Source organism: Latilactobacillus sakei subsp. sakei DSM 20017 = JCM 1157 (assembly GCF_002370355.1).
GTDB lineage: Bacteria > Bacillota > Bacilli > Lactobacillales > Lactobacillaceae > Latilactobacillus > Latilactobacillus sakei.
Genome location: NZ_AP017929.1, coordinates 692057 through 749727, shown reverse-complemented (window position 1 = coordinate 749727; position 57671 = coordinate 692057). Strand labels below are relative to the sequence as shown.

The following is a 57671-nucleotide window of genomic DNA, read 5'->3' as shown; positions in this document are numbered from 1 at the left end:
ACGATTTTAATGCAACAATCAATGCCGCTCCAAGCTGCTCAGTTACTCTGGATTAACATGGTTTCGGCAATTACGATTCAATTTGCCTTCATCTTCGAACCTGCTGAAGATGGCATTATGGCGCGGGCCCCACGCAAAACAGGTCAAACCTTAATGAACAAACACGACATCTTCCAGATGGCCTATGTGTCGGTCTTAATGGCGTTGATTGCCTTGTGGGCCTATGACTGGTTACTCGGCCGAGGTGTTGATCAAGTGACTGCAAGTACGATGATGGTCAATATCATCGTCATCAGCAAAATCTTCTACCTCTTCAACATCCGAACAACAAAATTAGCCTTTTCAAAAGCTTTCTTCTCAAATCCAAAAGCCTTCGGGATTATCGCTGGCATGATTGTTCTCCAATTGATTTTGACTTACGTACCGTTTATGCAAAAACTATTCTATACAGAACCACTAACACTATTAGAATGGGCGGTATCAATTGGCGCTGGTTTCTTAATCCTGATTATTACGGAATGCGATAAGATTATCAGACTTAAACTAAAACGATAAGCGCCAAAAAGGGACTGTGCAAATTTACTTTTGTACAGTCCCTTTTTATACATGTTCTATAATCGACTAATCACTTCGTCGACATTCTTGATTTCAACTGACATTGTTCCATCCGGATGATTGATAAATTCAAATAGGTCCGGATTTTGATAGACGTCAATTGGAACGATTAATTCAATTCCATTTGATAATTTTAATTTTTGTTTACCGTATTTCTTCTCGGCAATTTCACGCACGGCAGGTGAAATGGGCGCATCCGCTGGCGCCTTTTCAACCATCGCTGCTTTAAATTCCGTTTGTGCTGAGACATTATCCTTGAAGACCTTGGCCGCAACATCCTGCGTATTGATTTCACCCTTTGCCTCAATCGTTTCGTAAATTGCCTCTTTCACATTGGCGACAATATCATGCTTAGCGACTTCAAATTTCGCACCAATTTTTTCGGCGGCTTTCTTCACAACCCGCACATTTTCTTCCAAGGATGGTTGCGGTTCACTCTCAATGACTTCAGTTGACAGGTATGGCCGTTTATCTCCAGAGAAGGTATATTGTTTTTCAATTAGTTCAAACCCTAAGGTCTGCAGATTGATGGCAAACCCTTCGTCTGCTTTTTGCGTCTTATTAGATAAAATTGATTGGTGAATAATTAACTGATTGGTTAGCGGTCCCTCTTCAGCATTCACATAGTGGGTATAAGCTTCATGATAATTAACCTTCAAAAAAGCGACATAAGCCTGCGTATCCTGTTCATAAAGGGCGATAAAAACATCGGCACTGGGCGCGTCATCACTCTTTTGGTAAGCTTGATACCACTTATCCACAAGTTGTTGACTGACACCTGTAAAATCTGAGGCGATATTCAATAGTTGGTTAGCAACCTCAGAACCCTGACGAATCACGCCTGTTTTACTCTGCGCTGACGATAATTTTTTAATTTTATTGGTTAAATAATCCCGCGTATTGCCGTTGGTTAAATCCAGCGGTTGTTGGGAATAAATTGGTGCGCCTAATTCGCGATCAACCACTTGTAATATAGCCTGTTTTAAATAAATATCCACAATATATCCCCTTCATTTCACACGATTTGCTTTCATTAGCGTATCAGCATCGTTCCCATTTGGCAACATCAAAAAAAGACTAGGATAACGACCCTAGTCTCATTTTGATATTGATACCTGTCTAATTACGAGTGCCCACTCATAATTACAATAATTAATCGTCTCCGATACTCTTGCTTCATACTGGTTCATCTAATTGAACAGTCACTAAGGCATTACTCCCCCCGAAATAACGCTTAGTGGCTATCAATCCCCTGATCTAGATGCACCCTAGCTATTGTGCAATAACCTTCAATAGTTTATAACCGATATTATTATACCCTAAAACGACTATCATGACTATGCCCGCTAATGCCCATTTTCAAACAAAAAAGAACGTTCGCGATAAAATGATATTTATCACAACGTTCTCTTAATCATACTTATTTTTGAAAGGCTGCTAAACTTAACGCCCCAATTGCTTGGCGTTCAGCTGCCGGATTTTGGACTTGATTTGTTAAGACAACAATCGCAAATGGATCATTATCTTTAAAGACGATCCCCACATCATTTTCAACATCGGCTAACTCGCCGGTCTTGTTAGCAACGACCGTATTAGCTGGCAATTGACTTGGGATTTTAGTCCGCGTTTGTTGGCCCTTCATAATCGTCAACATCTTACTGTAAGGTGCCTGATCCCGATTTTGATAGAGTTGGTTCAAGAATTGTAAGACGTCTTTCACGGACGTATAGTTATCCAACCCTTGATTACGGGCTGCATCATCTAACATTTTCCGTTCTAACTTAGTCTGTGTATAACCTTGTTGTTGGATATACTGATTGATTTCGGTCATTCCCGCAAAATCAATTAACAAGTTGGTCGCGTTATTATCACTCTGTTGAATCATCAATTGGATCCATTCATCGACTGAATGGTTATCAATATAGTGACCGCCAGAAATCTTACCTTGTTTAATCTGGTCATAGAGATAATCCATGATGAATAACTTAATCACACTAGCTGAAATAAAAGGTTGGTCCTGATTACTACCGACTGAGCGCTTACTGTTGTAATAGTAGATCCCATAACCGACCTTTTGCGCATTAGCAGTTAGATTTTGTGTATCAAAGGTCAACGCTTTTTCAGTTGGTTGCTTCTTAGGTTTTTCAGTCGCTTTGGCTGTTTGTTTAACCGCCTTTTGTGACCGGTTAGCGGCGGCCTTTTTGGCTTTTGACTGGGCCTTTTTGCGAGCAACCAATGATTGTTGTTTAGCGCGACTTTGAGCAGCTTGATCTTGACGATTTTTAGCGACCGCGATACCAATACCAGCCGCAATAATCACAATAATGCCGATCACAACTACTAATATGTTCCGACCCAAGCGTTGATTCTTTTGCCTACTAAACTTTTCTCTACGCGGTTCCATCTGTCATCCTCACTTTCAGTTTCCGATTATGTCGCTGAATCCATTTCTCAATGTTGTATTCTCTGTTTCCTTAAACGCAATCGAACTTGATGTGCTCCCTTGACCTTCTTGTGCAATCAAGACCACTGGTCGGCCATCATGAATGGTAAATAGATAAAAATGATCTTCTTCACCACCACTGTTGGCATCCGAGTAAGCTGCGACAACTTTATAATCTGCCTTGGCCGAAACACCATCTTCAGACCATTTAACAGTTACTGGGCTCCCACCAACTTCGGTTTGAATGGCACCAGATAATAAGTCGCCAGGTAAATCAACACCATACAGCGAGACATTATGATGGTCGCTATATTCTTGGTAGTCCTGATCCATTTCAGTGCCCCAGTCAGCCATAAAGCTCTGCAGACTATCCTTCTTAGACTCGGTCCATAACGGATTTGCAACGGATTCCGAACTACTTGATGATACTTCTGAATCACTGATACTTTCACTGTCACTTGCTTGTGTGCTTTGTTGTTTTGAAGAAGCACTTGTTGCCATTTTAGTATTTGCTGCCGGCTTTTGTAAATAAAAGCCTGCCCCCACAGCAATTGCTAACACAACTAGGCCCCCAATGAGGATTGGTACCCACTTTTTAGATTTTGATTGTTGTTTAACTGCCTGACGACTAACCACCGGTTCATGGGGCGTACTAGCTGAGTTGTTAGGTGTCACCGTATCTTCCTTAGGTTGTTGCGTTGCTGGTTGTTCTGTAGCGTCTTCTAGTGGCTTGCCACAATTAATACAGAATCGTGAATCTGCTTCATTTTTAGTCCCACAATATTGGCAAAACATGTTGTTCCCCCCGAGTAATATAGTTTCATCCTTATAATACCATTTATTTTAACCCCTTAATAGGTCACTAACCTTATACAGATTTAAAATAACGGGCACCTTCAATGGTATGAAAATAAATCACCGTTTCAACCATTTCGTTATTCACACTACTTAAAAATGGCCACTCACCTTGCAGCACACGTAAAGCCGTTTGTGGTCGCGATAATTCTCGTTGGAAGTTCTCCTGAACCGCGACTGGCGTATCTTTGAAAATTTTGGCATCGGATAAATAACGCGCATAAGCGCTAAAAAGGCGCTTGGCTTCTGGTGTTTTAATGGCACCGTAAACTTCCCGTAGCGCTTGGAGTCCGTAAGTCACCAAACTCGCCAAAATAATCGTGCCATTCCTGTTCTCAACTCGTTTGAGGTAATGAATTAGATTGCCCCAGAATTGACTATAAGCCTGCATCTCATCATCTTTGAGATACTCTCGAATATCCGCCACAAACGGATAGGTCCAGTTACGGGCGTTCAAATAATTGGCCGTTCCAATATAGAACGTATACGGAAAGCCAAAATAAATCCGCGTTAAATCCTTGATAAACCATTCATTATTAATTTCGGCATAGTGTAAGCCCGTTTTAACCTGCAGGAGTTGCTCAATTTTCTTATCTTGCGTATTTTGCTTAGTTAATTCAAACAATACCTGCCAAGTCGCGTCATCACATAAATCCGGTCGATAATGCTTAATTTGCTTCAATTGGACCGGTGCCGCATTCAAGGTGTAACCCGCATTAAACGGTTGATCTAATAACTGCAAGGTTTGGACAAAATGACCGCCCAGTGAATGGCCGAGGCCATAAATCCGTGTTGTCGCTTCAATCTTTTTAACATGTCGAACCACGTAACGGGTGAAACGCCGTGCTAGCTGTAGTTGCTCGTCGTTATCGGTGTGACCAATCAACATCGCGTCGATATTATATTTCCAGTCCTGATAACTCTCGCGGACATAATTATCCAAACGCTGACGAAACGATTTGATTCGCGGATCATCCATCGTCCCCTCTGTTCCTTTATACGAAATAAAGGTCATACTTTGTTGTTTGAAGGTGAAATAATACGCAACGGCTGAGAATCCTGTTTTCTCGGCATTCGGTAAAATAGTTCGCGCATCGTATATCAACACATTATCCACAGATTCTTGGGTGTAGCGATAAACAAGTAAGCGAATATGGCGCTGTAACTCAACCGGCGTGAACATAATATCCATATAGTTGAGCATCATCATCGCCATCTTGAAATCCCGGCTTAAAAAAGGCACCGCCACTGGCGCAACATTTGGCCGGTAGTGCGCAATAAACGCAGTTTTTTCGGTTTCGTATAAATAAGCCAGTACTTGGTCACATAAGACGATACTGGTTTCGATCTTTTCACCTTGTAAGTTCAGGATTAACTGACGCAGGCGATTAATTTTGCGCTGCCGATTGTACTCTGGTGCCGCAACCAATGCTGCTTGGCTTTGCTGATTCAATTCGTTCAACTGACCGATTTTCTGGCGTAAATAAATATCGCCACTCGTCAACTTCAGCAATTGCTTCAATAACTTTTTTTTGATTTCGCAGCTGTTGGTACCTAAATTCAAAACGATTATTTTGTCGCAACAGTTCTTGTGATTGCTCGCGATCCAAGGTAAGTGGCACCTTCAAATGCGCTTTGAACAATAGCTTCCCTAAATCATCTAAAACAGTCTCTAGGCGGGTTAAATAAATTATCATTTGTTCAGTTTCCATTATCATTACCTCGATTTCACCATTATTTCCCAGGCAATTGCCCACCAATAAAACATATTATTTACTATTATAGCTGATTTGAAAACAGGACGCCCGCCACAGCCCTTTACAATAAAAAAGAGTTGCGGCAAAAATGATTTTTGCCGCAACTCTTTTTACTTTTTAAAACGAAATTTCAAATTCAAAATGGCGATCCTGCGTCGCATCTATTTGATAGGCCACTTCTACGTCGCTACCCCAACTATCGATACCGCCCACGCCACGAACGGCCCCTAAGAGATTTAAGACTGTTCGGTGTGGTGCGGGTAGTTCTGAATGATGGGTCGCATTTTCCAATTCTTCAGCGGTATATGGCAAACATGAAAAGGCAAATGGTTGATCGACCATCTTAAACTTCAAGCCGGTTTCGACTGGTTCGTGCAAACAATTATCCAGCACCGCTTGCCGATAAATCGTCACCCAATCGGTTGCCATATGCACACCACAATCTTGTGGCACTAGATAAGGCGTCACAGGTAGCCCGGTGACTTCGTATTCGCCAGCAATCCCACCAGCCATTCGATCTGGATAAGTCTCCCCTGACAACCCTTGATAAATAAAGCGCGTCGCTGGGGTCGGCATGACAAAGCGTAAGCCAAAGACTGGCAATGATGGTAATCCAGCTTGCCCATGATAAGTCACCGCTACACGGATTTTACCACTGGCTTGAATCGTATAACTGACTTCTACCGTCGTCTGCGGCGTCGTAATTGTTTGATAGGTATACGTAACCGTCACTTCTTGGGCCGTTTCCCGACCACTATAGCGGTTGTTCTCGGGCGCAATTGGCAGCGGAATCGTTTGCCCGTCAATCGCCACTGTAATCGACTGACAAGCAATGAACTGATCAGCAGCTAGCCACATTCCCGATTTCAATGGGAATTGGTTGCCGCGATCATTATCGGTAGTTGCCCGCCAAAAAGTCGGTTTTGGTGAGCGATATAGCCATTCTTTACCTTGAATCCGCAATGATTCTGGCCCACCCGTTTGGTACGAAAAGAGGTAGTGAAAGTCAGGGCCTTTAAGTCCTAAAGTCACATCTCCGAAGATCACTGCTAAGCGTTTATTTGTGTTCGCCATAATAGTATCTAACCTCCTGCATTGCTGGTTTTTCATCGCGGGTAGCAAAGACTAACCCATCCCCCGAAAATTCATAGTCTGATGGGCGGTCATCAAAATCGCCACCGTAGCGTAATTCACGTTGACCAGTCACTGGATCTGTCACCAAGAGTGCTTGATCAATGAAATCCCAGATAAAGCCGCCTTGGTACATGTCATATTGTGACAATAAGTCGATATACGATTGCATACCACCCAGCGAATTCCCCATATCATGCATATATTCGCAGAGAATAAATGGTTTTTGTGGGGCGTTATCTAAATAAGCCTTAATCTCAGCCGGTGTCGCATACATCCGACTTTCAACATCCGAAATCGTCGCCTTATACTCGGGCGCCCGGAAGACCCCTTCATAATGCACTAAGCGCGTTGGATCTTGTTGCTTGTAATAGGCGTTCATCTTCTCAAGAACACTACCAGCGTAAGATTCATTCCCTAATGACCAAAAGAGAATTGAGACGTGATTTTTAAACGTTTCAAAATTGGTTCGTGCTCGATCGAGCGTCGCCGCTTCCCATTCATCATATGAACCTGGGACGTTCCAAGAAGGTTCGACCGCCCCCATTTTTTGCCAAGAACCATGCGATTCCAAATTGGTTTCAGCCATCATATAGATGCCAGCTTGATCGCAACCATTATAAAAGGATAACCGATCTGGATAATGCGATGTTCGGACGGCATTGATATGGTTGCGCTGCATGCAGGCAATATCCCACGCTTCATCTTCGGCCGTAATTGTCCGACCAGTTTCAGGATGCCATTCATGCCGATTAACGCCGTTAATGACTAACCGTTTTCCGTTGAGCAACATCACTTTATCTTTAATCTCAATTTTACGGAAGCCAAATGGTTGCTGACTAATTTCAATCGTTTCCCCAGCTTGATCCACAACTTCTAGCTCTAATGTGTATAAGTTAGGGGTTTGGTTGGACCACGCTTGAACCAATTCGGGCATCTTATAAAGGTCGTTCACCTGAGCGCCACTCGTTAAATCGGCCGTTAAGATGATTTGATGTTGGTCCCTAATGCGTAGATGGACTCGGTTTTCATCTCCTGAAAATTGAAGGCGAAGTTTCACCTGTCCCGTTTGTTGTACCACGTCATATTCGGGAATTACCCATAAATCTTCCAAATGCGTGCGGGGTTTAGCTAATAACTTAACATCCCGGAAAATCCCGAAGAAGCGGAAGAAATCTTGATCTTCGATGAAAGCCGCACTACTGCGCTTATGCACTTCAACCGCCAAGCAATTATCAGTTTCTTTAAGATAAGGGGTTAAGTCAAATTCAGACGGTGTAAAACTATCTTCAGCATAGCCGATAAATTGGCCATTGAGCCAAACATACATCGCTTGTTCGACCCCTTCAAAGCGAATGATGACCCGTTGATTTCTCAAAGCTGGCGTTAAATCAAAATGGTGCAGGTATGAACCAACGGGATTATAATCGGCTTCACTAAACATGCCGAGATGTTGCTTGTCATCGGACGTTGAAAAAGCGGGACGCCGATAATAATGCCCTTCCCACGGATACATTGTGTTGATGTAGTGCAATTGCTCATAACCCGCCAATTCGATATGTTGGGGTACTGTGATTGGTTCAAAATCTTGCGCATCAAATGCTAATTCATAAAAAGATTTAGGACGACTCGCCGCATTAACACTGTAGTGAAATTGCCACGTGCCATTCAAAGATTGTTCAAACGAACTCTGTTGTTGGGCCATTTCGGCCAGTGTCGCATAGTAACGGTGATCACTGTGGGCAGGCAATTGGCCCACTCTGAAGACGGCCGGTGTATCTAACCATTGAATATTAGGTTGCATAAACTTAACCTCCAAGTTTAAATTAAAACGGTTTCATTTTTGAGTATAGAAGTTTGCCGCTGGGATGTCAAAAAGAACCCTACACAATTAGTGTCAGGGTTCTTTTTACTATCAGATTTAATTTTTTATCGTTATCATATTTACTTTCCCCAGTACCCTTAAAGCATTTAATTTAAAGTTAGAATCTTCTTGAAGAGCTTTTTCAACAACATCAATCATTCTCTGATCTAAAATATTTATTTTTTTATCCTCATATGCTTCATTATATGTTTTTTCAAAAATAGTTATATAAAAGCAGAATATTTCAAAAGGAAATTCATCTAATAAATCTTTTAGCTTTTCGACATTGGGAGCCAATACATTGATTTCTTTCATCTTAATCATCCTCCTTTTCTATATCATCACATACTCATCCCTACTAAATGAATTTAAATGCTTAATATAGAAAAGTTAAAAAAATAGGTTTTTATGCTAATGTAAACCCCTGTTTCTTCAAAAAGGCCCCGACTTCTGGACGGCGTGGTGCACTGAAAAAGTCTAAATTCTTACTTGTCCAGTCAGCCTGTTGTTGATTTGACCCCCGATTGGCATAATAATCTGCGATTTGTTGATCGTATTGTTTTAAATCCGCAAATTGCGCCCGTGGATATTGGTTCTGGGCCACTTGATTAATTTGTGGCAATCTTGGTTTAACCTGATTTTTGGTCTTTGGAATGCCGACGGTTAACCCAAAGAGGGGCACTGTATATTCTGGCAACCCAAGTAACTCAGCCACCCGCGCGATATCATTGCGAATCCCGCCGATATAACAAATCCCGAGCCCTAATGATTCCGCAGCCACCGCCATATCTTCAGCAGCAATCGTTGTATCAACACTCGCGACTAGCAAGGCCTCCATATTTTGGATGCCGGCCAAAGATTGACCCTGGGCTTTCAACATGCTAGCTTGACGATACAAATCCGCAACGAAAACGTAAAATGTACCGGTCTGATTGACGTAGCTAGCACTATTAGAAATCGTCGCAATCTCGGTGCGCAACGCTAAGTCCGTCACTTCAATGATTGAAAAAGCTTGGACGAAGTTAGATGACGAACCACTCTGGGCCGCCGCAATTAATTGCTGTTTTACCTCAGCGCTCAAGGGTGTCGCTTCAAAATTCCGAACAGAAACATGGTGTTGCATTTGTGCGATTAAATCAGACATTGGTAAACTCCTATCACCTTAGAATAAACTATAATATGCTTATTTTAAGCTAATCCCAACCGCTGTCAATCGATAACCCTTCTACAATACGACCTGTGAGCCCTTCTTAAAACTCCAAACACCTGCAATTAATGCTAATATCGCTGTTGCGACTACATTTACCCAATCTGCCCATGCACCTATTTCCAATTTAATAACCCCCAATATCGATTTAAACTAATGTGGTTTTATTATAAAAAAGGCTGGCGACATATACTGTCGTCTTGCAGATTAATTTTAAATTAGGGCAAAAAAATAGTAATCGACAAGTCGATTACCAGTGAATTTCTGTAAAAATCTTTGGGCCTTTACGCATCTTTGTCCGATCATTCTTAGCGACGTCAGTTTGTTTTGACTTACCGCCACCCTTCTTTTGATCGATTAAGGCTTGCATTTTTTCTTTTTGCTTTTGATCCATTTTCATACTCCCAACTATTCTGTTCCTATCAGCTTAACATAATTTGCACCACTACGGCACCCATTATTTTTGAATTGCGGGAATTAATAAGTCAGTGACTGCTCGGACTGAGAACGGATTTTGGCCTGTTACTAATTGGCCATCTTGGACAGCGAATGACTTATACGCCCGCATTTTAGTGAATTCGGCGCCATTTTGAGCGGCCACTTCTTCATTTAAAAATGGTACGACGTTCTTCTTACCTGCCAACACTTCTTCGGCTGTTGTAAAACCGGTCACTTTTTTACCGGCAATCACAAACTGACCTTTTGTATCTTTTAATTGCAAGAGTCCTGCAATACCGTGACAGACTGAAGACAGGTAGCCACCTTGTTGATAAATTGCCCGCGCAATCGCTTGGATTTCGGCATTATCTGGGAAGTCCCACATCACACCGTGGCCCCCTGTATAGTAAATCGCTGCATAATCAGCCGGATTAACGTCGCTAGGCTTCAATGTGGCAACTAAGCCGCGTTGAACGTAATCTGGTTGTTCATAAATCTCCAAAATCGCTTCATCGGTATACTTCATCCCCCGTGGATCAAGCGGCACAAAACCACCTTTAGGACTGATAAAGTCATAGTCGATGCCCGCCTTTTGCATTTCTGCGACAAATTCTGCCGACTCACCCAACCATAAACCCGTGGGATCAGTTGTGCCTTGATACCGCGTGATGTTGGTATGCACGATTAATACTTTTACCATTTTAAAAAGCCTCCCGAAACTAGTGATATGGGTTTATTAAATCATTAACGGTGATGACTGTCAATTGAAGCACGTTACTTTCTTTGTAACAACCCAAACAACGTTTTGAACTGATTTTTAAAGGACAGCATGTCGTTAAAAATATCCTCGCCATCGTTGAGCATTTTAACCGTCAACCAACCCAGCGCTTCGGTGATCGACATCGCAACCGTTGCGTTAACCGCTGCCCCAGTGACTGTCCCGACAACTGGTACAAGCTTCAAAATATTCCCGACAGCACTGCGACCTAACCCAACTAAAACTAATTCCTTCGACAAACTTTTACCAAGACTCGCCGACCAAGATTGGCCGAATAATTTGTGCAAACGGGCCATCATTGTCAATTGGACAGGTACTAATAAGAAAGCATCTGAAAATGGAATTGGTGAACAGCCAATAATCGCCGCTGTTAACGAGGCTGCATGAATAATATTATGGGCTTGTTGCCGTTTTTGATCGTCAACACCCACTAAGAAGTCGGCAAAGACGCTATCAAACTGCGTCCGGCTCTTGGCCATCGTCTTCTCCGCCAATGCTTTAGACTGGTTGAAGGACTTGGCAATAATCGCCGCTGATTGTCGTGGTAACTTCTGCAACACTTCCGTAAAGAATGAATCGAACTCTGGATTATCATCCTGATTCACTTGCCGCTTATCAAATAACTTTTTCATCACGCCACGCTCCTTATCTCATTAACTGACACTGCTACTTTAAGCTGATTATATAATATTGAACCGCACTTCGTCTATCGAGCGGAAGTCTGACTTTTTGAGCAATTAAAAAAACACCCCACAACTGCCCGTTATGAGGTGTTTTCTTGAATAATAGCGACTTACTTCTTATTTAAATCATTCAAGGTTTCATTGGCTTTTTCAATCAACGAGACAACTCTCAAAATACTTTCAGTTTGCTCGTCCGTTAAACCACCCATTTTAAAAGGTAAATCATCAGAAATATTCAATAAGTAGTCCGCTGACGTATCAAGAATACTACAAATACTGACCAGCGTTTCTAAGGATGGGTATGATAGCCCTTGCTCATAGGCAGAAACGGTTCCCTTACTGACCCCCAGTCGTTGTGAAAGTTCTAGTTGAGTCAACCGCTTTGCTTTACGGACCGCCTTCAACCTCTCACCAAAAAAATTAATTGTCATAAAATTAAACCCTCCGTTTAGCGTAGCAAAACGATATACGAGTATTATATGTATTAAGTGCATGCTACGTTGACACTTTTGAGGTTAATTGATACTATTAACAGCATAAAGTGACTGTTATGCTAGTAATACAGCTAGCTTATCGTCAACCAGCTTAACAGACTTTAAAATATCGTAAAATTCTTGGGAGGAATGTATGATTATAAAGACAAACGATCCGATTCACTCACTAGCATGTTACCATGAAATAGATGACAAAGAATATGTTATAACGAGGTCTATCTCTTAATTGAACACAATTCAACACGATACTGTCAAACATATTGCCGGTATCAGAGAACATGCATTAAAAATAATCACCATGTTATTATCTAACTCGGGGGAGTATTAGAAATATGCAGAAGCATTTAACCGTCATTTTGAGTGTCATAGCCATATTAACGTTAGCCGCCTGTGGGCAAGCACAAATAAAAGCCCCACAAACTAGTCACAATAAGAACGCTAAGGTTGCTTCAACTAGTCATCCAAAATCGGCCTCACACAGCACAACGTCGCGTGTCGCCAAAAAAGAAACGACTAGCCAAAGCACCACCGCTAAAAGTGATTCAACAACATCACAAACACCGGCAAAGCAAACTGGCATGAATCTCACTCAGATCCAAGCGGGCGATTATAGTAGTATCGCCGGTCAATGGCAGTTAAGTCGTCGCCAAGCTAAAGGTCGCGAAATGACAATCGACAATGCCAAACCTTTAGCGATTACCAACAATCAACTCACATCAGACAGTATAACGCTCAGCAAAGCTGGCTTAAAAGACAACGCCGGTTTGCATCCAGTCAATTTCAAAACGACTAATGGCCACCTAGCCGCCCTATTAGCGGATTCAGTTGCCATTAATTGGTCTGTCACCTTCTATCCGGTTGGTACTAGCACCGAATACGGCCTCGAAGCCGTCAATACCACCAATTCGAAAAACGTGATTGTCATCTGGACCAGTAACATGTCATTGACTGACGTCTATGTGCAAAGTTAAGCGATGGTCATCAAAAAAGACCGTTCAAGTTTAAAACTTGAACGGTCTTTTTTATGGTGCTAATTAATTTATTTTGTAATAGACTTGTTCAGCACCGACAGCCGTTGGACTATTTTGAGTCCCAACAGCAACAATTTTGTCTTTATTCACATCACCACCAGATAAATCACCCATCATTCCTTTTGGTAAAAATGAGATACATAACATTGCGCCTGGCAACGTACTTTTTAAAGAAAATACACCGTCATATTCTCCAGTTATAAGTGTTTGTTTATAGGCTTTCATTGTTGAATCTCCGATATATGATACTTCTTTAGGTGTCCCATCTGGTCCATCTGAACCCGGAATGTCTAATTGTTGACTAGTGATTATCCCCGGTTCCTTGTTGCTCGTAATATCTGTAAATTGCATAGTCTCATTTTTGACCGCGATTTGATTTCCTAAGCCATTTTGCCAAGTGCCATTTAGACTCTTGTAATTGCCGGCCTTAACCTCATCTAAAGCCATTGATTGCTTAGATTCAACTGGTTCCTTATCAATCGTCGCTTGCGTCGTGCTAGTACTACTTTTTTGGAAGACTTGAATATAATTATTACTGCTACTACGGATAACTAGTCGGTCTTGCTTTGAATCAACTGTCGTTGGTACGTCATCACCCCAGTTAGTAAGATCTACACCTCCCGGATAAAACGATATATTCCAAATAACAGCTGCATCGCTAGTATCAGCAGTTAAATAGCCCGCCTTATCATCAAAGGCAAGTTCATGCGAGTCGTTACCATCATTCAACGTATTTCCGGCAATTGTCATTGCGCCATTTTTAATTTGGTCAGCAGTAATATCCAGTTTTCCGCCCTGACTCCCTGATTGCCAAATATTACCTTTACCATCATGCCGATTGAATGAAACTGCGACTTCTTGCCAATCACCTAATAAACTTTGATAGTTACCAGCTTTAATTTCATCTAACGCCATCGCCGTAGACTTCTTCTCTTATTGAGTGATTACCTGCTTTGTCGCAACTGATGAAGTTGCCGGTTCAGTCGCTTGTTGCTGATTAGCCTTGATTGTCTTTTGCACTTGATTAGTAATTTTTTTCAACGCCGGTTTGGTATAAATGGTTGTTCCTTGGTCCTTAATAGTCGTTAATAAGCCATTCAATCGACGATTCTTAGTTTGAATCGTTGCATCACTCACTGATTTGTCCTGAATCGTATTTGCTTTTAAAACTTGTTGATTTTGATCTTTAAAATATTGTTGCGCCTTTGAGATGGCTAATTGATAAGCTTTGTTAACTTTAGTACTCTGATTAGCTTTTTGGTGATAATGATCAGCTGAGGACACCATCTTTTTCAAGGTTGTTAATTTTTGCGAATCACTCTTAACTCGATTAAAAGCCTTCACTTCTGTCTGAATAGTATCCAATTGCTTAGCGATTTGTGCTTCCTTGTGTTGTTTTTGAAAACTGGTGTAACCCCAAGTACCACCAATAATTACTAATAACACTATAATGACAATTATCCATACTTTACGCTTCACAATTACTTCCCCCATTTTTTTCGACTTACTTCTTTACTATTATCTGTTAAGATGGCACCGTCCGCAATGATTCTTAGCGTTTACTAATCATTTAATGACTAATGAGTATTTCTAAACAAAAAAACACCCCACAACCAAGAGTTGTGGGGTGTTTTGCAAAACCGAATAATATCGGATTGATATTAACGTTTTGAGAATTGTGAAGCTTTACGAGCTTTCTTAAGACCTGGTTTCTTACGTTCCTTCATACGAGGGTCACGTGTTAACATGCCAGCACTCTTAAGAGCTGGACGGAAGTCAGGGTCAACTGTCAATAGGGCACGTGAAATACCGTGACGGATTGCACCAGCTTGGCCTGAGAATCCACCACCATTAACGTTTACCAAGATATCATAGCTATCTGATGTTTCAGTAATTGTTAAAGGTTGTTTCATATCTAAAATCAAGTTAGCAAATGGAATGTAATCAACAACGTCTTTGTTGTTGATAGTGATTTTACCAGTACCTGGTACTAAACGTACACGAGCTACTGAGTTTTTACGACGGCCTGTACCGTTATAAGTTACTTGAGCCACTATAGTTTCCTCCTTAAATAATGTCCGTAATGTCTAAGACTTCTGGATTTTGTGCTTGGTGTTTGTGTTCGCCACCAGCGTAAACGTGTAACTTCAAGAATTGGTTGTGACCCAATGAGTTCTTAGGTAACATCCCTTTAACTGACATTTCAATTAAACGTTCTGGGTTATTTTCACGAATTTCGCCAGCAGTACGAGTTTTCAAACCACCAGGATGATTACTATGGTGATGATATAACTTGTCGGTTGCTTTGCGACCTGTTAATTTAATTTTTTCAGCGTTGATGACGATGATGTTATCACCTGTATCAACGTTAGGTGTAAATGTTGGTTTATTTTTACCGCGTAAGATAGAAGCGACTACAGTTGATAGACGACCTAATGCAATATCTGTTGCATCGATCACATACCATTTACGTTCTACTTCGCCTGGTTTAGCCATGTAAGTTGTACGCACGATTTATTCCTCCAATATTCTGTGTTTGTTTGACACTCAATAAGTTTCCGGGGCCTATCGTGGGGCAAACAATACCAGATACTATAGTACCGTAATTTCTTGATTAAGTCAATCGAATCTCATATATTTCCAGTCTATTTATAATAAACTTCTTTTAAATACAAACCGCTTGCTGGCGCGGTTGAGCGCGCCTGTTGCCGATCCTTGACTTCGTACAATCGTAAAAAGTCATGCACATCACGCCGACCGTTACCAATTTCCAATAAAGTGGCCACTAAGATGCGGACCATATTATATAAAAAACCATTCCCGTGAAACTCAAAAACGAGTTCATTCTCAGCTTCATTATAGACAACAGTTGCTTCGTAGATGGTACGCACCTTATCCTTGATGACCCCACCAGCGGCCGCAAAACTCGTATAGTCATGCGTCCCCATCACATCGGGTAATGCCGCTTGAATCCGCTCAACATCGATTGGATAAGGATAGTGACCCGTATAACGCCGTTTAAACGGATTGGTGTAATGCCCGAGATCAACCCGGTACAGATAACGCTTGCCAACTGTTGAAAAGCGAGCATGAAAAGCATCATCCGCCAATTGGCTATCAACCACTTCCATATCTAACGGTAAGAGGCTATTTAAGGCCCGTAGCATGCTTTTAGCGGGTAGTGCAGTCGGATAGTCGAAATGCACAACTTGGCCCATAGCGTGGACGCCAGAGTCTGTTCGGCCGGAACCGTAAACTTGAATATCGGCGCCCTTACTCATCTTAGTTAAGGCTTTTTCCAAGGTACCTTGAACTGTGCGTTGCTTAGGCTGAACTTGAAAGCCAGCAAAATCAGTCCCATCATAGGCAACCGTTACTCGATAGCGTTGTGTCATTGTTTCTCCTCTTACTTCACAAAATCATTATTTCTATTTTAGTCAATTTTCAGAAAAGTAGCAACCCTCCTTCCTATAATAGATAGCAAAAAAACCATTCATAAAAATGAATGGCTTTTTTAGCGATTAACCAATTTGATACAATACCTTGCGCAATGCAGTATATTTCTCTCTACCTTCTCTGGTTACCTCGAGCTGCACTGTCCGTTGATCATCATCTATGTTGTGGGCCTTCATTATATAGTGCTTATTTTGTAAAGCATTCAACTTACGTGAGGCGGCAGGTGGTGACGTATTAAATTTCTTTGCGATTTGCCCAGGTCGGTTATTACCGAGTTCAATAATCTGCTCCAAAACAAGGAACTGATCGTAGGTTAAGCCATATTCTTCACTCGCTTTGTTCAACTGGCTAATCTTTCGTTGGGCGTCAAGATACCACTCACTGATACTTAGAATTTCATTTTGCTCTGCCATTTTGTTCCTCCTAAGCCTAGGCACCTTCATTTAATACCTGCTTCCGTGTTATGATAGCTATGTATGTAAAAGTGCCCGGCAGTTGGTTTTCGAAGGCAAACTACCGACCACTTTTACGAATATCTTTATTTAAGAGCTTTAGTCTAATCTGTTTCAGATTGGATTAAAGTTTTTTTATGCAACTGTTGAGCTTAATGTCCATGTTAAGTTAGCTTTGTAGATAGCATTTGTAACTTCTGCACCTGCAGGCATTGTTAACTTGATGTTTGATGGTGCCCAACCAAAGACGTTAGCACCTTGGCCTTCGCCATCTTTAGCTTCAGCAACTTTAATATCTGTACCGCCAACAGCTAATGGTGTTGAGAAACTTGAATTGATTGATGAAACTGCTGCAGGTGTTGGTGCTGGTGTAACCTTAGCTAAATCAGATGTATACGTAGCATCTTGTGTATCCTTTGTTAATTCCGCTACTTGTTGTGTTTGACCGTATTGTGTGTTGTCAAATGATAATTTAGCACCCGTGATTGTTTCAGAAGTTGGTTTTGAAGGATCAGCATTATCCATAGCTGTTAAAGCATCTACCGATTTAACTGATAATGTCCATGAACCAGCTTTTGAAGTTGTCCCTTCATAAAAATCACTTGTTGGATCAGTTGTATTATTAGGGTTAGCAGTATTGCTTTGAGAATCTTTACGGGTTACTTGTTTGTCAACAACGGTTGCCCAAGCAGTACCTTCAACTTTTGATAAATCCTTATCTTTTGTATTTAAAATAACTGTTTCGTTAGTTTTACCACCTTCATAACTTGCTTTAAGGTTATTTGTTGGTAATGATGTATTCTTACCATCAGCAGTAAAGTCTAATTTTGTATCATCTAAAAGTTTATGGTTACCAAAATCTAATGTGTGAGGTACCATTTGGAGACGTAAGTACCCAGTGTTACCATTGTCACTGTTATCACCAAATGAAATCCCAGCAACTGTTTTGTCAGTTTGTGGTAATTTTGTGCCACCATTGTCATTTGAAGCAGCATCGTTTGAACCAGTTGTTGATGTAGCAGCGAATGTTGCTGTTGGAGCTAAGATTGAAAGTAATGTTGCGCCAGCTAATACTGAGCTTGTTAATTTTGTGAATTTCATGAGAAATTCCTCCCTAGAATTTTTAGCCCATAAAATTCTTTTTATTATATCACTAATATTATATATAGTCAATATAATTTTTAGTGTTTATAACCATTTTTGTGTAGTGCGTTTAAAACCCGTCCAACAACTACATTGTAATCGTCGTATAGACGTTATAACTATGGTAAACAAGAGCTGCCATGATGCCAGTTGCAATGAGCGTGATTGATAGTATCGTTACTAGCGCAATCATACCCCATTTCGTCTTTTTATAACCAAATTTATTTACCATTCTTTGCATGGAGATCCCTCTTTCGTCTTCTAACTCGGTATACTTTGACCAAAATACCACCGATTATTACTAACACAACCGCTACCCCACCTAGAATCCAATTACGATTTCTAAGATAGGCCGCATTTAAACTGTTAATATATTTGGCTTGCGAAGTCGTAATCAAAACATCTTTATGCAGCGTTTTAGCATACTGATTATTTTGCGTTGTCAAGGTCATACTATATGTCCCTGGCACCAACCGCTTCCCCCCAAGCAATAGATCAACATAGAAACTCGTATTTGGTGCAATCTTGCCATTTTTGACAGTTGTTGTGTATTGGATAAATTGCCATTTCTGATTCTGCAATTTGATTTTAATTTTTGCCTTTTCTAAATACATCGGATCAGGATTATTAATTTTGACACTAATCGCTGCCTGGCCGGCTTTAGTGAAACGCGTCTTAATCGACGGTGACTGCAAGTATTGATAGTCTCGCTTTTGCACCTGTTGATCATTCAAAATTAACCCAATCGCATACCGGTAAGCATTTTTAATAGCTGATTTTTGATTAAATTGGTCAGCACTTAGATTAATCGCCGTCGCTTTAGTCCCCTTAAAACTGTCATTTGTTTTAATCTTAATGGTAATCCGTTTAGTGGCACCTGCTGGCAAACTTGTTTTTTTAGGAACAGTCACCAACTGGCTTCCTGGTTTCTTCAAAAGGTGTTTGTCAATCGAATGAGAACCAAGATAATCAACCGATGCATTGTCATTAGTTGTCGCATCTTTGACCTGACCATAAATATTAATTGTATGTTCAGTTGGGTTATAAACCTTAATTCGAACCGTTTTTGTCTGGTTAGCCTTAACATGTAAGTTAAAATAACCTAACCGTTTACCACCAATATTGTCCTTCGGCAATTCTGGCATCAACATAAATGTCGCTTTATTAGCTGCTGGAAGCTTAATGGTACTCTTCTTTTTAGCCGCCTGTACTTGCCCAACTCCTAGTGTCAGTACCATGCCAACCAGCATGGTCGTTATTAATACATAACGCCAGTATTTCCGCATGGCATTAACCAATCCTAATAACTTTATAAAGACCATATGCTGCAACCAATAATAAAACCCCATTAGCTGCCATCATATACAACCATTTATTAGTTGGTCGTTGAATTGAGCGCTTATTTAAATTAGCAGCTGCTTCCTTCGATACCTTTAATGTTTTTTTAAACGTCCAAGACATCGGCAACTTATTCCAGAGGTTCTCCCCAGTTACTTTAACCGAAACTTGATACGTTCCAGCCTTCATGTTGTTATACTCCCATGAAATTGGCAGGGTCACAGATGAATTAGGCGCAATACTTGAACCTTCTTTTTCATAAAGGCGTTTATCAGAGAAAATCCCTTTTTTCGACACAACCGCTTTAAAATGTACGTTCTTCAAAACCATCGGCTGCGGATTACGGAGCTTGATCCCCATCGCAGGTCGGTTATTATACAAAATCGGCTTAGTGGAATCGTATTTTAATTCTGGGTACACCTTATAGTGCGATCCCCGTAAAACAACACTAATCATATAAGCGTAATTACTCGAAATCGTTTGATCAGATGTTTTATTATCACGATATTCAATAAAATGCCAACCTCCAGAAATCATACCGTTAAAGTTTTCTTCCGGCATCTTAATTTCCGCTTGAATCACCGTTGTTTCCTGTGGTCCTAAATGAAGCACACGATCTGATTTTCGAACAGCACCAATTGTTGTTAACGGAATCTTCGCACTGGGATCCAACCCCTTAGTAGACGTTTGAAATTTCATATCGCCGCCCATTTGAGTCATCCCATTTTGAAATTCATTCTTAATAGTAATTTTCTTATCGGTGAAATTTTGAACGCGCATCTTAATGGTATGTGTCGTCCCCGGTTTGAACTTAACATCAAAATAGTTCAAACTCGTATCCACTTGACCGTCGGGCATAATTGGTTGAATTTCAAAATCCGCTTTTTCTGTACCAGAAGCTGCCTGTACTTGCTGTGATAGAGCAAAGCCCCCTATCACACCGAAAGCAAGCCCTAAAATAATATTTTTTAATAATCGTTTTCTAAACACGATTTTCTTCCTCCTATGGTGCAACCGTTAATGTCCAATCTAAAGTCGTTGTATAGGTTGTATTATCCCGTTCAGTCGTTTCTGGGACATGTAAGCCAATACTGATATCGGCGTTTTTCTTATTACCAAATTGATAATACCAACTACCTTTACCTTGGTCGTCACTGTAACGGTTAGTTTCACTACTCTTATCTTTATTAAGATCAACATCTTGGAAGACACCCGACTTAGTATAAGTCATCAAATTCTTAACTGTATCACCTGTCTTTAATTCAAAATGGTCAATTGAAGACATCGCTTGCGCCGGAGTTGTATTACCAGCATCTGCAATAACATTACCGTTCTTAAACTGTAGCTCCGCGTCTTTTAAGACTTGTTTGCGATCATCCATAAATGGTTTTTCTTGCGTAACTTGCAATTGCCATGAATCTACACCGTAGTGATCAGTTACTTTAACAGCTTGTGGTGTCTTGCGATCTTCTAGATAGTAGGTGCTATCCGTTTGTGTCCGGTTATGCGTCCCGAAGTCCCAATAACTAGGCGCTTCTACTGAAAGCATCCGTTTGTAATACCCATAAGTAATCGTTCGAACCTTATCTGTAAAGACAGGATCATCCTTGTAGGCTTTAGACCAATTAGCATTTGTCAAATCGGTATCTTCCGTTACAGCATGAATCGTGTAACCTTCGATAATCTTAGGTGCTACTCGTGCCGAGTTAACAGTCGATAGCTTAGTACCTGACGTTCCTTTTTCATCAACCTCACTAGCAATATAAGTTGGATGTTTCAAATCATTATCTTCTAAATCAACATAGCGGATAATAATTTCGCCAACATTCTTCTCCAAATTCAATACCGTTTGATTGAAGGTCATTGTATTACCAGCAATTAATGCATTTTCAGTCCCAGCCGACGTCGTTTTAGTTTCCGTTAATTCGTCCGCTGTTAGTTTGGCATCATTTGTAACTACTTTATCCGCTGCCAATGTATTATCATCAACACTAGCCGTCACTTGCATCTGATAGCTGATAGTTGCCATATATCCTGGCTTCAACGGTTGTGATAGTGTAATCGTCTGATGATCAGCACTGAATTTAGCATTTGTATCTGTCGTTTCATTCGTCCCATCGGCTTTGCTGATTTTAACAATCAGTGGGTAATCTTTACCAGTATCGGGGTCACTAAATGAAAGCTTGTCCGATTTTTTCATCGTAATCGCATTAACTTTCATGTTAGTAATGTTCCCGGTATTATCGTCTGCTGCTGTTACCTTGTAACGATAATCAATGATATCCCCTTTACCAGCAGTTGTTTCTACACGGTAACCATCCTTATCAGGATATTTAGGGTCAGTGGATGTTGATGTATCTTCCGTTGTCATATTTTTGAGCGTTTGTTCAAGTTTAACTTCTTTTTTATTTCTAATTTTTAATTTTGATTGGTTCGCTTTTGTCTTATGTTGATAATTTGCAACCGTCTTATCCGTTAAATCGCCGGTTAAGTTGTCTGCGTAGAAATTAGCATCATTCGTGATGTCTTGTGTTTTAGCATTATCCTTAATCAATACTCGATATTGAACCATTACTTTTTTATCCACATCAAGTGGACTCTTCAAAGCAATGCCTTTAAGCGTTGCTAACGTATCTGATACCGCAGAGCGTATAATTGTCCCGCCATAATTAATTTGAATCTGTTTATCTGGATACCCTTCAAGTGATACTAATGCCAAATCATCTGGCACATTCATCGTGATGTCTTGAATAGCAGCATTTACTAAAGCAGCATCGTTTGTATACTTCCCTGACGTACTGTCAGTTGGCAATGTAATATCAAAACGATAGATGACATAATCGCCAGGTTTCCCCGTTGTTTCGGCTTTACCATCTCCAAAACCAGGGCCGTTCCAAGCTTGTCCAGGAAGTGCAGTTGCTGGATTTCTGATAAATTGTTGAATCGTAGCTGTGTTATTAGCTACCGATGCAGTGATAACAGCCGTATTGAATAGATACCCATCTGGTACTAAATCATGACCATCCGGTTTAGCAGTCAATGAATCAGATTTCAAAAAACCAAGTTGCATATAGAGACCACTTTTATTAAGGGTTCTTTCGAACGTTACCGTGACTGCCTCGCCCTTTTTAATCGGCGTATCAATCTTAATTGAATAAGTATTAGCTGTTGAGCCCTCAACAACCGTACCATCCGTTGTTGTTGAACCAACTGTTACCTTCACATTAGTTGGTACGCTTATCCCAGCGTTGACCGAAATCGCATTGATTGAAGCATCCGTAATGCTTGCCGTATTTGAATCTTTAGCTTTGAAAGAGAAACGGTAACCAACTTTATCACCCACATGACCTGTGGTTGTTGACGCATCATCGACAATCGGTTGCCAATCTTCACCCGCTGTATCGTAGTTCTTAATTTCTTGTTTCATATCTTGCACTTCACGGACAGGATCTGGGACTTTAACGTGTCCGAAGGCCTCATTACTGTCCCAACCTTCCGCTTTTGCACCAGCCGTTTTAACAACATCTAGATGCGCAGTATTAGCGATTTTCGCATACGTATGTTTGACACCCTTATCATCCGTTGCCGTCACAGTTGGTAGACTGCCTAAATCAGCATCGGCTGCAACTGATGTTTCAATCTTCATATTATACGTTTTAGCGTAGTTATCTTCCTTGCCCAAGAAATCAGCCTTCGCCTTTGCCGTCACTTTGTTACCAGTCGTATCAATATCAAAATTGGCGGTTACATCCGTTACCCCATCTTGCATAATCGTTACTTTATCAACTTTTAAATTCTTATTAATCGGATCGGTTAGTTCAAACTTCTCCGTTGGATGGAAGGTACTAATCGTGCCACTTTCAGCTGTACCATGTTGTGGGTTTTTAATTGTACTCCCACGATATGGTAAAGTCGCAACAACATTATAGTTAACATTATTGTCATCCCAATCCTTATTCCATTCATCGCCATCACCTGACTTTCCAGGTGCAGAGAATGCCACCGGTACGAGCGCTGATGCTAGAAAATCTAACCGTTGCCAATCAGAGACTGCATATTGAATTGATTGCGTTTTACTGAACGTAACGGTCGCCCAAGCATCTGTATTGTCGGGGTTAATAACTTCGTTGCTGTCCCCCCACTCGTCACCGTTATTAGCAGATCCTCCATTTCTGTCAGTATATTCGTTATTCCCGATATTATTAACAATCACGGTTGATGGATCCATTCCTGGCCCGAAAGTCCCTTTTAACGTACTCTTAGTGACTTGATTATTTGTAACGTAAACGCCTTGAATATTGCTATCTTTGGAAAATTGTAAAAAATCGCGGTGATCTAAATCGGCAACCGTTAAGAAGCCAGATATGCTAATCGGTTTTTTAGTTTCATTATCGTAGAATTCTAACTTGACCGTTGCCAACTGACGATACTGTAAATAGGCTTTTGGATCTTTATCTAAAATACCACCTGCTGAAGATTTTATCTTAGTCGTTCTAAAACCACCGGGTGCTTGAAATGAGCCATTGATTCCCAACATATCTTGTCGATTTTGATTGCCTTTATTAGTGCCACGACCGAAATTAAAACCCCAATTAGTGATATACGTTGTATCCAAAGTAGTACCATTAGGATCACTATAGCCTTGCGTTTTCCACTGAGGCCAATCATTATACCAACCGTGCTTTTCAAGGCCTACAAATTTCTGTTTAATGTCAATCCAATGTTGTTTCCCATTTCCATCCCGAAAGGCCATGACTTTTGTATAGTAGATATAATCTTTATCACCGTCTAATCCATTACCATTTATAAAATCTTTACTCGACTTTGTCTGACCATAATCCGTTTCAGTCGAAACACCTGGGATAAAACTTGGAAACGCGTTATTCGGATAAGGAATTTCGTTGTACGAATCATCTGGTTTTAAGGTCCCCGATGCATCAACAATTGATGTGTGCGCATTACCACTTGCATCGTAATTAACGGTGATTACACCTTGCTGTGATGATAACGTCTTACTGAAATCAGGATACGTATAAGGATCAGTTTCAGTAATTGCACGTGGTTGAATCAAAACAGACTTAACTTGTTTCTTCGATGATGCTTTTTTTTCACTACTTTTCTTAGACTCGCTCTTCTTAGATGTTTGTTGTTCACTAGACGATTGAACAATACTTTGGCTACCGCTACGAAGTTGCGAAGAGCCACTGACTTGCGTAATTGCTTTAGTGCTATCTATTATTTTAGACGTCTTCACACTATCATCGCCGTCTTGCGTTGATGAAGTCGCTAATACAGCACCTAGTGATTGAACAACCGTTGTCATCAATAGAAAAATTATTAATAAACTATAGATAATTCGCTTCTTCATGTTAAATACCCTCCCGTAGTGCTCTGTTACGTCATGTAACCGTCTGCGCCATCCTTAGGAATCGCCCTAACTGCTACAGCGCTAGTTCAAACATTTTGAATAAAAACCATAACTCTTGAGTTATGGTTTTATTCGAAAAGCAATTGTTAGCCAAGCACAATGAACACCCCCATTAACAGAACAAGCTGTCAATTTTTATAAAGCCCGTTAGAATAACATTAAAAAAATAGATAATTGCATTAATTATCTTGCACACTATTAAACAATGGTGTAAACTAACTCTAGAGTTAATGATTCACAAATCAAGAGTTGCGGTTCTTATTTTTATTAATTAACAAATTCTTTCTACGTCAAGAATAGAGCTATAACCGTTAAACCAATCACATACCGGCTATTTTTATGATATTTTTCTAATTAACCATTTATTAGATATCATTTTTGGAATGAAATAATTCATCACGTTGATATCGGTTAAGTTAACAAACAATTCCAAATGTTAAATTACGACTACTCCTAACCGTATTTATTAATTCCTGTTAAGCATATAAAAAGGAACTCATCACCTTTACAGTAATGAGTTCCTTTTTATATGCTTATTTATTTTTAAATGTTAGAATTATCCCTTTGGCATAACTAACAATGTTGTTTCCTTACTTACTTGATCACCATTATGTTCTGTGAAAATAACATTTGTTGGTAAAACATCTTGATCAATTTGGCTTGTATCAAATGTGAATGATAAGCCGTCTTCGCTAACAGTCACCTTATATTTTTCATTTGTATACATATCAACTGCTTCAATTGTATGTCCTGGTGTACTGATTTTACCGTTTACAGTTACTCCCCACTTAACTCTTGATGCGTCCAATGAAGGTGCTGGTGGCACTGCGTTATCGTGTTCCACAATTGCTGTCCCAAACCCTTTAGTGCCTAATGCTGTTGTTTGATCAGCATATAGTTTTGTACCAGCTTTTTGTTGGATAATATCAGCAATATATGTGCCATCAACGCCAGCAATTGCTGTCCCGATAACTGGACCATCTTCTGAGTTAGCACGGATTTTAACCGTTGAACCAGCTGGTGCGTTACCACCAATCACTTTAGTATCCGTATCCTTAACTGGTGTATGAATTGTTGGCACTTGGTTAATAATTGTCCAGCCTTTATCTAATTTATCCCAGTTAATCTTACCTTCAGATTCTGCATCCCCGATTAAGCTCCAATCTGGAATTGCTTCTGTCGATGTAACAACTGACTGAAATTGATAGAATGAATTATTATATGCATCCGGAATTCGTTCACCTAAATCTGTAATTGCTTGGCCTAAATCGATATAGATATGTGATTCAAGTGTTTGATTTGTAAAGATATTATATAAGCCAATTTTATTCTGGAAGACTAAGACATTATTTGTACGATCGTATGAAATATCTTCACGCTTGTAAGTATATTTCTGTGGTTGTCCACCTTGGTTATTCGGTGCGTAGAAGTAACTTGATGGTTCGATATAATCTAAGAATGTTTTCCCATCTGCTGTTGTTTTATTCATTAACGCTTTAAATTCATCAGGCATTACGATCTGAGTTTTTGTTTTTTCACCCACTGCAAGAGCTATAGTTGTCTTACCAGTATATGAAATCTGTAAAGTACCAGAAGTTAATGAAAAGTCATTTGATAGATGAACACCTTCAAGCATGTTTGAACCTTCAAAAGTTGTAGAACCTTTCGTTAAGAATCCAATACCTGCTTTTGGATCCGCAATCTTTGACTTTGCTTTTGTGTTTACTTTTTGTTCAGTCTTCACTGAGCTATTTTCGGCTGCCCGTACCGTTGCAACACCTGTGCTCACCATCAAACCTAACACCGTTGATGATGTTAATAATAAACTAACCATTTTTGTACTCTTGATCATAATTTTCGCCTCCATGTGCGTTTTTTTTTAGCAGCAATAGTTATTAGTCAATGACGTTAATTGCCTCTGATATGTGAATAATGTACCATCTCATTTTCAATTGTGCAAGTAATATTTTCAATTAGATTTTCCCTATGTTAACAGACTTATTGACGCTATAAGCGTTTCGAAAATAAACTTTTTTTAAATTCACTTGGCTGAATATGTTATTTTTTTAACTTGTTTACCATTATATTTTGAGACATGTAAATATAATCTAATCCTTATATAAATCCTGCTATACCAGTCGTTTTCAGGACTCATGATAGGATTAGAAATAATTAACCGTCGATACTAAAAAAGCATTATCTGTAAAATCACCTTTTTGAGGTTGTTTTCAGATAATGCTTTTTATTATTATTAATTAACGTAAGATTACTAATCCGATCGTTAATACCGCCATTGCGACAAACGCGAGTGTATCTCTTGTCTGCCATTTCAAGACACGATATTTACTGCGGCCTTCGCCACCTTGGTAACCACGGGCTTCCATGGCAGTTGCTAAGTCATCAGCCCGGTTGAAGCTGCTAACAAATAGCGGAATTAAGATGGGAACAATGGCTTTCATCTGTTGTAAGAGACTACCTTCGCCAAAATCAACACCCCGCGCACGCTGCGCATTCATAATCTTCGTGGTTTCATCCATTAACGTTGGTACGAAGCGTAGAGCAATTGATAACATCAATGCGACTTCATAGACTGGGAAATGAATGACTTTTAATGGCTTCAGAATCGATTCGATCGCATCCGCTAATGATAACGGTGGTGTCGTTAGCGTTAAAAGCGTTGACATGAAGATAATTAGGACGAAGCGCATGAAGATATATGCCCCATTGAGTAATCCGAACTTGGTCAGGCTCAAGAAGCCCCATTGCCAATAGACGGTCCCACCGCGGGTAAAGAAGATTTGGAGTAAGACGGTAAAGAGGATAAGCCATAATAATGGCCGCACCCCTTTCAAGAAGAAGCTGAGCTTAATCTTAGAAACCATAACTAACGCCATTGTAAAAATAAATAACAAGAGATAAGCCGGCCACGACCGTGCTAAGAAAATAATCCCAATGTAATAGAAACTGGCAATTAACTTCGCCCGCGGGTCCATCCGATGCAGGATTGAATCTCCCGGAATATAGCGGCCTAAGATGAGTTTATTCATTCGCGCCACCTGCTTCCTGCGGTAATTGATCGCGCAACATCGCTGCCAATTCGTGTTCGGTTAACGGCACTTGGGGGAACACGAAGCCCTTCTTAATTAATGCTTGGGCAAACTGTGTCGTGGTTGGGAGGCCTAATTGTTTAGACGTTAACCATTCAGGGTCCGCAAATATTTCGCGCGGTGTGCCACTCTTGGCGATGCCCCCGTTTTCTAGTACAACCACGTGATCCGCATAGTTGGCGACATCGTCCATTTGATGCGTGACCATCACAATCGTCATTCCTTGTTCGCGGTGTAGTTTTTCAAACAAGCCCATCATTTCCCGGCGACCGACTGGATCGAGTCCAGCGGTTGGCTCATCGAGGATTAGGACTTCTGGCTGCATCGCCAAAACACCGGCAATTGCGACCCGTCGCATCTGACCACCGGATAGATCAAATGGTGATTGGTCAAGCACGGCTGCTGGTAGACCAACTAATTCGACCATCGCTTTAGCCCGTTCAAGTGCCTCAGCTTCAGGCACACCGAAATTTTGGGGCCCGAAGGCAATATCCTTTTGGACCGTGGCTTCAAATAATTGGCTTTCTGGAAATTGGAAGACCATACCGACTTTTTGCCGGATGACCTTCAAGTTTTTATTATTCGTTTCAGGCGTAATCTGGCGGTCACCAATCTGGACGACCCCTTCAGTCGGCTTCAACAACGCGTTCAAGTGTTGCAATAACGTCGATTTGCCACTGCCGGTATGCCCGATTAATGCTGTGTAAGAACCCGATTCAATCGTTAAATTAATGTGTTTTAACCCAATCCCCTGAAAAGGTGTGCCAGGTTGATACGTATAACTTACATCTTTGAATGTAATGTCCATAGATAATCAGCCATCCTTTCCGTTGTGAGATAATCAGTCGGCATTGGTACTCCGAGCTTAGTAAGGGCTGCTTTTAATTTCTCGGGATAAGGGACATCTAACCCGAGGTCGAGCAATCGTTGTCCATAGGCGAAGATTTCGGCTGGTGTGCCCTGATCAATCACTTGGCCCTTATCCAACATGACAATCCGATCCGCACTAGCCGCTTCGTCAATATCATGGGTAATTGAAAGCACGGTCATATTCGTTTCTTGTTTTAACGTGTGAATGGCCTCAAGCACTTCTTGGCGGCCCTTAGGATCAAGCATACTGGTTGCTTCATCAAGAATGAGAATCTCGGGTTGCTGGGCAATAATGCCCGCTAATGCCACACGTTGCTTCTGACCACCGGATAAGCGACTTGGTTCACGCGTCATAAACGGTGTCATACCAACCCGTTCAACCGCATCTTGCACCCGCCGAAGCATTTCAGCCCGTTCAATCCCCTGATTTTCGAGACCAAACGCGACATCACCTTCGACCGTTGCACCGACAAATTGATTATCCGGATTTTGGAAAACCATACCGATTTTACGACGAATAGCCCAGACCGTTTCAATTGATAAGGGTAATCCATCAATCGTAATACTTCCTGACTGTAAATCTAATAAGCCATTCAGGGATTTGGCGAACGTACTTTTGCCACTTCCATTATGCCCGATAATTGCGACCCACTCACCAGCATTGATGTCGACCGATAAATCATTAAGGGCTAAGCGACTCGCCTGTGGGTATTCATATTTTAAATGTGCCACTTCTATGATTTTATTGTTATTCATTGAGAATACCTAATTTCATGATTTAGAGTGCCCTTTTCAAGCGGTTAACTTCTGAGTATAGCATAATCGGGCGAATTAACGATGCAATCGTTGATTTGACTGATGTCGCTAGACGGAAGAAGTTGCTTGGAAAGGCACGTTTCGATAAGAGTGCCTTTCAAAGCGTTTTGGCTCTGAGCATTAGCCTAGTATCGTGAATAAGCGACGCAGTCGATTATTTGCGATGCGTAGCTAAGCACAAGAGGCAGCTTGGAAAGGCACGTTTTCGATAAGAGTGCCATTGAAAGTGGTTAGGCTCTGAGCATTAGCTTAGAATCGCCCAACCACTTGCTTCAAGGGCTGCGAAACTACCCTCTATTTTATCATAGAATAAGCTGATATGTCCTATCAGCGATTAAGGAGATATCTCTAATTTCGGTATTAATTTATCTATTTTTTGTAACTCACCCTTAAACATCTGCATCATATTAATCAACTCCTCTTCATTTTATAATTATATTATATTCGTCACTATAAAAAACACAACTAACCAATAAATCCACTTAACACAAAAAACGTCTAACTCTGTCACCAGAATTAGACGTTTTATTATGTAATCATCAATCGATGAAAGTTATGCTGTAGTGCTAACATAACCTTAAGACTAGACTTGGCAAACAGATGCCATCATCATAACGCCCTGTCTCATCGATCAAATGACCTAGAAATCATTTTTTATTATTAAACAAGTTCAATAATAACCATTAATGCACCGTCACCACGACGAGGGGCTGTTTTAAGAATACGTGTGTAACCACCATTTCTTTCAGCATAACGTGGAGCAATGTCACTAAATAACTTTTGTAAAGCAGATTGAACGATTACTGCTTCGTCTTCTTCGCGAATATCAGCTACTTCGTTACGAACGAATGCTGCCGCTTGACGACGAGCGTGTAAATCACCGCGTTTACCTAAAGTGATCATTTTTTCAGTTGTTTTACGAATTTCTTTGGCACGAGCTTCAGTAGTAACAATACGTTCATTGATGATTAAATCTGTTGTCAAATCACGTAACATTGCTTTACGTTGTGAGCTTGTACGACCTAATTTACGATAACTCATGAATGGAGTCCCTCCTTCTTATCAGTTTATTCTTCTGTGCGTAAGCCTAAGCCAAGATCAAATAACTTGTTCTTAACTTCTTCTAACGACTTGCGACCAAGATTTCTAACTTTCATCATATCTGCTTCTGATTTGTCAGTTAACTCTTGAACAGTGTTGATACCAGCGCGTTTCAAACAGTTGTATGAACGGACTGATAAATCTAACTCTTCAATTGTCATTTCAAGCATTTTTTCTTTATGCGTCTCTTCTTTTTCGACCATGATTTCAGCATTCTTCGCTTCATCAGTAAGATCTACAAAGATTGCCAAATGCTCTGTCATAATCTTCGCAGCTAAGCTAATAGCTTCTCTAGGACTGATGGAACCGTTTGTCCAAACATCAAGTGTTAACTTGTCGAAATCGTTACGACGACCAACACGTGTACTTTCTACTTGATAGTTGACACGACTGATTGGGGTATAAATTGAGTCGATTGGTAAAACACCAATTGGCATATCGTCTGACTTGTTTTGAACAGCAGCAACATAACCACGGCCTTTTTTAACTGTCATTTGCACGTGGAAATTGCCGCCTTCAGCTACTGTACAAATATATTGATCAGTATTTAAGACTTCAACATCGTCATCCGAAATGATATCAGCAGCAGTAACTGTTGCTGGTCCCTTAACGTCAATCTCAATCGTTTTGTCTTCTTCAACGTGCAATTTAAGTGCTAATTTTTTGATATTCAAAATGATTTGTGTCACGTCTTCTAGGACGCCATCAATTGTTGAAAATTCATGTAAGACACCATCAATTTGGATATCTGTGACAGCAGTACCTGGTAAAGATGCTAATAAGATACGACGTAAAGAGTTACCTAAAGTCGTACCGTAGCCACGTTCAAGTGGTTCAACAACGAATTTACCGTAGTTAGTACTTTCATCAACCTTTGTAATGTTTGGTTTTTCAAATTCGATCATTCTTATCTTTTACCCCTTTCAAAACGAGAAGTGTTTATACGTGAACACGTTTCAGTTTGTCTCAAAATGAAGCGTAGCCCAGACTAAACACGACGGCGTTTTGGAGGACGAGATCCATTATGAGGAACTGGTGTGACGTCACGAATAGCAGTAACTTCTAAACCAGTTGCTTGTAATGAGCGGATTGCAGCTTCACGACCAGAACCTGGTCCTTTAACAGCAACTTCAATAGATTTCATACCATGTTCCATGGCTTCTTTACCAGCAGCTTCTGCAGCCATTTGAGCAGCAAAAGGTGTTGACTTACGACTACCTTTGAAACCTAATGAACCAGCAGATGACCATGCAACAGCATTCCCGTTAGGATCAGTGATCATTACAAGAGTGTTGTTAAATGTTGAGTGAATATGTGCTACGCCAGCTTCGATATTTTTCTTTACACGACGCTTACGTGGTGCATTCTTCTTGTTTGCCATAAATTATAACCTCCTTTTACTGATTATTTTTTCTTGCCTGCGATAGAAACTTTCTTACCTTTACGTGTACGAGCGTTGTTCTTCGTGTTTTGACCACGAACTGGTAAACCACGACGATGACGCATGCCACGATAAGAACCGATTTCTTGTAGACGTTTGATGTTTAAGCTAACTTCACGACGAAGATCGCCTTCAACTTTAACTGTATCTAATGCTGCACGGATCTTGTCTTCTTGATCCGGCGTTAAATCGCGTGTACGGACGTCTGTTGGGACGCCAGCATCAGCCAAGACTTTAACGGCAGTTGTATTTCCGATTCCGAAAATATAAGTTAAAGCAATCACAATTTGTTTATCACGTGGTAAATCCACACCTGCGATACGAGCCATTCTTGCACCTCCTGCTTATTAATTAACCTTGACGTTGTTTATGTTTTGGATTAGCTGCGCAGATAATCATAACGCGGCCTTTTCGTTTAATAACTTTACAATGTTCGCACATTGGTTTTACTGATGGTCTTACTTTCATATCGACTGACCTCCTTGATATGATCCTTACGCCTATTTAAAGCGATACGTAATTCGTCCCTTAGTCAAATCATATGGTGATAGTTCAACTGTCACACGGTCTCCTGGTAAAATCTTGATGTAATTCTTACGGATTTTACCTGAAACGTGTGCCAAAATCACAGCACCGTTTTCAAGTTCTACTTTGAACATTGCATTTGGTAAAGTATCAGTTACTTTACCTTCAATTTCAATGACGTCATCTTTTGCCACGCAAAAGTACCCCCTTGTGGTTATGAAAATTCATACAGAAAAATGGTGAGAGCTCTCCGCACTCACCCTAGTGTCATACCGAGATATTATATCACAAGCATTAAATTTTTAAAAGCACTGAGTACTTAGTCATTAACAACAAGTCAGGCTTTTACGTGAATAATGACCTAAAAGATCACTTGAGTTGATGACTAGTCTTTAATGGTATCAAGTACTTTTTTAACGGCAGCGAACACGTCATCAATTTCTTGATTCCCATCTACCGTGTAAAGCAGGTTACGTTTTTCATAAAAATCAAGTAAAGGTGTATTCATTTCGATATTGACCTTTAAGCGATTCTTAACCGTTTCAGGTTTATCATCTTCTCGTTGGAAGAAGACGTGGCCGCCACAGCGATCACATGTGCCTTCCACTTGAGTTGGATGGTAAAGCTTATGGTACGTTGCACCACAAGTTTTACAAATGAAGCGACCAGATAAACGATCAGCCAAGATTTCAGGATCAACATCAATGTTGATCACACCATCTAAAGGTTTGTTCAATTTATCAGTGATCACTGCCAAAGCATCCGCTTGGTCAAGTGTCCGAGGAAATCCATCAAGAAGATAACCTACATTAGTATCTGCTTGTGAAAGACGTTCCTCGACAATTCCGTTTGTCACATCATCTGGTACCAATTCACCTTTGTCGATGAAGCCCTTAGCTTTAACACCAAGGTCTGTTTGATCTGCCATAGCAGCTCTAAACATATCACCAGTTGAGATGTGTGGAATATGATAAGCGTCAACAATCTTTTCAGCTTGTGTTCCCTTACCAGCGCCGGGAAGTCCCATTAACATGAGATTCATGCCTTTGCCTCCTATTTAAAACAAGGATTCAATACTTTTTAAACGATAATTGCTTATCGAATGAAGCCAACGTATTTCCGTTTCATGAGTAAACCTTCGAGTTGACGTGTGCTTTCAAGCGCCACACCAACGACGATTAGTAAACTAGTCCCACCTAAACCAATTGATTGAGGTAGACCACCGAGGTTTGCTGCTAATTGAGGTAATAATGCAATTACCCCTAAGAACAACGCACCGACAGTCGATAGTCGCATTAATACGCCGGAGAGATATTTCTCGGTACCTTTACCGGGCCAAACACCTGGGATATAACTCCCTTGTTTGGTCAAGTTCTCAGCAACTTTTTCAGGGTTAACCTGAACAAATGCGTAGAAGAAGGTAAAGAGAACAATGAGCACCGTGTAAACAATCGAACCTGTCACAGTTTGCATACTGAAGATGTCTGACATAACTTTGAACCAAGCATCTTCACCATGACTTGCCTGGAAGGCCATTAAGATTGTTTGAGGTGTCATAATAAATGAACTAGCAAAGATAACCGGAATCACACCAGCAACATTGACCTTTAGTGGTAAGTAACTGTTGTCACCTGCACCTGCTTCGCGACGTGTATATTGGATTGGAATCTTACGGTTCGCTTGTTGAACCCAAGTAACGAAAGTCACAATGACTAATACCGCTACGATTAAGCCAACAACGAACAAGATTCCTAACCACATTTCACCCTTAGAAGCATTCAAGACATGTTCCTTGATGATTTGATGAAGGCCACTTGGGAGGCGCGCAATGATACCCGCGAAGATAATCATTGAAACACCATTCCCTAAACCTTTATCAGTTATCTGTTCACCTAACCAAGTAATTAACATCGTACCACCCGTAAGGATGATCCCGATGCTAACGAAGGTCTTAATTCCTGGATCTTTAACCAAGCCCATTTGACTGAGTGAGTTAAAGCCAGCAGTAATCCCAATTGATTGAATAAACGCTAAGATGATCGTTAAGTAACGCGTCACTTGGTTAAGTTTACGTCTCCCAACTTCACCTTGCTTGCTCCATTCAACAAATTTAGGCACAATGTCCATTTGTAGTAATTGAACCACAATTTGGGCCGTGATGAATGGTGAAACCCCCATCGAGAAGATGGAGTAATTCGCCAAGCCACCACCACTAACAGTATCAAGTAAAGGAATCAAACCAGTTGATCCTAACTTGGTTAACGCGCCAGCGTTAACACCTGGTACTGTAATCTGTGCACCTAAACGATAAACGATCAAAACGCCTAAAGTGAACAAAATCTTACTACGGATTTCCTTGACTTTAAATGCGTTTCTTAGTGTTTTAAGCAATTAAATCACCTCAATTGAACCGCCAGCAGCTTCTACAGCAGCTTTTGCAGCTTCAGAATACTTGCTTACCTTAATGTTCAATTTTTTGTTTAATTCACCATTTGCTAATACTTTAACACCTGAAAGTTCGTTCTTAACAACACCTGCTTCGATTAATACAGTTGCTGTGATTTCTGTACCGTCTTCAAAACGATTTAAATCGTTAAGGTTAACGACAGCATATTCTTTGCGGTTGATGTTCTTGAAGCCGCGTTTTGGCATACGACGGAATAAAGGTATTTGCCCACCTTCAAAGCCTAAACGTACCTTACTACGAGCCTTTTGGCCTTTTTGTCCACGGCCAGCTGTTTTACCAGTACCTGAAGACGTACCACGACCGACACGCTTGCGAACATCGCGAGCACCTTCGTTAGGTTTCAATTCATGTAGTTTCATTATTGTGCGCACCTCCTTGCAATATATGTTGAAATTAGTCTTTAATTTCTTCGACTGTTACTAAATGTGCGAGTTTGAAAATCACACCGCGAGTTGCAGCATCATCTGGTTTGATTACAGAACTATTTACTCGGTTCAAGCCAAATTCTTTGACCATTTTACGTTGTTCTGGAAGACGATGAGCAGCACTTTTTCTTAAAGTAATCTTTAATTTAGCCATGTTCAGTTATCCTCCTAGTTTTGTAAGCTTTCTACAGAGATATTACGCAATTCTGCGATTTGTTCAGCAGTCTTCATACGAGTTAAACCGTCAATTGTGGCACGAATAACGTTGATAGCAGTTTTGCTACCCAATGTTTTACTTGTCACATCATCGATTCCTGCTAATTCCATGACGGCACGAACAGCGCCACCAGCGGCGATACCAGAACCTTCAACGGCTGGTTTTAATAGAACACGACCAGCGCCAAAGCGACCGATAACTTCATGAGGTAAGGTTGTACCAACCTTAGGCACATTGATTAGATTCTTTTTAGCGTCTTCAACGGCTTTACGAATAGCTTCAGGTACTTCTTGAGCTTTACCAGTACCGAAACCAACGTGACCGTTTTTATCACCAACGATTACGATAGCAGCAAAACGTAGACGACGTCCACCTTTAACAACTTTTGTAACACGGTTGATTGAAACAACGCGATCTTCTAAGTCTAAATGAGTTGGATCAATGTAAGTCATAAATGGTTTTCCTCCTTATTAGAATTCTAGTCCGTTTTCACGAGCAGCTGTAGCTAAAGCAGCGATACGACCATGATATAAATAGCCGCCACGATCAAAGACAACAACTTTGTGGCCTGCTTTAACTGCACGTTGTGCAACTAATGCGCCGACTTGTTGTGCTTGTTCGACTTTAGTTCCTTCTACTTTTACTTCTTTATCTAATGTTGAGGCACTTGCTAGCGTCACACCCGCTACGTCATCAATAAGTTGAGCGTAGATGTTTTTGTTAGAACGGAAAACGTTCAAGCGTGGGCAGTCAGCAGTACCAGAGATCTTGCCACGAACGCGTGTATGGCGTTTTTGACGTGTCTTATTCTTGTCTGGTTTTGAAATCACAATTTTCACCTCTTAATGTTGTTTAAACAGCTAGGCTGCTTTATTTACCAGTTTTACCTTCTTTACGGCGAACATGTTCATCAGTATAACGAATACCTTTGCCTTTGTAAGGTTCTGGAGGACGTACATCACGAATTTCAGCTGCGAATTGGCCAACTTTTTGTTTGCTAATACCGCTGATAATGATGTTTGTGTTTGATGGCACTTCTACGTTAACACCTTCTGGTGCTTCCATTTCAACTGGATGAGAATAACCAACGTTTAATACTAAAGTTTTACCTTTTAATTGAGCACGGTAACCAACACCGATAAGATCCAATGTCTTCTTAAAACCTTCCGTTACGCCCAAAATCATGTTGTTCAAGTTAGCACGCATTGTACCGTGCATTGCACGATCACTATCACTACTACGTGTAAAGTTGATAAGGTTACCTTCTTCGTGCATTTCAATGATTGGATTGAAATGACGTGTTAGTTCACCTTTAGGTCCCTTAACTGTGATGTTGTTTTCACCGTCTTTAGTAACGGTAACACCTGCAGGAACTTCGATTACTTTTAATCCGATACGACTCACGTTACAGCACCTCCTTAATTTGAGTTTAGATTACCAAACGTATGCGAGAACTTCGCCGCCGGCAGCCTTTTCACGAGCTTCTTTGTCTGTTACGACGCCGTTACTTGTTGAGATAATAGCAATTCCTAAACCATTTAATACCTTAGGAACTTCGTTAGCTTTTACGTAATTACGTAAACCAGGTTTTGAAATACGTTTCAAACCAGAGATAACACGTTCGTTATTCTTACCATACTTCAAGAATACACGGATGATACCTTGTTTGTCGTCTTCAATCACTTCGTAATCGCGGATAAAGCCTTCGCGTTTCAAGATTTCAGAAATATCTTTTTTAATACGTGAAGCAGGAACTTCTAAAGATTCGTGACGTACCATGTTGGCGTTACGAATACGTGTTAGATAGTCTGCGATAGGATCTGTCATGACCATGTGGATTAACCTCCTTTATTGAATCTTTTGATTACCAGCTGGCTTTTTTCATGCCTGGAATTTGGCCCTTATGAGCTAATTCACGGAGGCAAACCCGGCAAAGCTTAAACTTACGATATACAGAATGTGGACGTCCACAACGTTCGCAACGTGTGTATTCTTGTGTTGAGAATTTTGCAGGACGATGATTCTTTACAACTAAAGATTTTTTAGCCAAGAAATTGACCTCCCTTTTTATTTAGCGAATGGCATGCCAAATTGTGTTAACAATTCGCGTGCTTCTTCGTCAGTGTTTGAAGTTGTTACAATAACAACATCTAAACCACGAACGCGATCTACCTTATCATAATCGATTTCAGGGAAGATCAATTGTTCGCGTACACCTAATGTATAATTACCGCGACCATCGAATGATTTTGCACTAACACCGTGAAAATCACGAACACGAGGTAAAGATACGTTAACTAATTTATCTAAGAAATCGTACATTCTTTCGCCACGTAAAGTTACTTTAGCGCCGATTGGCATACCTTCACGTAAACGGAAGCCAGCGATTGATTTTTTAGCTTTTGTGATTAATGGTTTTTGACCAGCAATCAAACCTAATTCTTCAACAGCTTTGTCCAAGTTCTTAGCGTTAGAAACAGCATCACCAACACCCATGTTAAGTACGATCTTTTCGATCTTAGGTACTTGCATGCTTGATGTGTAGTTGAATTTTTCGATCAACGCTGGTGTCATTTCTTTAACATATTTTTCTTTTAAACGGTTAGTCATGTAAAAAGTGCCTCCTTTCCCCAAAAGATTATTTATCGATTGATTCTCCAGTTTTCTTTGACACGCGTACTTTCTTGCCATCGACAACTTTGTAGCCTACACGAGTAGCTTCGTTGTTTGATGGGTCGATTAGCATGACGTTTGAAGCATCGATACTTGCCTCTGTATCAACAATCCCACCATTAGGATTTTGAGCATTTGGCTTAACGTGCTTTTTAATGGTATTGATACCTTCAACAACAACTCGACCTTCTTTAGGCATAGCTTTGATGATTGTACCTTCTTTACCTTTATCTTTACCGCTGATTACTTTTACTTTATCACCAGTTTTAACAAACATTGATATACGCACCTCCTTGGTAGTCTGTAATTATAGAACTTCAGGCGCTAAGGAAACGATCTTCATGAAATCACTGTCACGTAATTCACGTGCAACTGGTCCGAAGATACGTGTTCCTTTTGGAGTCTTGTCATCATTGATGATAACAGCAGCGTTTTCGTCGAACTTGATGTAAGAACCGTCTACACGACGAGCACCTGACTTAGTACGAACGATAACAGCTTTGACAACTTCACCTTTTTTGACAACGCCACCTGGTGTTGCCTGTTTAATTGTTGCAACGATAACATCACCAATATTGGCAGTCTTGCGACCTGAGCCACCTAAAACTTTAATAGTTAAAATTTCACGGGCACCTGAGTTATCAGCAACTTTAAGACGACTTTCTGATTGAATCACTTATAGGTCCTCCTTCCGTCACTTAATTATATGAGTAACGATTTAGATAATAACTGCTTTTTCAACGACATCTAATAAACGGAACCGTTTTGTACGTGACAAAGGACGAGTTTCCATAACACGTACAACGTCGCCAACTTTTGCTTCGTTGTTGTCATCTTGTGCATAATATTTCTTTGAATATTTAACACGTTTACCGTATTCAGGATGTGTTTTATAAGTTTCAACCATGACAGTGATTGTTTTATCCATTTTGTCTGAAACAACACGGCCTTGGTACACTTTACGATGGTTACGACTTTCTTCGCTCAAAGTAAATAGCTCCTTTCCATTTATTATTTGTTAAGTTCTTGTTGACGTAATACAGTTTTAATCCGTGCAATGTTCTGACGAACTTGCTTTAAGCGGGCGGTATTTTCTAATTGACCGGTAGCTTGTTGGAAACGAAGATTGAATAATTCTTCTTTGTATTGGTGTTCTTTTTCAAGCATTTCAGCAGTGGTTAATTCAATAATATCTTTAGCCTTCATTTGACTCGCCACCTACTTCCTCGCGTTTTACGATCTTAGTTTTAACTGGCAATTTATGTGATGCCAAGCGTAATGCTTCACGAGCAACTTCTTCAGAAACGCCGCCGATTTCAAACATGATCTTTTCACGTTTTACTACAGCAACCCATCCAGCAGGAGCACCCTTACCTGAACCCATTCGAACGCCGACACCTTTTGCAGTGTATGATTTATGAGGGAAAATTTTAATCCACACTTTCCCACCACGTTTCATGTAACGAGTCATGGCAACACGGGCAGCTTCGATTTGACGGTTGGTAATCCAACTTGATTCTAATGCTTGTAACCCGAATTCACCAAAAGTGACTTCTTTGCCACCTTTTGCAGCACCGCGCATCTTCCCACGGAATTCACGACGATGTTTTACACGTTTAGGTACTAACATGTTTATTTCCCTCCTTTCGTATTGTTGTTGGCTTTAGCAGGTAATACTTCGCCCCGATAAATCCAAGTCTTAACTCCTAATTTACCGTAAGTAGTCATGGCTTCGTCCCATGAATAATCGATGTCTGCACGTAACGTATGCAAAGGAACAGTTCCTTGAGCATGTGTTTCGATACGAGACATGTCAGCACCGTTCAAACGGCCGGCAACTTGAGTTTTGATACCCTTAGCACCAGCGCGCATTGTACGTTGCATAGCTTGGCGTTGAGCGCGACGGAAAGCAACACGTGCTTCCAATTGACGAGCAATACCTTCGCCTACTAAATGAGCGTCTAAATCAGGTTTCTTGATTTCCACAATGTTGATGTGTACTTTCTTGCCTGTTAAGTTATTTAAAGCTTTACGTAGATTTTCTACTTCTGAGCCGCCTTTACCAATGACCATACCAGGTTTAGCAGTATGGATTGAAACGTTCACGCGATTTGCAGCACGTTCGATTTCAATAGTAGAGACAGATGCGTCAGCTAATTTTGTGTTGATATATTTACGAATCTTAAGATCTTCGTGTAAGAATGTTGCGAAATCTTTTTCTGCATACCATTTAGCGTCCCAATCACGGATGACGCCAACACGAAAACCGGTTGGATTAATCTTTTGACCCACGCGATATCCCTCCTTATGCTTCTTTTTCTGATACAACTACAGTGATATGACTTGTACGTTTGTTGATTGGTGATGCTGAGCCTTTAGCGCGAGGACGAAAACGTTTCAATGTTGGTCCTTCGTTAGCGTAAGCTTTCGTAACAACCAAGTTTTCTGCGTCTAAGTCATAATTGTGTTCTGCGTTAGCGATAGCTGACTTCAAAACTTTGATAACAACTGGTGAAGCAGCTCTTGGTGTAAATTCTAAGATTGCAATTGCTTCTGCAACACTCTTGCCTCTAATCAAGTCGATTACCATACGCACTTTACGTGCAGGCATGCGAACTGACATAGCACTAGCTGTTGCACTAGTAATTTGATCTGCCATTGAGATTCATCCTCCTTTCTAGCGTGCTTTTGTTTTCTTATCGTCATTTCCATGACCATGGAAAGTTCTTGTTGGTACAAATTCGCCTAATTTATGGCCTACCATATCATCTGAGATGAAAACGGGAACGTGTTTCCGTCCATCATAAACAGCGATTGTGTAACCAATAAAGCTAGGGAAAATTGTCGAGCGACGGGACCAAGTCTTGATGACTTGTTTCTTTTCGCTGTCGGCTTGTGCTTCAATCTTGTTGAGCAAGTGAGCGTCTGCGAATGGTCCTTTTTTCAAACTACGACTCATTATGAAACCTCCTTCGAATGAAAAGTGCAACGTGCCCTAATTGCTTAGGCCGCGTTGGCTTTGGATAAGTTCAATTTAAATTGATTATCTTGATTTACGATGACGAATAATAAGTTTCTCTGAACGAGCCTTACTACTACGAGTTTTCTTACCAAGTGTCTTCTTACCCCATGGAGACATAGGAGAAGGACGACCGATTGGTGCTTTACCTTCACCACCACCATGAGGATGATCGTTAGGGTTCATTACTGATCCACGAACTGTAGGACGAATACCCATCCAACGTTTACGGCCAGCTTTACCAATCTTGATTAATTCGTGTTGACCGTTACCAACTGTACCGACCGTTGCACGACATGTAAGTAGGATCATACGTGTTTCGCCTGAAGTTAAACGAACGATAGCGTATTTGCCTTCTTTACCTAATAATTGAGCTGATGTACCAGCTGAACGAACCAATTGGCCGCCTTTACCAGGTTTTAATTCGATATTGTGGATAAGAGTACCATCAGGAATATTAGCTAATGGTAATGCGTTACCTACTTTAATATCAGCATTAACACCAGATTCAACGATCATACCTACTTCAAGGCCTTTAGGGGCGATGATGTATGCTTTGATACCATCTGGATATTGGATTAATGCGATATTTGATGTTCTATTTGGATCATATTCGATTGACTTAACAGTCGCTTTGATATCATCCTTAATACGCTTGAAGTCAATGACACGGTAATATTGTTTATGACCGCCGCCACGATGACGAACAGTGATATGACCATGTGCATTACGACCAGCAGTATGGCTTTGGGATTCCAACAACGTCTTTTCAGGGGTTGTCTTTGTGATCTCAGCAAAATCTGAGCTGGTCATGTTACGACGACCATTTGTGGTTGGTTTGTACTTAATAATTCCCACGTGTATGCCCTCCTATAATTTATTCTATTTAATGTTAATTAATCTTCAAAAATCTTGATTTCTTTTGAGTCAGCTGTTAATGTCACGATTGCTTTACGGCGTTTCTTAGTGTAACCCGCATAGCGACCTTGGCGTTTTAACTTGCCACGAACGTTCATGATATTAACGTTTTTAACGTTGACACCAAAGATTTCTTCGATTGCGTAACGCACTTGTGTTTTGTTGGCACGAACATCAACATCAAATGTGTATTTCTTGTCGTCCATTGCAGCCATTGAGCTTTCAGTAACTACTGGGCGTAAAATAACATCGCGTGCTTCCATTATGCAAGCACCTCCTCAATTTTAGAAAGAGCAGCTTGAGTAAGGATTAATTTTTGGTTGCCTACAACGTCTAATACGTTGATACCATCAGCAGGAACAACAGTTACGTTAGGTAAGTTGCGAGCTGATAAAGCAGTAAAATCATTTCCGTCTTCAAGAACTACTAATACTTTAGTATTAACATCTAACTTGTTAAGTACTTCAGCGAATTCCTTAGTCTTAGGTGCATCAAAGCTAAATGAATCAACAACGATTAAATCATTATCGATAACCTTTTGTGAAAGTACTGACTTGATTGCAAGACGACGTACCTTACGAGGTAATTTATAGCTGTATGAACGAGGTGTAGGTCCGAAGACAACACCACCGCCACGCCATTGAGGTGAACGGATTGAGCCTTGACGAGCACGACCAGTACCTTTTTGACGCCAAGGTTTACGACCACCACCACGAACAGCTGATCTGTTCTTAACAGCGTGTGTTCCTTGTCTTAATGATGCACGTTGCATGATGATAGCATCAAATACAACATTTTCATTAGGTTCGATAGCCCAGATTGAGTCGTTTAATTCAACGTTCCCATTTTGGCTACCATCTTGTTTAAATAATGTTACGTTTGCCATTGGTAAAATCCTCCCTTCTCAGATTATTTATGAGCTTTAACGGCTGTTTTAATTGTAACCATTGAGTTTTTAGCGCCTGGTACGTTACCTTTAACAAGAATAACGTTCTTTTCAACGTCTGTACTTACAACCACAAGGTTTTGAACAGTACGTTGGTTGTTACCCATGCGTCCAGGTAATAATTTACCCTTGAAGACACGGTTGATAACAGCACCCATTGAACCAGGACGACGGTGGTAACGAGAACCGTGACCCATAGGCCCACGTGATTGTCCGTCTTTTTTAATGTTACCTTGGAAACCATGACCTTTCGTTACACCAGTAACGTCAACGACGTCGCCGGCTGCGAAAGTATCAACTTTGATTTCTGTTCCTACTTCGTAATCTCCTAATGCGACATCTCTGAATTCTCTAATGAAGCGCTTAGGAGTAGTGTTTGCTTTTGCTACATGACCTTTAGCAGGTTTGTTTGACAAGACTTCGCGTTTATCTTCAAAACCGACTTGGATGGCTTCATAGCCGTCTGTTTCGTTTGTTTTAACTTGTAAAACAACGTTTGGAGTTGCTGCGATAACTGTTACGGGAATTAATTCACCGTTTTCAGTAAAGACTTGTGTCATACCTACTTTTCTACCTAAGATTCCTTTTGTGGTCATGGTAACACCTCTTTTCAATTATTTTTTATTTGGATAATGCTAATTAAAGCTTGATTTCAATGTCAACGCCACTAGGTAAGTCAAGTTTCATCAATGAATCAACTGTCTTAGGTGTTGGGTTAACAATATCGATTAAACGTTTGTGAGTACGCATTTCAAATTGTTCACGTGAATCCTTGTGCTTATGTGGTGAACGTAGAACTGTGTATAAAGTTCTTTCAGTTGGTAATGGGATTGGACCAGAGATTGAAGCTCCTGTTCTCTTTGCTGTTTCCACAATCTTATCAGCTGATTGATCTAAAATACGGTGTTCGAATGCCTTCAAACGAATACGAATTTTTTGTTTTGCCATGTTTTTCCCTCCTTCGTCTATTTTAAAAGTAGACTAGCTCCGTGAAAATTTTTCCGGCACGCCCGCCCATGGCAAAGCGGCCGGGTGTGTCGCAACCTCTCACATCTTAGCTACTCGGGGTATCTTGCGACCCCCATGTGTGCAAATCTCTGCTATAGAAATAGCACCTTATATATCTTACAAGATAGAGCGAGATAACGCAACCCCTTTTTTGCTGATTTATCAAAGTTTTTCATGACATTTTCATTACAAAAACGTCAACAGCATGTTAGTAGCCTTTTCCATCGGTTTTCGTTAAACTAAAGTTAATTTCAAACCTCAGGAGGCCTCTTCCAATGGATAAAGCTGCGTTATTGATCATCGACTACACGAATGACTTCGTCGCCCCAGACGGTGCCTTAACGGCTGGTAAGCCGGCTCAAGACATCGCATCTACCATTGTAACACTTGCGGACCAATTCTTGGCCAAAAAACAGTTTATTATTTTACCAACTGACTTACATGTTGCAAACGACCCTTTCCATCCAGAGTCTAAACTCTTCCCACCTCATAACCTCGCTGATAGCCGCGGACGCGCTTTTTACGGTCCACTAGCTAATTGGTATGCCGAACACCAAGACAGTCCCTACGTCTACGCATTCGCCAAGAATCGCTACTCTGCGTTTGCGAACACTAATCTTGATAACTTCTTACGCGAACGGCAGATTACCAATCTGCATTTAACCGGCGTCTGCACCGATATTTGTGTGCTGCACACAGCCGTTTCAGCTTATAACTTGAATTATCCACTGACTATCCACCAAAAGGCCGTCGCCACCTTCACGCCAAACGGTCAGGAATGGGCACTGGCACACTTCAAAAACAGTTTGGGCGCAACGATTATTTAATACTTTTCTTCTATAAATATAAAAGCCACCGCCAATTCAAAATTGGCAGTGGCTTTCTTTATTTGTTATGTTTCGAAAAAAACGCTAAAAAATGTTATGCCAGGGCGGTGGCAATCGAGTTAGTAGGAGTTGAACCTACATCAACCATCTTATTCGGATCACCTTAATATCGTTGTGCCGTTTTAATCGTGCCTTCGAAAGCAATTAAACACAGGTCTCCAACTTAATACTAAGTGAGCCGATTCGATTTTCTTGGGAGGAATTTCAAATGATGGCTTGTTCTACCGATTGAACTATAACTCATTGGTGTTGCTTGCGATAGCTAATTCTTTCTAGGGAGAGCTACCACACAAAATTAACAAAATCAGATGATTCTTGGGAGGAATTTATCTGATATATAAAGAATAACAATTAGTTGTGAACAAAATGTGAACATTCAATTATGAAACTGTAAAAGAATGACATCGCTCACAACTAAAAAACCGAGTTGCCTTTGACAGCAACCCGGTCACAAAAAACGATATTAAGCAATTAATGCGGTCAAACGACCGTTCTGACGAACGATTCGCTTATTGGCCACCGTTCTTCTTAATGATTTCTTCTTGGATGCTCTTAGGAACAGCTGAGTAGTGGTCAAATACCATTGTAAATGTCCCACGACCTTGTGTAGCTGAACGTAATGTTGTAGCATAACCAAACATTTCTGACAATGGAACCATTGCATTAACGATTTGGGCATTACCACGTGCTTCCATACCTTCAACAGCACCACGACGAGCAGTTACTTGTCCCATGATATCGCCAAGATATTCTTCAGGAGCAATAACTTCAACCTTCATGATAGGTTCAAGGATTTCAGCGCCAGCTTGTTTAGCAGCGTTCTTCAATGCCATTGATGCAGCGATCTTAAATGCTGATTCATTAGAATCGACATCATGATAACTACCATCATATAACTTAGCTTTAACGTCAATCAATGGGTAACCAGCTAAGACACCGTTTGCCATTGATTCTTTCAAGCCTTGTTCAACTGATGGGATGTATTCACGAGGAACAACACCACCGACGATAGCGTCTTCGAATTCGAAGCCTTTACCTTCTTCATTAGGTGTAAATTCAACCCAAACGTCACCATATTGACCTTTACCACCGGATTGACGAACGAATTTACCTTGTGCAGATGCTTGTTTTGTGAATGTTTCACGGTAAGCAACTTGAGGTTCACCAATTTTGGCAACCACTTTAAATTCACGTCTCATACGATCAACCATGATATCCAAATGCAATTCACCCATACCAGAAATAAGCGTTTCGCCTGTTTCATTGTTGGTTTCAGCCTTGAATGTAGGATCTTCTTCAGCAAGTTTTTGTAAAGCAAGATCTAACTTATCACGATCTTCTTTTGATTCAGGTTCAACAGAAACTTGGATAACTGGGTCAGGGAATTCCATTGATTCCAAGATTAATGGATGATCAACGTCAGTCAATGAATCACCAGTTGTTGTATTCTTCAAACCGATTGCAGCAGCGATATCCCCAGAGAATACTTCAGGAATTTCGTTACGGTGATTTGAATGCATTTGTAATAAACGACCAACACGTTCACGTTTGTCTTTAGTTGCATTCAAGATGTATGAACCAGATTGTAATGTACCAGTATAAACACGGAAGAATGTTAAACGACCAACGAATGGGTCAGTAGCAATCTTAAATGCTAAACCAGCAAATGGTTTGTCATCGCCAGCCATCAATTCAACTTCTGAATCGTCTTCTGGGTTTTTAGCGTTGTAAGGACGTACGTCTAATGGTGATGGTAGGTAATCTACAACACCATCCATTAACATTTGAACACCCTTGTTTTTGAAAGCTGAACCAGCGAAAACTGGGAAGAATTTCAAATCGATAGTTGCTTGACGGATAGCAGCTTTCAATTCTTCTTTAGAAATTTCTTCGCCTTCTAAGTATTTGTCCATAATGTCGTCATTAACATCAGCAACAGCTTCAACTAATTCGGCACGACGTTTTGTAGCTTGTTCTAGGTAGTCAGCAGGTACGTCAACTGTATCCCACTTAGCGCCTAATTCATCTTCGTCATAGATATCAGCTTGCATTTCGATCAAATCAATAACGCCTTGGAATTCATCTTCAGCGCCAATTGGCATTTGAACGGCATGTGCGTTAGCTTGTAGGCGATCTTCCAATGTTGTCATTGAATAATCAAAGTTAGCGCCAAGTTTGTCCATCTTATTAACGAAAACAATACGAGGTACACCATAAGTAGTAGCTTGACGCCAAACATTTTCAGTTTGAGGTTCAACCCCTGATTGAGCATCTAAGACAGTGATAGCACCATCTAAAACACGCAATGAACGTTCAACTTCGATTGTGAAATCAACGTGACCTGGTGTATCAATGATATTTACTCGATTACCTTTCCATTCAGCAGTTGTAGCAGCTGATGTGATTGTAATCCCACGTTCTTGTTCTTGTTCCATCCAATCCATTTGTGAAGCACCTTCATGTGTTTCACCAATCTTATGGATTTTACCAGTATAGTACAAGATACGTTCTGTAGTAGTTGTTTTACCAGCATCAATATGTGCCATGATACCAATATTACGCGTTTTGTCTAACGGAAATTCACGTTTGTTTGCCATAAGTGAATGTTACTCCTCTCGAATATTAACCTAAAGACAACAAGAGGCCATTATATGATTTTTTAAAAAACATACAATAGCCAACCTTGATAATCTTACCAGCGATAATGTGCAAATGCGCGGTTGGCATCAGCCATTTTATGTGTATCTTCACGTTTCTTAACAGCAGCACCAGTGTTGTTGGCAGCATCCATGATTTCACGTGCAAGACGTTGATCCATAGTATGTTCCCCACGTAGGCGAGCGTAGCTTACTAACCAGCGTAAACCTAAAGTTGTACGACGTTCTGGACGAACTTCAATTGGCACTTGGTAGTTAGAACCACCGATACGGCGAGCTTTAACTTCAAGTACTGGCATGATGTTGTTCATAGCTTCTTCGAACACTTCTAATGGTTCATTACCAGTTTCTTCTTTAATAATATCAAATGCGTCATATAAGATTGTTGACGCTGTACCACGTTTACCATCAATCATTAAGCGGTTGATTAAGCGTGAAACCAATTTAGAATTGTACATTGGATCAGGTAAAACGTCACGTTTTGCAACATAGCCTTTTCTTGGCATCCTGATAACCTCCTCAAGATATTTAAGTCCTTGAAGTAACACACAGTGTCATTTAAACTTCAATCGACTTTTTCAAATTTTTTTGTGTGTTATTTTTTAGGTCTCTTAGTACCATATTTAGAACGGCTTTGCATACGACCGTCAACGCCGGCTGTATCTAAAGCACCACGAATAACGTGATAACGAACCCCAGGTAAATCCTTAACACGGCCCCCACGGATAAGAACAACACTATGTTCTTGTAGGTTATGACCAATACCAGGAATATAAGCTGTGACTTCGATTAAGTTAGATAAGCGCACACGAGCATACTTACGTAAAGCAGAGTTAGGCTTTTTAGGTGTCATAGTACCGACACGAGTAGCGACCCCACGTTTTTGTGGTGCTGGATTATCTGTAGCTTTTTTCTTCATACTATTGTAGCCAAAGTTTAATGCAGGTGCATCAGACTTTGAAGTTCTTGATTTACGACCCTTACGTACCAATTGGTTAATTGTTGGCATTTGAAGGTTCCTCCTTCCTTGATCTGAAAGTTATTTTTAAGTTTTAAGTCCACACATCCAGGTGGTTCTTTTTTTGTGATAAAAAAATGGCAACCTAGATTGCGCGAATTGTGATGCATTTTTAGACGTCAGTCAGCATGTCTGTTATCCAGAAAACCTCCGTAAAAAGCACATCTATAAGAATAGCATGCAAAAAATCGAAAGTCAACTCGATTTCGGCTACTTTTCTGAAAAAAGCAACGTCCTTTTACCGTAGTTTAAGAGTAAGGAGGATTCACTTATGTTACTTTATTTAATCATCTTTTATAGCGGTGCTTGTTGCGCCTCATTTCTAACCGTTTGCGCCTGGCGCTTACCCATCGAAAAGTCCATTATCACACCACGTTCGCACTGCGATTGCTGTCAGCAACCACTGGCTTGGCATGATTTATTACCACTATTCAGCTACCTATACTTACATGGCCACTGCCGCACTTGTCATGCTCAGATTAAGCCCACTTTTTTATTCAGCGAACTAATTGGTGGTCTATTGGCCTGCTTCATTTTTAGCGAATCCCTTTCTTGGGACCTCGCTTATTTACTCGTGATTCTCTTTTATATCAGTCTCGTTGACCTCTTCTACTATATTCTCTATCCAATCCCCTTATTCGCATCACTGGTGCCCCTCTTTTATTTGTATTGGCCACAGAATCATTGGCTAGGAGCCATCGTCTTTTGCTGCGGGCTGTTGCTCACCACTTACTGGGCGTCTGGTTTTGGCTTTGGTGATGTCGAGTTACTCACTATCCTGACGCTCTGGGTGGGTCTTGAATCCGTTTTACGAATTCTCTTGGCGGCCTGTCTAATCTGTATTCTATTTCAAGGCATCAAAAAAATCTGGCCATCGCCTAAACAAGCGACGCGCCAGATTCCGTTTATCCCCTATATATCGATGGGTGTGGTGATACTACTCCTACAAACACCACAATAATGATTATTTCTTTTTCAAAAACGATGCCGTAGACATCACTTGCCCCATTCTCGGGAAAATATATTGCAAGCTGTGTTGGTGTTCAATCGCCGTGCTGGCGGTCATTGCATCTTCAATGAAGATTTGGTGATAGTTATGTTCAAACGCATCACGCGCCGTTGATTCCACGCCAATATTGGTGGAAATCCCACATAAGACGATGGTTTCAATCCCTCTTCTGCGTAATTGAAGGTCTAAGTCGGTGCCATAGAAGGCTCCCCATTGGCGTTTTGTAATTTGATGCGCATTTTTGTAGTTCGCAATTTCTGCTAATAAACGTGTGTTCAGTAGCGGTGATGGTTGGCGATAGTCAGGTGTCCGTTCACCTAAATTAGGCGTTAGTTGATCTTGGCCGTCTGTGACGCCAACATTTACGAGGACAACAAAACCTTGGTGCGCTTCAAAGTCTTCGATTAGTTGTTGGGCGTTTTGAACGACCGTTTCACCCGCATGAGGTGCGAGTGTTGGGCGATCCGCAATGCCCGGCTGTAAATCAATCACCACTAGGGCTGTTTTGGCATAATCAATGGTTGTCATCTGAAAGCTCCTTTTAATTTGGTAGACAAAAAGAGGCCCCGAGGGACCTCTTTTTAACGTGCATTTAAAGGCATATTCCTGTGCCTAGCGCTGTCCGTCGAATAAGCGACTGTGTCGCTTATTCACCAGACTATGCTAGTGCTCGGAATATAATCGCCTTTAATTGCACTTCTTTATTCTTTTGTTTCTTCTTGTTTCATTTGCGCTTCAATGTCACTGATTGAGTAAACATTTTCTGATACAGCACCGACTGTCTTAGGTTCCATATGACGATACTTCGCCATACCAGTACCAGCTGGGACAATCTTACCAATGATAACATTTTCTTTCAAACCAAGTAATGGATCGCTCTTACCGCGGATAGAAGCATCCGTTAAGACACGAGTTGTTTCTTGGAATGATGCGGCTGATAAGAAACTATTTGTTTCCAATGATGCTTTAGTAATACCAAGCAAGACAGGACGACAAGTAGCAGGTACGCCACCGCTAATTAAGGTATCGTGGTTACGGTCTGTAAATTCACTAATATCCATTAATGTACCAGGTAAGATTTCTGTATCACCTGGGTCCATGACACGGACTTTACGTAACATTTGACGGACCATAACTTCAACGTGTTTATCGCCGATTTCAATACCTTGCATACGATAAACCTTTTGTACTTCATGCAAGAGGTAGTTTTCAGTTGATAATACATCACGGACTTTAATTAATTGCTTAGGATCGACAGACCCACCAGTAATTTTTTCACCACGATGAATCATGTCGCCTTCACTAACAATGATGTTTGACGTATAAGGCACACTGTATGAACGTGTATCAGTTTCGCCTTGAACCGTAATTTCACGTGTGTGTTCTGCTGGGTTTTCTTCAACAGCAATCACTTCACCCGTTACTTCAGTGATAGTAGCGATAGCTTTAGGATTACGTGCTTCAAAAATTTCTTGGATCCGAGGCAACCCTTGAGTGATATCTTCACCACCAGCAACCCCACCAGTATGGAAGTTACGCATTGTTAATTGCGTACCAGGTTCACCGATTGATTGAGCAGCAACAGTACCAACTGCTTCACCAACTTCAACTTCTTCGCCATTAGCCATGTTACGACCGTAACATTTCTTGCAGACACCATGTTTTGTATTACATGTGAAGACGGAACGAATTGTCACTTCTTCAACACCAGCATCAACAACAGCTTGAGCAAGTTGTTCATCCATCAATTGGTTCTTAGCAACCATTACTTCACCCGTTGTTGGGTTAATAATCGTCTTCATTGGACAACGCCCAACAAGACGGTCATACAATGGTTCGATCATTTCATTACCTTCACGGAGTGAGTGAATAAGAAGACCACGATCAGTACCACAATCTTCTTCACGAATGATAACATCTTGTGCAACATCAACTAAACGACGTGTTAAGTAACCAGAATCGGCAGTCTTAAGAGCCGTATCAGTCATACCTTTACGGGCACCATGGGTAGACATAAACATTTCCATGACAGAGAGACCTTCACGGAAGTTTGATGTAACAGGAACTTCCATCATCCCACCATTAGGAGCGGCCATCAAGCCACGCATACCAGCAAGTTGCGTAAAGTTAGAGATATTACCACGGGCACCAGAATCAGACATCATTGAGATTGGGTTCGTTGGATCAAATGAATCCGTTAAACGTTGTTGGATATCATCTTTAGCATCGTTCCAAATTTCAATAACACGCGCATGGCGTTCTTCATCTGTGATCAAACCGCGACGGAATTGTTTAGAAATCGTTGTAACTTTCTTATGAGCGTCATCAACAATTTCTTGTTTTTCAGGTAATTGAGGAACATCGGCAACCCCAACTGTTAAACCAGCATGAGTCGCTTGAACGTAACCTAAGGTCTTCATGTCATCCAATAAATCAGATGTCCGTTGAACCTTATATACCTTGAAGACTTGCGCAATGATATCACTTAAGAAACCTTTCTTAAATGGTAAGATTACGGGTGCACCAGCCAAGTAATCATGGATATCTTCACCGTTGTCGATGAAATACTTGTCAGGAACACCATTCATTAAGTTATCTGTTGTTGGTTCATTTAAATATGGGAAGTCAGCTGGCATGATTTCGTTGAACATCACTTTACCAACACTCGTTACCATAATCTTGTGACGTTGATCATCTGTAAATGGACGGTTAGCCATATCAGCAACTGATAAACCAATCCGACTGTGCAAATGAACGTGGCCAGTTTGATAAGCCATCAAGACTTCGTTTGTATCTTTGAAGATCATGCCTTCGCCGAGACGATTTTTTTGTTCAAGGGTTAAGTAGTAGTTCCCTAAAACAACATCTTGAGATGGTGTAACGATTGGCTTACCATCTTTAGGTGCCAAGATATGATGAGCGGCAAGCATTAACATTCTTGCTTCTGCTTGTGCTTCGTCAGATAAAGGTACGTGGATAGCCATTTGGTCCCCATCAAAATCGGCATTGTAAGCTTCACAAGCTAATGGGTGAAGACGGATTGATTTACCGTCAACCAAGATTGGTTCAAAGGCTTGAATACCAAGTCTATGCAATGTAGGTGCTCGGTTCAATAGAACTGGGCGTTCCTTGATAACATCTTCTAAAACGTCCCAAACATCGTCGTCTTGACGATCAATTTTACGTTTAGCGTTCTTGATATTTGAAGCCATATCGCGTTTAACCAATTCGTGCATCACAAATGGTTTGAACAATTCAAGTGCCATTTCACGTGGTAACCCACATTGATAGAACTTCAATGTAGGGCCAACATCGATAACTGAACGACCAGAATAATCGACACGTTTACCAAGTAAGTTTTGACGGAAACGACCTTGTTTCCCTTTCAACATGTGTGAAAGTGACTTCAATGGACGGTTACCAGGTCCAGTAACTGGACGGCCACGACGACCATTATCAATCAAAGCATCAACGGCTTCTTGAAGCATCCGTTTTTCATTTTGAACGATGATGTTTGGTGCCATTAAGTCTAACAAGCGTTTCAAACGGTTGTTACGGTTAATAACCCGACGATACAAATCATTCAAATCAGAAGTTGCAAAACGGCCACCTTCAAGTTGAACCATCGGACGTAAATCCGGTGGAATAACTGGAATAGCATCCATTACCATCCAGTCAGGACGGTTACCTGACTTACGGAAGGCATCTAAGATGTCTAAACGACGGATAGCACGTGTTCTCTTTTGGCCTTGAGCTGACTTCAAGTTTTCCTTCAATTCAGCGACTTCGCCTTCAAGATCAACGTCTTGTAACAATTCTTTAATGGCTTCAGCACCCATTTTGGCGTTGAATTTGTTGCCATATTCATCTAATTTTTCACGGTATTCGCGTTCTGTCATCAATTGTTTCTTTTCAAGTGCTGTATCACCTGGGTCGATAACAACGTATGATGCGAAGTAAATAACTTCTTCCAAAGCACGAGGGCTCATGTCTAAGACAAGACCCATCCGACTAGGAATACCTTTGAAATACCAGATATGTGTAACGGGCGCTGCTAATTCAATGTGACCCATGCGTTCGCGACGAACTTTTGAACGTGTAACTTCAACGCCACAACGGTCACAGACGATTCCTTTATAACGAATCCGTTTGTACTTACCACAAGCACATTCCCAATCTTTTGTAGGGCCAAAGATTCTTTCATCAAAAAGGCCATCGCGTTCAGGTTTTAAGGTACGGTAATTGATTGTTTCTGGCTTTTTAACTTCACCATATGACCAACTACGGATTTTGTCTGAAGATGCTAAACCAATTTGCATGCTTTCAAACTTATTGACATCTATCAAAGGGCGACCTCCTCATTATTTGTAAGATAGTCAAGTGTTTTACGCACTCTACTAATCCGATATCAAACGCTTATTCTGCTGATGGATCTTCTGCACTTGCTGCTTGTGCTTTTTCAGCTTCTTGTTGCGCTTTCTTTTCTTCTTGTTCTTTTGCGTATTTAGATAAGGCATCAACGTTAACAACATCGTCATCATCGTCATCCATATCGCGCAATTCAATTTCTTGATTATCGATATCTAAGACTTTCATGTCTAAACCAAGTGATTGTAATTCTTTAACCAATACTCGGAATGATTCCGGTACACCAGGTTTTGGAATTGGTTCACCCTTAACGATTGCTTCGTATGTCTTCACACGACCAACAACGTCATCAGACTTGTAAGTTAAGATTTCTTGTAAGGTATAAGCGGCACCGTAAGCTTCAAGGGCCCAAACTTCCATTTCACCGAAACGTTGGCCACCAAATTGTGCTTTACCACCCAATGGTTGTTGCGTAACAAGTGAGTATGGTCCGATTGAACGGGCATGAAGTTTATCGTCAACCATGTGGGCTAGTTTCATGTAGTACATGACACCAACTGACACACGTGTATCGAATGGTTCACCGGTACGACCATCATAAAGAATGCTCTTACCATCAGAAGGCATGTTTGCTTCACGAACAGCATCCCATAAATCTTTATCTTGCGCACCATCAAAGACAGGTGTTGCAACATGGATACCTAAGTTTCTAGCAGCCATCCCAAGATGTAATTCAAGCACTTGTCCGATATTCATACGAGAAGGCACACCCATGGGACTCAATAAGATATCAACTGGGGTACCATCTGGCATGTATGGCATATCTTCTTCAGGAACAACGATTGAAACAGTCCCTTTGTTACCATGACGTCCAGCCATCTTATCGCCGACTTGGATCTTACGTTTTTGTGTAATGTAAACACGAACCATCATGTTAACACCTGGTGATAATTCATCGCCAGCTTCACGCGTAAAGATCTTAACGTCTTGGATAATACCGCCGCCACCATGAGGTACTTTCAATGATGTATCGCGAACTTCGCGGGCTTTTTCACCGAAGATAGCATGCAATAGACGTTCTTCAGCTGATAATTCTGTCACACCCTTAGGCGTTACCTTACCAACTAAAATGTCGCCGTCTTTAACTTCTGCACCAACACGGACAATCCCAAATTCGTCAAGATCCTTCAATGAATCTTCACCAACATTAGGAATTTCACGTGTGATTTCTTCAGGTCCAAGTTTTGTATCACGTGCTTCTGATTCGTATTCTTCAATATGAATTGATGTATACAAATCTTCTTTAACTAAGCGTTCTGAAAGAACGATAGCATCTTCGTAGTTATACATATTCCAAGTCATGAAAGCGATCAATGGGTTTTGACCTAAGGCTAATTCGCCTTTTTCCATAGCTGGTCCATCAGCGATAATTTCATCAACATCAACGTGATCGCCTTTTGCAACGATTGGGCGTTGGTTGTAGTTTTTACCAGCATTTGAACGACGGAATTTCATTAATTCGTACGTATCTAATGAGCTGTCTTCACGACGAACACGAATAACTTTCGCATCGACATATTCAACAGTTCCGGCATGTTGTGCTAATAAAGCAATCCCTGAATCATGGGCTGCTTTGTATTCCATCCCAGTCCCAACAAGTGGTGCATGTGGGTTAACCAGAGGAACAGCTTGACGTTGCATGTTAGCACCCATCAAGGCACGGTTTGAATCATCGTTTTCCAAGAAAGGAATGCAGGCCGTAGCGACAGCAACTACTTGCTTAGGCGAAACGTCCATGTAATCTAACTTGTCGATTGATGTTTCGATATTGTCATCCTTGTAACGGGCCAAGACCGTGTTATCAACGAATGAACCATCATCGTTTAATGGTGAGTTGGCTTGCGCAATGACATAGTTATCTTCTTCGTCGGCTGTTAAATAGTCGATCTTATCAGTAACATCATGTGTATCCCAACTAACACGACGATATGGTGTTTCAATGAAGCCATAACGGTTAACAACAGCGTAGCTAGCTAAACTATTGATCAAACCGATATTAGGGCCTTCAGGTGTTTCGATTGGGCACATACGACCATAATGCGTATAGTGAACATCTCGAACTTCATAACCGGCACGGTCACGAGTCAAACCACCAGGTCCTAAGGCAGATAGACGACGTTTATGCGTCAATTCGCCAAGTGGGTTGGTTTGATCCATGAATTGTGACAATTGTGATGAACCGAAGAATTCCTTGATTGAAGCAACAACTGGACGGATATTAATCAATTGTTGTGGTGTTACGGTGCTTGTGTCTTGGATTGACATCCGTTCACGAACCACACGTTCCATCCGTGATAAACCGATCCGGAATTGGTTTTGTAATAATTCACCAACTGAACGGATACGACGGTTACCTAAATGATCAATATCATCCGTTGAACCTAAACCTTCTTGTAAGTTAAAGAAGTAGTTCATTGAAGCGATGATATCAGCAGGAATCACATGTTTCACTTTGGCATCGATATGACCATTACCAATTAAGTTAATTTCTTTATCAGGTGTCTTTTGTGAGTAAACTTTAATGACTTGGAGTGTCATTGGTTCAGGCAAGACGCCTTCGTCAGAAGGTTGGTAAGTAACAGCTTTGAAGTCTTCTTGATCTAAATAAGGTGCCAAGGCATCCATTACTTGACGATCAACAAGTGTATCTTTAGCAGCAATTACTTCGCCTGTGTCAGGATCAGCCAATGTTTCAGCCAATGTTTGACCCAATAAACGTGTCTTCAAGCTTAATTTCTTATTGATCTTGTAACGACCAACAGAAGCTAAATCGTAACGTTTAGCATCGAAGAAACGGGCAAAAAGTAATGAACGTGAACTATCAGCTGTCTTAGGTTCGCCTGGGCGAAGTCTTTCATAGACATCTTTCAAAGCTTCTTCCGTTCTTGAGTCGTCAGTATTCTTATGGATATCTTTTTCTAACGTCAACATTAATGAATCGTTGTCGCCCAAGATATCGATAATTTCTTGATCAGACCCGTAACCTAAAGCACGTACTAAAACAGACATTGGAATCTTACGTGTCC

67 protein-coding genes (2 of these 67 running past the window's edge) are annotated in these 57671 nt (G+C 40.8%); 4 read left to right on the top strand and 63 right to left on the bottom strand.

Features of this window, described 5'->3' with window-relative positions; translation table 11 throughout:
* Window positions 1-555, top strand: the 3' portion of a protein-coding gene (locus LEUCM_RS03750) for an HAD-IC family P-type ATPase (protein WP_011375394.1). 2106 nt of this gene lie to the left of the window's left edge; the window shows 555 of its 2661 coding nt (coding positions 2107-2661); its start codon lies off the left edge, out of view; its stop codon occupies window positions 553-555.
* 56 nt (window positions 556-611) lie between these two features.
* Here LEUCM_RS03750 and LEUCM_RS03745 read toward each other — a convergent pair whose 3' ends face one another.
* From LEUCM_RS03745 to LEUCM_RS03695, 13 genes are all read right to left on the bottom strand, one after another.
* Window positions 612-1613, bottom strand: coding sequence for a nucleoid-associated protein (locus LEUCM_RS03745; protein WP_011375395.1), 1002 nt, complete (start codon window positions 1611-1613; stop codon window positions 612-614).
* Window positions 1614-2035: 422 nt separating this feature from the next.
* Window positions 2036-3019: a serine hydrolase gene (locus tag LEUCM_RS03740; RefSeq protein ID WP_052039251.1), complete on the bottom strand. Its 984-nt coding sequence runs from the start codon at window positions 3017-3019 to the stop codon at window positions 2036-2038.
* Between the two features lie 15 nt (window positions 3020-3034).
* Window positions 3035-3853, bottom strand: a complete 819-nt coding sequence (locus tag LEUCM_RS03735; RefSeq protein WP_011375397.1) for a DUF4767 domain-containing protein — start codon at window positions 3851-3853, stop codon at window positions 3035-3037.
* A gap of 73 nt (window positions 3854-3926) precedes the next feature.
* Complete coding sequence (locus LEUCM_RS03730) at window positions 3927-5375, bottom strand: DUF6792 domain-containing protein (protein ID WP_147002571.1); 1449 nt, start codon at window positions 5373-5375, stop codon at window positions 3927-3929.
* Window positions 5302-5625, bottom strand: coding sequence for a hypothetical protein (locus tag LEUCM_RS09860; protein WP_147002570.1), 324 nt, complete (start codon window positions 5623-5625; stop codon window positions 5302-5304). The genes LEUCM_RS03730 and LEUCM_RS09860 overlap by 74 nt, the downstream gene beginning before the upstream one ends.
* Before the next feature lie 162 nt (window positions 5626-5787).
* Window positions 5788-6744 (bottom strand): beta-galactosidase small subunit, encoded by a 957-nt coding sequence (locus tag LEUCM_RS03725; RefSeq protein WP_025015979.1) that lies wholly within the window; start codon window positions 6742-6744, stop codon window positions 5788-5790.
* Window positions 6728-8605, bottom strand: coding sequence for a beta-galactosidase large subunit (locus LEUCM_RS03720; RefSeq protein WP_025015980.1), 1878 nt, complete (start codon window positions 8603-8605; stop codon window positions 6728-6730). The genes LEUCM_RS03725 and LEUCM_RS03720 overlap by 17 nt, the downstream gene beginning before the upstream one ends.
* Before the next feature lie 117 nt (window positions 8606-8722).
* Window positions 8723-8980, bottom strand: a complete 258-nt coding sequence (locus LEUCM_RS03715; protein ID WP_025015981.1) for a hypothetical protein — start codon at window positions 8978-8980, stop codon at window positions 8723-8725.
* Between the two features lie 91 nt (window positions 8981-9071).
* Complete coding sequence (gene nfsA / locus LEUCM_RS03710; protein ID WP_035146643.1) at window positions 9072-9809, bottom strand: oxygen-insensitive NADPH nitroreductase; 738 nt, start codon at window positions 9807-9809, stop codon at window positions 9072-9074.
* Between the two features lie 313 nt (window positions 9810-10122).
* Window positions 10123-10266 carry a hypothetical protein gene (locus LEUCM_RS09890; RefSeq protein ID WP_011375404.1) on the bottom strand — a complete coding sequence of 48 codons (144 nt, stop codon included), beginning with the start codon at window positions 10264-10266 and terminating at the stop codon, window positions 10123-10125.
* A gap of 63 nt (window positions 10267-10329) precedes the next feature.
* Window positions 10330-11010 carry a type 1 glutamine amidotransferase domain-containing protein gene (locus LEUCM_RS03705; RefSeq protein WP_025015982.1) on the bottom strand — a complete coding sequence of 227 codons (681 nt, stop codon included), beginning with the start codon at window positions 11008-11010 and terminating at the stop codon, window positions 10330-10332.
* Window positions 11011-11084: 74 nt separating this feature from the next.
* Window positions 11085-11720: a YcjF family protein gene (locus LEUCM_RS03700; protein ID WP_025015983.1), complete on the bottom strand. Its 636-nt coding sequence runs from the start codon at window positions 11718-11720 to the stop codon at window positions 11085-11087.
* A 161-nt stretch (window positions 11721-11881) separates the two neighbouring features.
* Complete coding sequence (locus LEUCM_RS03695) at window positions 11882-12202, bottom strand: helix-turn-helix domain-containing protein (protein ID WP_011375407.1); 321 nt, start codon at window positions 12200-12202, stop codon at window positions 11882-11884.
* Window positions 12203-12597: 395 nt separating this feature from the next.
* On the opposite strand from LEUCM_RS03695, the gene LEUCM_RS03690 reads away from it, so the two are divergent.
* Window positions 12598-13236, top strand: coding sequence for a DUF6287 domain-containing protein (locus LEUCM_RS03690; protein WP_025015984.1), 639 nt, complete (start codon window positions 12598-12600; stop codon window positions 13234-13236).
* A 63-nt stretch (window positions 13237-13299) separates the two neighbouring features.
* Here LEUCM_RS03690 and LEUCM_RS03685 read toward each other — a convergent pair whose 3' ends face one another.
* The 44 genes from LEUCM_RS03685 to rpsJ all read right to left on the bottom strand — a co-directional run bounded on the left by LEUCM_RS03685 (window position 13300) and on the right by rpsJ (window position 44586).
* Window positions 13300-14211: a DUF6287 domain-containing protein gene (locus LEUCM_RS03685; protein ID WP_025015985.1), complete on the bottom strand. Its 912-nt coding sequence runs from the start codon at window positions 14209-14211 to the stop codon at window positions 13300-13302.
* 18 nt (window positions 14212-14229) lie between these two features.
* A complete protein-coding gene (locus LEUCM_RS03680; RefSeq protein WP_025015986.1) occupies window positions 14230-14775 on the bottom strand; it encodes a hypothetical protein in 546 nt (181 codons plus the stop codon).
* Between the two features lie 182 nt (window positions 14776-14957).
* On the bottom strand, window positions 14958-15350 hold the full coding sequence (rpsI, locus tag LEUCM_RS03675) for a 30S ribosomal protein S9 (RefSeq protein ID WP_016265708.1): 393 nt from the start codon (window positions 15348-15350) through the stop codon (window positions 14958-14960).
* A gap of 13 nt (window positions 15351-15363) precedes the next feature.
* Window positions 15364-15807 carry a 50S ribosomal protein L13 gene (rplM, locus tag LEUCM_RS03670; RefSeq protein ID WP_011375413.1) on the bottom strand — a complete coding sequence of 148 codons (444 nt, stop codon included), beginning with the start codon at window positions 15805-15807 and terminating at the stop codon, window positions 15364-15366.
* Between the two features lie 134 nt (window positions 15808-15941).
* The gene (truA, locus tag LEUCM_RS03665; protein ID WP_016265709.1) at window positions 15942-16691 is read right to left on the bottom strand and encodes a tRNA pseudouridine(38-40) synthase TruA; all 750 of its coding nucleotides are present in this window, start codon (window positions 16689-16691) and stop codon (window positions 15942-15944) included.
* 126 nt (window positions 16692-16817) lie between these two features.
* The gene (locus LEUCM_RS03660) at window positions 16818-17165 is read right to left on the bottom strand and encodes a transcriptional regulator, SarA/Rot family (protein ID WP_016265710.1); all 348 of its coding nucleotides are present in this window, start codon (window positions 17163-17165) and stop codon (window positions 16818-16820) included.
* Window positions 17166-17339: 174 nt separating this feature from the next.
* Complete coding sequence (locus LEUCM_RS03655) at window positions 17340-18305, bottom strand: WxL domain-containing protein (protein ID WP_016265711.1); 966 nt, start codon at window positions 18303-18305, stop codon at window positions 17340-17342.
* A 130-nt stretch (window positions 18306-18435) separates the two neighbouring features.
* Entirely contained in the window at window positions 18436-18588 is a 153-nt protein-coding gene (locus LEUCM_RS09855) for a hypothetical protein (RefSeq protein WP_011375417.1), read from the bottom strand.
* Complete coding sequence (locus LEUCM_RS03650) at window positions 18569-19669, bottom strand: DUF916 domain-containing protein (RefSeq protein WP_025015987.1); 1101 nt, start codon at window positions 19667-19669, stop codon at window positions 18569-18571. The genes LEUCM_RS09855 and LEUCM_RS03650 overlap by 20 nt, the downstream gene beginning before the upstream one ends.
* On the bottom strand, window positions 19638-20675 hold the full coding sequence (locus LEUCM_RS03645; RefSeq protein ID WP_016265713.1) for a WxLIP family cell surface protein: 1038 nt from the start codon (window positions 20673-20675) through the stop codon (window positions 19638-19640). Before LEUCM_RS03645 ends, LEUCM_RS03650 begins: the two co-directional genes overlap by 32 nt.
* A gap of 13 nt (window positions 20676-20688) precedes the next feature.
* On the bottom strand, window positions 20689-25053 hold the full coding sequence (locus LEUCM_RS03640) for a WxL domain-containing protein (protein WP_025015988.1): 4365 nt from the start codon (window positions 25051-25053) through the stop codon (window positions 20689-20691).
* 616 nt (window positions 25054-25669) lie between these two features.
* The gene (locus tag LEUCM_RS03635; RefSeq protein ID WP_025015989.1) at window positions 25670-26965 is read right to left on the bottom strand and encodes an Ig-like domain-containing protein; all 1296 of its coding nucleotides are present in this window, start codon (window positions 26963-26965) and stop codon (window positions 25670-25672) included.
* Window positions 26966-27368: 403 nt separating this feature from the next.
* The gene (locus LEUCM_RS03630; RefSeq protein WP_025015990.1) at window positions 27369-28160 is read right to left on the bottom strand and encodes an energy-coupling factor transporter transmembrane component T family protein; all 792 of its coding nucleotides are present in this window, start codon (window positions 28158-28160) and stop codon (window positions 27369-27371) included.
* Window positions 28153-29028, bottom strand: coding sequence for an energy-coupling factor ABC transporter ATP-binding protein (locus tag LEUCM_RS03625; RefSeq protein WP_025015991.1), 876 nt, complete (start codon window positions 29026-29028; stop codon window positions 28153-28155). The genes LEUCM_RS03630 and LEUCM_RS03625 overlap by 8 nt, the downstream gene beginning before the upstream one ends.
* Complete coding sequence (locus tag LEUCM_RS03620) at window positions 29004-29846, bottom strand: energy-coupling factor ABC transporter ATP-binding protein (protein WP_035147349.1); 843 nt, start codon at window positions 29844-29846, stop codon at window positions 29004-29006. The genes LEUCM_RS03625 and LEUCM_RS03620 overlap by 25 nt, the downstream gene beginning before the upstream one ends.
* Before the next feature lie 720 nt (window positions 29847-30566).
* Window positions 30567-30947 carry a 50S ribosomal protein L17 gene (rplQ, locus tag LEUCM_RS03615; RefSeq protein WP_011375429.1) on the bottom strand — a complete coding sequence of 127 codons (381 nt, stop codon included), beginning with the start codon at window positions 30945-30947 and terminating at the stop codon, window positions 30567-30569.
* A 26-nt stretch (window positions 30948-30973) separates the two neighbouring features.
* Entirely contained in the window at window positions 30974-31912 is a 939-nt protein-coding gene (locus LEUCM_RS03610) for a DNA-directed RNA polymerase subunit alpha (RefSeq protein ID WP_025015992.1), read from the bottom strand.
* Between the two features lie 83 nt (window positions 31913-31995).
* Window positions 31996-32388 (bottom strand): 30S ribosomal protein S11, encoded by a 393-nt coding sequence (gene rpsK / locus LEUCM_RS03605; protein WP_011375431.1) that lies wholly within the window; start codon window positions 32386-32388, stop codon window positions 31996-31998.
* Window positions 32389-32411: 23 nt separating this feature from the next.
* Window positions 32412-32777, bottom strand: a complete 366-nt coding sequence (rpsM, locus tag LEUCM_RS03600; RefSeq protein ID WP_011375432.1) for a 30S ribosomal protein S13 — start codon at window positions 32775-32777, stop codon at window positions 32412-32414.
* A gap of 22 nt (window positions 32778-32799) precedes the next feature.
* Entirely contained in the window at window positions 32800-32916 is a 117-nt protein-coding gene (gene rpmJ / locus LEUCM_RS03595; protein WP_011375433.1) for a 50S ribosomal protein L36, read from the bottom strand.
* 32 nt (window positions 32917-32948) lie between these two features.
* Window positions 32949-33167, bottom strand: a complete 219-nt coding sequence (gene infA, locus LEUCM_RS03590; protein WP_004270190.1) for a translation initiation factor IF-1 — start codon at window positions 33165-33167, stop codon at window positions 32949-32951.
* Window positions 33168-33358: 191 nt separating this feature from the next.
* Window positions 33359-34015 (bottom strand): adenylate kinase, encoded by a 657-nt coding sequence (locus LEUCM_RS03585; RefSeq protein ID WP_025015993.1) that lies wholly within the window; start codon window positions 34013-34015, stop codon window positions 33359-33361.
* A gap of 53 nt (window positions 34016-34068) precedes the next feature.
* Complete coding sequence (secY, locus tag LEUCM_RS03580; protein ID WP_025015994.1) at window positions 34069-35364, bottom strand: preprotein translocase subunit SecY; 1296 nt, start codon at window positions 35362-35364, stop codon at window positions 34069-34071.
* Complete coding sequence (gene rplO, locus LEUCM_RS03575; RefSeq protein WP_025015995.1) at window positions 35365-35799, bottom strand: 50S ribosomal protein L15; 435 nt, start codon at window positions 35797-35799, stop codon at window positions 35365-35367. It lies immediately after the preceding gene.
* 34 nt (window positions 35800-35833) lie between these two features.
* On the bottom strand, window positions 35834-36019 hold the full coding sequence (rpmD, locus tag LEUCM_RS03570; RefSeq protein WP_004270183.1) for a 50S ribosomal protein L30: 186 nt from the start codon (window positions 36017-36019) through the stop codon (window positions 35834-35836).
* Between the two features lie 14 nt (window positions 36020-36033).
* On the bottom strand, window positions 36034-36534 hold the full coding sequence (gene rpsE / locus LEUCM_RS03565; protein ID WP_011375437.1) for a 30S ribosomal protein S5: 501 nt from the start codon (window positions 36532-36534) through the stop codon (window positions 36034-36036).
* An 18-nt stretch (window positions 36535-36552) separates the two neighbouring features.
* Window positions 36553-36912 carry a 50S ribosomal protein L18 gene (rplR, locus tag LEUCM_RS03560; RefSeq protein ID WP_011375438.1) on the bottom strand — a complete coding sequence of 120 codons (360 nt, stop codon included), beginning with the start codon at window positions 36910-36912 and terminating at the stop codon, window positions 36553-36555.
* Between the two features lie 40 nt (window positions 36913-36952).
* Entirely contained in the window at window positions 36953-37486 is a 534-nt protein-coding gene (gene rplF, locus LEUCM_RS03555; protein ID WP_011375439.1) for a 50S ribosomal protein L6, read from the bottom strand.
* Window positions 37487-37516: 30 nt separating this feature from the next.
* Window positions 37517-37915, bottom strand: coding sequence for a 30S ribosomal protein S8 (gene rpsH / locus LEUCM_RS03550; RefSeq protein WP_011375440.1), 399 nt, complete (start codon window positions 37913-37915; stop codon window positions 37517-37519).
* A gap of 31 nt (window positions 37916-37946) precedes the next feature.
* On the bottom strand, window positions 37947-38132 hold the full coding sequence (locus tag LEUCM_RS03545; RefSeq protein ID WP_076632258.1) for a type Z 30S ribosomal protein S14: 186 nt from the start codon (window positions 38130-38132) through the stop codon (window positions 37947-37949).
* 17 nt (window positions 38133-38149) lie between these two features.
* A complete protein-coding gene (gene rplE, locus LEUCM_RS03540) occupies window positions 38150-38692 on the bottom strand; it encodes a 50S ribosomal protein L5 (protein ID WP_004270214.1) in 543 nt (180 codons plus the stop codon).
* Between the two features lie 28 nt (window positions 38693-38720).
* A complete protein-coding gene (rplX, locus tag LEUCM_RS03535) occupies window positions 38721-39032 on the bottom strand; it encodes a 50S ribosomal protein L24 (RefSeq protein WP_011375441.1) in 312 nt (103 codons plus the stop codon).
* A gap of 30 nt (window positions 39033-39062) precedes the next feature.
* On the bottom strand, window positions 39063-39431 hold the full coding sequence (gene rplN, locus LEUCM_RS03530; RefSeq protein WP_004270201.1) for a 50S ribosomal protein L14: 369 nt from the start codon (window positions 39429-39431) through the stop codon (window positions 39063-39065).
* Window positions 39432-39473: 42 nt separating this feature from the next.
* Window positions 39474-39743: a 30S ribosomal protein S17 gene (gene rpsQ / locus LEUCM_RS03525; RefSeq protein WP_011375442.1), complete on the bottom strand. Its 270-nt coding sequence runs from the start codon at window positions 39741-39743 to the stop codon at window positions 39474-39476.
* Between the two features lie 23 nt (window positions 39744-39766).
* On the bottom strand, window positions 39767-39961 hold the full coding sequence (gene rpmC, locus LEUCM_RS03520) for a 50S ribosomal protein L29 (RefSeq protein ID WP_004270191.1): 195 nt from the start codon (window positions 39959-39961) through the stop codon (window positions 39767-39769).
* Window positions 39951-40385, bottom strand: coding sequence for a 50S ribosomal protein L16 (rplP, locus tag LEUCM_RS03515; protein WP_011375443.1), 435 nt, complete (start codon window positions 40383-40385; stop codon window positions 39951-39953). Before rplP ends, rpmC begins: the two co-directional genes overlap by 11 nt.
* A gap of 2 nt (window positions 40386-40387) precedes the next feature.
* The gene (rpsC, locus tag LEUCM_RS03510; protein ID WP_011375444.1) at window positions 40388-41047 is read right to left on the bottom strand and encodes a 30S ribosomal protein S3; all 660 of its coding nucleotides are present in this window, start codon (window positions 41045-41047) and stop codon (window positions 40388-40390) included.
* A 13-nt stretch (window positions 41048-41060) separates the two neighbouring features.
* On the bottom strand, window positions 41061-41414 hold the full coding sequence (gene rplV, locus LEUCM_RS03505; protein WP_011375445.1) for a 50S ribosomal protein L22: 354 nt from the start codon (window positions 41412-41414) through the stop codon (window positions 41061-41063).
* An 18-nt stretch (window positions 41415-41432) separates the two neighbouring features.
* Entirely contained in the window at window positions 41433-41714 is a 282-nt protein-coding gene (gene rpsS, locus LEUCM_RS03500; protein WP_004270198.1) for a 30S ribosomal protein S19, read from the bottom strand.
* Window positions 41715-41798: 84 nt separating this feature from the next.
* On the bottom strand, window positions 41799-42632 hold the full coding sequence (gene rplB, locus LEUCM_RS03495; protein ID WP_011375446.1) for a 50S ribosomal protein L2: 834 nt from the start codon (window positions 42630-42632) through the stop codon (window positions 41799-41801).
* A 38-nt stretch (window positions 42633-42670) separates the two neighbouring features.
* On the bottom strand, window positions 42671-42955 hold the full coding sequence (rplW, locus tag LEUCM_RS03490) for a 50S ribosomal protein L23 (RefSeq protein WP_011375447.1): 285 nt from the start codon (window positions 42953-42955) through the stop codon (window positions 42671-42673).
* Window positions 42955-43578 (bottom strand): 50S ribosomal protein L4, encoded by a 624-nt coding sequence (gene rplD / locus LEUCM_RS03485; RefSeq protein ID WP_011375448.1) that lies wholly within the window; start codon window positions 43576-43578, stop codon window positions 42955-42957. The genes rplW and rplD overlap by 1 nt, the downstream gene beginning before the upstream one ends.
* A 23-nt stretch (window positions 43579-43601) precedes the next feature.
* On the bottom strand, window positions 43602-44234 hold the full coding sequence (gene rplC, locus LEUCM_RS03480; RefSeq protein WP_011375449.1) for a 50S ribosomal protein L3: 633 nt from the start codon (window positions 44232-44234) through the stop codon (window positions 43602-43604).
* Window positions 44235-44277: 43 nt separating this feature from the next.
* Window positions 44278-44586: a 30S ribosomal protein S10 gene (gene rpsJ, locus LEUCM_RS03475; protein WP_011375450.1), complete on the bottom strand. Its 309-nt coding sequence runs from the start codon at window positions 44584-44586 to the stop codon at window positions 44278-44280.
* 335 nt (window positions 44587-44921) lie between these two features.
* On the opposite strand from rpsJ, the gene LEUCM_RS03470 reads away from it, so the two are divergent.
* Window positions 44922-45473 (top strand): cysteine hydrolase family protein, encoded by a 552-nt coding sequence (locus tag LEUCM_RS03470; RefSeq protein ID WP_025015996.1) that lies wholly within the window; start codon window positions 44922-44924, stop codon window positions 45471-45473.
* 569 nt (window positions 45474-46042) lie between these two features.
* Here the strand turns inward: LEUCM_RS03470 and fusA are convergent.
* The 3 genes from fusA to rpsL form a co-directional block, all read right to left on the bottom strand.
* Window positions 46043-48130, bottom strand: coding sequence for an elongation factor G (gene fusA / locus LEUCM_RS03465; protein ID WP_016265721.1), 2088 nt, complete (start codon window positions 48128-48130; stop codon window positions 46043-46045).
* Window positions 48131-48225: 95 nt separating this feature from the next.
* On the bottom strand, window positions 48226-48696 hold the full coding sequence (gene rpsG, locus LEUCM_RS03460; protein WP_004270185.1) for a 30S ribosomal protein S7: 471 nt from the start codon (window positions 48694-48696) through the stop codon (window positions 48226-48228).
* Between the two features lie 89 nt (window positions 48697-48785).
* The gene (gene rpsL, locus LEUCM_RS03455; protein WP_004270179.1) at window positions 48786-49199 is read right to left on the bottom strand and encodes a 30S ribosomal protein S12; all 414 of its coding nucleotides are present in this window, start codon (window positions 49197-49199) and stop codon (window positions 48786-48788) included.
* 280 nt (window positions 49200-49479) lie between these two features.
* On the opposite strand from rpsL, the gene LEUCM_RS03450 reads away from it, so the two are divergent.
* Complete coding sequence (locus LEUCM_RS03450) at window positions 49480-50169, top strand: prepilin peptidase (RefSeq protein WP_025015997.1); 690 nt, start codon at window positions 49480-49482, stop codon at window positions 50167-50169.
* 3 nt (window positions 50170-50172) lie between these two features.
* Here LEUCM_RS03450 and LEUCM_RS03445 read toward each other — a convergent pair whose 3' ends face one another.
* The 3 genes from LEUCM_RS03445 to rpoB all read right to left on the bottom strand — a co-directional run.
* Window positions 50173-50745, bottom strand: coding sequence for an isochorismatase family protein (locus LEUCM_RS03445; protein ID WP_025015998.1), 573 nt, complete (start codon window positions 50743-50745; stop codon window positions 50173-50175).
* Between the two features lie 173 nt (window positions 50746-50918).
* Window positions 50919-54563, bottom strand: coding sequence for a DNA-directed RNA polymerase subunit beta' (rpoC, locus tag LEUCM_RS03440; RefSeq protein ID WP_035147345.1), 3645 nt, complete (start codon window positions 54561-54563; stop codon window positions 50919-50921).
* 70 nt (window positions 54564-54633) lie between these two features.
* Window positions 54634-57671, bottom strand: the 3' portion of a protein-coding gene (gene rpoB, locus LEUCM_RS03435; protein ID WP_025015999.1) for a DNA-directed RNA polymerase subunit beta. 556 nt of this gene lie beyond the right edge of the window; the window shows 3038 of its 3594 coding nt (coding positions 557-3594); the start codon falls outside the window, past its right edge; its stop codon occupies window positions 54634-54636.

What these genes read in the sequence shown, in the direction of transcription:
- LEUCM_RS03735 (WP_011375397.1), bottom strand. Translation starts at nt 3,853, where the DNA reads ATGTTTTGCCAATATTGTGGGACTAAAAATGAAGCAGATTCACGATTC.
- rplX (WP_011375441.1), bottom strand. Translation starts at nt 39,032, where the DNA reads ATGTTTGTTAAAACTGGTGATAAAGTAAAAGTAATCAGCGGTAAAGAT.
- rpsS (WP_004270198.1), bottom strand. Translation starts at nt 41,714, where the DNA reads ATGAGTCGTAGTTTGAAAAAAGGACCATTCGCAGACGCTCACTTGCTC.
- rpsL (WP_004270179.1), bottom strand. Translation starts at nt 49,199, where the DNA reads ATGCCAACAATTAACCAATTGGTACGTAAGGGTCGTAAATCAAGAACT.
- LEUCM_RS03450 (WP_025015997.1), top strand. Translation starts at nt 49,480, where the DNA reads ATGTTACTTTATTTAATCATCTTTTATAGCGGTGCTTGTTGCGCCTCA.
- rplO (WP_025015995.1), bottom strand. Translation starts at nt 35,799, where the DNA reads ATGAAACTACATGAATTGAAACCTAACGAAGGTGCTCGCGATGTTCGC.
- rplQ (WP_011375429.1), bottom strand. Translation starts at nt 30,947, where the DNA reads ATGAGTTATCGTAAATTAGGTCGTACAAGCTCACAACGTAAAGCAATG.
- rpsG (WP_004270185.1), bottom strand. Translation starts at nt 48,696, where the DNA reads ATGCCAAGAAAAGGCTATGTTGCAAAACGTGACGTTTTACCTGATCCA.
- LEUCM_RS03635 (WP_025015989.1), bottom strand. Translation starts at nt 26,965, where the DNA reads ATGATCAAGAGTACAAAAATGGTTAGTTTATTATTAACATCATCAACG.
- LEUCM_RS03640 (WP_025015988.1), bottom strand. Translation starts at nt 25,053, where the DNA reads ATGAAGAAGCGAATTATCTATAGTTTATTAATAATTTTTCTATTGATG.
- nfsA (WP_035146643.1), bottom strand. Translation starts at nt 9,809, where the DNA reads ATGTCTGATTTAATCGCACAAATGCAACACCATGTTTCTGTTCGGAAT.
- rpsK (WP_011375431.1), bottom strand. Translation starts at nt 32,388, where the DNA reads ATGGCAAACAAGAAGAATGCACCACGTAAGCGTCGTGTAAAGAAAAAT.
- rpsM (WP_011375432.1), bottom strand. Translation starts at nt 32,777, where the DNA reads ATGGCTCGTATCGCAGGTGTGGATTTACCACGTGATAAACAAATTGTG.
- LEUCM_RS09855 (WP_011375417.1), bottom strand. Translation starts at nt 18,588, where the DNA reads ATGCAAAGAATGGTAAATAAATTTGGTTATAAAAAGACGAAATGGGGT.
- rpsH (WP_011375440.1), bottom strand. Translation starts at nt 37,915, where the DNA reads ATGGTCATGACAGATCCTATCGCAGACTATCTAACACGTATTCGTAAC.
- LEUCM_RS03585 (WP_025015993.1), bottom strand. Translation starts at nt 34,015, where the DNA reads ATGAATCTCATGTTAATGGGACTTCCCGGCGCTGGTAAGGGAACACAA.
- LEUCM_RS03470 (WP_025015996.1), top strand. Translation starts at nt 44,922, where the DNA reads ATGGATAAAGCTGCGTTATTGATCATCGACTACACGAATGACTTCGTC.
- rplP (WP_011375443.1), bottom strand. Translation starts at nt 40,385, where the DNA reads ATGTTAGTACCTAAACGTGTAAAACATCGTCGTGAATTCCGTGGGAAG.
- truA (WP_016265709.1), bottom strand. Translation starts at nt 16,691, where the DNA reads ATGACACAACGCTATCGAGTAACGGTTGCCTATGATGGGACTGATTTT.
- rplV (WP_011375445.1), bottom strand. Translation starts at nt 41,414, where the DNA reads ATGGCAGATCAAATTACTAGTGCAACAGCTAGTGCTATGTCAGTTCGC.
- LEUCM_RS09860 (WP_147002570.1), bottom strand. Translation starts at nt 5,625, where the DNA reads ATGGAAACTGAACAAATGATAATTTATTTAACCCGCCTAGAGACTGTT.
- LEUCM_RS03660 (WP_016265710.1), bottom strand. Translation starts at nt 17,165, where the DNA reads ATGGCAGAGCAAAATGAAATTCTAAGTATCAGTGAGTGGTATCTTGAC.
- rpmJ (WP_011375433.1), bottom strand. Translation starts at nt 32,916, where the DNA reads ATGAAAGTAAGACCATCAGTAAAACCAATGTGCGAACATTGTAAAGTT.
- rpmC (WP_004270191.1), bottom strand. Translation starts at nt 39,961, where the DNA reads ATGAAGGCTAAAGATATTATTGAATTAACCACTGCTGAAATGCTTGAA.
- LEUCM_RS03625 (WP_025015991.1), bottom strand. Translation starts at nt 29,028, where the DNA reads ATGGACATTACATTCAAAGATGTAAGTTATACGTATCAACCTGGCACA.
- LEUCM_RS03630 (WP_025015990.1), bottom strand. Translation starts at nt 28,160, where the DNA reads ATGAATAAACTCATCTTAGGCCGCTATATTCCGGGAGATTCAATCCTG.
- rplC (WP_011375449.1), bottom strand. Translation starts at nt 44,234, where the DNA reads ATGACCACAAAAGGAATCTTAGGTAGAAAAGTAGGTATGACACAAGTC.
- rplE (WP_004270214.1), bottom strand. Translation starts at nt 38,692, where the DNA reads ATGACTAACCGTTTAAAAGAAAAATATGTTAAAGAAATGACACCAGCG.
- LEUCM_RS03695 (WP_011375407.1), bottom strand. Translation starts at nt 12,202, where the DNA reads ATGACAATTAATTTTTTTGGTGAGAGGTTGAAGGCGGTCCGTAAAGCA.
- LEUCM_RS03725 (WP_025015979.1), bottom strand. Translation starts at nt 6,744, where the DNA reads ATGGCGAACACAAATAAACGCTTAGCAGTGATCTTCGGAGATGTGACT.
- LEUCM_RS03700 (WP_025015983.1), bottom strand. Translation starts at nt 11,720, where the DNA reads ATGAAAAAGTTATTTGATAAGCGGCAAGTGAATCAGGATGATAATCCA.
- rpmD (WP_004270183.1), bottom strand. Translation starts at nt 36,019, where the DNA reads ATGGCTAAATTAAAGATTACTTTAAGAAAAAGTGCTGCTCATCGTCTT.
- LEUCM_RS03705 (WP_025015982.1), bottom strand. Translation starts at nt 11,010, where the DNA reads ATGGTAAAAGTATTAATCGTGCATACCAACATCACGCGGTATCAAGGC.
- rplW (WP_011375447.1), bottom strand. Translation starts at nt 42,955, where the DNA reads ATGGAAGCACGCGATGTTATTTTACGCCCAGTAGTTACTGAAAGCTCA.
- LEUCM_RS03740 (WP_052039251.1), bottom strand. Translation starts at nt 3,019, where the DNA reads ATGGAACCGCGTAGAGAAAAGTTTAGTAGGCAAAAGAATCAACGCTTG.
- LEUCM_RS03720 (WP_025015980.1), bottom strand. Translation starts at nt 8,605, where the DNA reads ATGCAACCTAATATTCAATGGTTAGATACACCGGCCGTCTTCAGAGTG.
- LEUCM_RS03610 (WP_025015992.1), bottom strand. Translation starts at nt 31,912, where the DNA reads ATGATCGAATTTGAAAAACCAAACATTACAAAGGTTGATGAAAGTACT.
- LEUCM_RS03650 (WP_025015987.1), bottom strand. Translation starts at nt 19,669, where the DNA reads ATGGTCTTTATAAAGTTATTAGGATTGGTTAATGCCATGCGGAAATAC.
- LEUCM_RS03715 (WP_025015981.1), bottom strand. Translation starts at nt 8,980, where the DNA reads ATGAAAGAAATCAATGTATTGGCTCCCAATGTCGAAAAGCTAAAAGAT.
- rplD (WP_011375448.1), bottom strand. Translation starts at nt 43,578, where the DNA reads ATGGCAAACGTAACATTATTTAAACAAGATGGTAGCCAAAATGGGAAC.
- LEUCM_RS03690 (WP_025015984.1), top strand. Translation starts at nt 12,598, where the DNA reads ATGCAGAAGCATTTAACCGTCATTTTGAGTGTCATAGCCATATTAACG.
- LEUCM_RS09890 (WP_011375404.1), bottom strand. Translation starts at nt 10,266, where the DNA reads ATGGATCAAAAGCAAAAAGAAAAAATGCAAGCCTTAATCGATCAAAAG.
- rpsJ (WP_011375450.1), bottom strand. Translation starts at nt 44,586, where the DNA reads ATGGCAAAACAAAAAATTCGTATTCGTTTGAAGGCATTCGAACACCGT.
- fusA (WP_016265721.1), bottom strand. Translation starts at nt 48,130, where the DNA reads ATGGCAAACAAACGTGAATTTCCGTTAGACAAAACGCGTAATATTGGT.
- LEUCM_RS03655 (WP_016265711.1), bottom strand. Translation starts at nt 18,305, where the DNA reads ATGAAATTCACAAAATTAACAAGCTCAGTATTAGCTGGCGCAACATTA.
- LEUCM_RS03445 (WP_025015998.1), bottom strand. Translation starts at nt 50,745, where the DNA reads ATGACAACCATTGATTATGCCAAAACAGCCCTAGTGGTGATTGATTTA.
- LEUCM_RS03620 (WP_035147349.1), bottom strand. Translation starts at nt 29,846, where the DNA reads ATGAATAACAATAAAATCATAGAAGTGGCACATTTAAAATATGAATAC.
- rpsE (WP_011375437.1), bottom strand. Translation starts at nt 36,534, where the DNA reads ATGACTTACATTGATCCAACTCATTTAGACTTAGAAGATCGCGTTGTT.
- LEUCM_RS03685 (WP_025015985.1), bottom strand. Translation starts at nt 14,211, where the DNA reads ATGGCGTTAGATGAAATTAAAGCTGGTAACTATCAAAGTTTATTAGGT.